The following is a 56,825-nucleotide window of genomic DNA, read 5'->3' on the forward strand; positions in this document are numbered from 1 at the left end:
GGGAACTCGGGACGGGCCCGGCGGACCGCAGACGCGCCCGGTCACCGCGCAGCCATGTGCCCCTGACGGCCGTGGCGAACGCGGCGAACTCCGCGTCGGTGTCCGCCGGGCCCTCGCCGTCCCCCGGATCCCCGGCCGGGTCCGCCGCGACGATCTCCGCGGCGATCTCCCGCTCCGGACGCCCGTCCGCCGGCCCGCGCTCGACGCCGCCGTCCGCGCCCTGCCGCAGCTGCTCGCCCCAGGGCGCCACGACCGACTGACGGAGCAGGCCGACGCTGTCGGCGGTGATCGCGGGCGGGTCCGTCCAGCAGCTCGCGTGCTCGTGCAGCACCTGTCCCGGAGCGCGCTCGAAGAGCTCCCGGACGATATCGGGGCCGTCCTCGTGCGCCGCGAGCCCGTCGAGGTCGTAGGCGACGACGACGGTGTCCGTGCGGCCGGGGGCGAACGGCTCGGCCGGCAGGCCCAGGACCTCGGCCGCGGCGAGACCGAGGATCCGTGAGTCCCGGTCGGGCAGCAGCGACACCGACCGGACGGGTACCTCGGCGGCCTCCAGCAGCGTGCGCAGCCGCAGCAGACCGCGCAGACACTGGCCGGTGGTGTCCTGCAGCCAGGCGTAGCGTCCGGTCATGCCCGCGTCGAAGCCGTACGGCGACAGGGTGCCGAGGACGGTGCCGCCGATCACGTACTGCCAGCCGCGCAGGTCGGCCGCGTCGAGCGTGCCCGCCCGGCCGGCGTCGGCCGCGCGCTCCAGCATCCGGTTCTGCCGGTCCCGCGGGCCCTGCCACCGGGCGTCCTCCGGGTCGGACAGCAGCGCGTGCTGACGCCGGGCCACCTCCAGGTCACCGGCCATGACGGCGTTGTAGACCAGCAGATAGCGGGTCGGCCAGTCCGCGAAGGAGCCCTCGAAGCGCGTGAGTTCGGCCACCGCCTCGCGGTGCCGGCCCGCGTCCTCGTAGGCGGAGACCAGTTCGTGCAGGACCGCCGGCGAACCGTCGCTGCGGCGCAGCGCCTCGCGCAGCGCGGGGACCGCCAGGTAGGACACGCCGCGCTCGATGCACGCCCACCCGTAGCGGTAGAGCGCCTTCGCGTCCTCGGGGGCGGCGACCAGCGCGGCGCAGGCCTCGGCGAGGTCGTCGAAACCGGCCGACCCGGCTGCCCGCCCCACCACCAGCGCCACCTCGGCGAGCGGCTGCTCCTCGCCGGCCGCCCGCACCTGCCGCAGCGCGCCGGGCACGTCCCCGGCATCGAGGGACTCCCAGGCCTTGAGGAGATCGGGGGTCTTCAGGAGATCGGGGGACTTCGGGCGGCGATTCCTGCGCGAGAACATGACGGAGATCATCACCCGGCCACCGGCATGCCCACAACACCATTCCCGGGCGCCTCAGGGCAGCGGCTGCTCCGCCCAGATGATCTTGCCGTTCGAGGTGTACCGGGTACCCCAGCGCTCGGCGAGCTGGGCCACCAGGAACAGGCCCCGGCCGCCCTCGTCCGTGCTCGCCGCGTACCGCAGATGCGGCGAGGTCGTGCTGCGGTCGGAGACCTCGCAGATCAGCGTGCGGTCCCGGAGCAGCCGCACGCCGATCGGGCCGCGCCCGTAGCGGATGGCGTTGGTGACCAGCTCGCTCAGGATCAGCTCCGTCGTGAACGCCAGCTCCTCCAGGCCCCAGTCCGCCAGCTGCCGGGTCACCGAGCCCCGCACCTGCGACACGGCCGCCGGCTCGGACGGCACCTGCCACTCGGCGACCCGGTCCGGACCGAGCACCCGGGTGCGGGCGACGATCAGCGCCACGTCGTCGCTGGGCCGGGCCGGCAGCACCTCCAGCACCGTACGGCAGGTCTCCTCCGGGGAGGCGCCCGGCGTCCGGCGCAGGGCGTCGCTCAGCAGGTCCAGGCCCACGTCGATGTCCCGCTCCCGGTCCTCCACCAGCCCGTCGGTGTACAGCACCAGCCGGCTGCCCTCGGCCAGCTCCAGCTCCTTCGTCTCGAACGGCAGCCCGCCCAGGCCCAGCGGCGGACCCGCCGGGATCTCCGGGAACTCCACGCCGCCGTCGGCGGCCACCACCGCGGGCGGCGGGTGCCCGGCCCGGGCCATGGTGCAGCGCCGGGACACCGGATCGTAGACCGCGTACAGGCAGGTCGCCCCGGTCACCGCGGCGCCGTCCGCCGGGGTCTCGTCCTGGTCGATCCGGCCGACCAACTCGTCCAGCAGGCCGAGGAGTTCGTCCGGCGGCAGGTCGAGGGCGGAGAAGTTGTGCACGGCAGTGCGCAGCCGGCCCATGGTCGCCGCCGCGTGCAGCCCGTGCCCGACCACGTCCCCGACCACCAGGGCCACCCGCGCCCCGGACAGCGGCAGCACGTCGAACCAGTCCCCGCCCACCCCGGACTGCGCGGGCAGATAGCGGTAGGCGATCTCCAGCGCGCCCTGTTCGGGCAGGGAGCGCGGCAGCAGACTGCGCTGCAGCGTGACCGCCATGCTGTGCTCACGCGTGTACCGGCGGGCGTTGTCGATGGACACGGCCGCCCGCGCGACCAGCTCCTCGGCGAGCGCCACTTCCTCGGAGTCGAACGGCTGCGGCTTCTGCGACCGCCAGAAGTTCGCCACCCCGAGCACCAGACTGCCCGCCCTCAGCGGCACCGTGATCAGCGAGTGGATGCCGTACTCCAGCACCTGATCGGTGCGTTCCAGATCCTGCGCCCGCCAGCCCGGCGCGTCCCGCAGCCGGGCCACCGCCACCGACTGCCCGGTGGTCAGGCTGCGGGCCTGCGGCGACGTCGCCACGAACCGGATCCGGTCGCCGACCGGGTACAGCGGGGCATCTTTGCGGACGCCCGCGCAGGCCGCACGGCGCAGCGCGGTCCCGGGCCGGGGCTCCTCACCGTGCAGCACCGCGTCGAACAGGTCCACCGTCGCGAAGTCCGCGAACCGGGGCACCGCCAGCCCGGCCAGCTCCTCCGCGGTGCGGGACACGTCCAGACTGGTGCCGATGCCCACCCCGGCGTCGTACAGCATGTTCAGCCGCTCCCGGGCCACCTCCGCGCGGCCGGACAGGGCGCGCAGCTCCGTCGAGTCGCGCAGCGTGGTGACACTGCCGGCCGGGCCGCCGCGCAGGTCGGTGGGGCGCTGGTTGATCGCCAGCAGCCGGTCCTTCACGAGGTGGACCTCGTCCGTGGCCACCCGCCCCGAGGCCAGCAGCCCCGCCGTCTCGTCGTCCAGGCCCAGCTCCAGCACGTGCCGCCGCTCGGCGTCCTCCGGCAGATCCAGCAGCCGCTGGGCCTCGTCGTTGGCCAGCAGCAGCCGGCCGTCGCCGCCGACGATCAGCACGCCCTCCCGCACCGCGTGCAGCACCGCGTCGTGGTGCTCGTACATCCGGGTCATCTCGTACGGGCCGAGCCCGCGTGTCTGGCGCAGCAGCCGTCTGCTGACCAGGGCGGTGCCCGCGGTGGCCAGCGCCATGGCCGCCGCCGCCGACGCGAGCAGCAGGGGCAGCTGCTGGTCGGCGGCCCCGCCCACGTGCGCGGTGGTGATCCCGGACGACACCAGGCCCACCACCTTGCCGGCGGCGTCCTTCACCGGCACCACGACCTGCACCAGCGGCCCTATGGTGCCGTTGACGTGTTCGGTGACCGTGCCCCCGGCGACGGCCGGGGCGATCGTGCCGACGAACTTCTTGCCGATGCGGTCCGGGTCGGGGTGCGTGTAGCGGATGCCGTCGGTGTCCATCACGACGACGAAATCCACGCCGGTCGCCTTGCGGGTGGCCTCCGCGCGCGGCTGCAGCAGGGCCGTGGGGTCGGGTGAGCGCAGCGCGGCCGCCGTGCCGGGGGCCTGGGCGAAGGTCTGGGCGACGGCGAGGGAACGGTTCTGTGCCTCCGTGTCGCTGTCGTGCCGCACCTGGAGCACCTGTGCCACCACGGCCGAGACGACCAGCAGCAGCACGATCACCACCTGGAGGAGGAAGACCTGCCCTGCGACGCTGCGGCCGGTCACCGCCGACCACAGCATGCCGGGCCGGGAGCCGTTCGCGTCGCCGCCGGACGGCCGGGGGTCCTGCGGTGCGCGCGGGGACCCGGACGAACGGGACGGCCGGGTCGCGGGCCGGCCGGGCAGTCGCACCATGTGCCCATGTCTACACTGCCCGGCGCCGTCAGGCGAGACCGTTGCGCGCGACGACCGCCGCCGATCGGACCCTGCCCCGCCGTTCACCGCCCGGGTGCCCGGCGCCGGGCGGCGAGCAGCAGCGCCACGTCGTCCGGGCGGTCGGTGGCGTGCCGCGCGACGGCGGTGAGCCGGTCGGCCACCCCGGCCAGGGACCGCCCGCCCCGGCGCCCCGCCGTCCCGCCCGCCCGGGCCAGCGCCAGCCGCAGCGCGGCGATCCCGTCGTCGATGTCGGCGCCGGGCCGCTCCACCAGCCCGTCCGTGTACAGCGCGAGGATCGCGTCCGGCTCCAGCAGCAGCTCGGTCACCGGGTAGCGGGCCTGCGGATCCACTCCGAGGACCACCCCGCCCGGGATGTCCAGCCGCCGGGCACGGCCGTCGGGGGCGCGCAGCAGCGGCGGCGGATGCCCCGCCCGCGCGACCCGCGCCCGCCCGGTGGCCGGGTCGAGACGCAAGTAGCAGCAGCTGGCGAACTGGCCCGGGTCGAGGTCGATCAGCAGATGGTTCGTCCCGCTCAGCACCTCGTCCGGCGGCCGGTCGCCCAGCGCGAACGCGCGGACCGCGCTGCGCAACTGGCCCATGGTGGCCGCCGCCTGCACCCCGTGCCCCTGCACATCGCCGATCACCAGCGCGAGCCCGTCCCCCGCCTCGACCACGTCGTACCAGTCGCCGCCCACGTCCATGCCCTGCGTGCCCGGCAGATAGCGGCCCGCGGTCTCCACCCGCGGGTGCGTCGACAGCCGGCGCGGCAGCAGCGCCTGCTGCAGGCCCCGGGCGAGGGCCGCCTCGCTGTCGTAGCGCTGTGCCCGCTCCATCGCGTGCGCGATCAGCCCGGCGAGCGCGGTGAGGACCGCACGTTCCTCCTGGCTGAAGCTGCGCGACCGGTCGAAGCCGAGGATGCAGGAGCCGACCGGCCGGCCGGAGGCGATCAGCGGCAGGAACGCGCGCGCACCCTCGTCCGCGTCCAGCGGGATGCCCGGGTAGGAGGCCGCGATCTGCTGCATCGACTCGAAGAACAGCGGCCGGCCCGTGGTCAGGGTCTCCACCCCCGGCACCCGGGCGTCCAGGCCGATCCCCTCGAACGAAGCGAGGAACCCGTGCGGGAATCCGCTCTCCCAGGCCAGGTACAGATGCCGTTCCTGGAGCAGGTAGATCGCCAGGTGCCGGCCGCCGAACGCGGGCAGCAGCTCCCGCATGACCACCGCCGACACCTGCCGCGCGGTCACCGCGTCCGTCAGCGCGATGGCCAGCGCGATCGGCCGGTACACCTGCCCCAGCGAGGCGTCGCCCGGGTGCGGCTCCTCCGGCAGATGCGTCTCGGGCAGCGGTTCGAACGGGGTGTCCATGCGGCTGGCCGGGAGAAGCGTGCAGGTCAGCAGGTCCTCGCCGGGATGCACCGACACGGCGAGCCAGTCGCCGTCGCCGGCCGGACCACCCTCCGCGCGGCCGGCCGACGGCCGCAGCACATGGAAGTGCACCGGCTCCGGGGACAGATGCGCGCCGCGCAGATGGTCGTCGTACGGCGGCCCGCCCAGCCACGGCATCGCCTCCCACAGCTCGCGCCCGAGCAGCGACTCCCGCTCGTGGCCCGTGAGCCGTGCCGCGGCCGGATTGGCGTACACGATCACACCCAGCCGGTCCACGCAGAACACGCCCTGCGGCAGCAGGTCGGCCGCGCCGTCCGCGGCGGCGGCCGGACCGGGGTCGAACACCAGCCCGCCCACGGTCCGCCGGGTCCAGTCGTCCGCCGGCCACAGGTCCAGCAGCCGCGCCGTGCCGTCCCGCGCCCGCAGGCTCAGCGGCGCGCCCGGCGGCTTCCCGGCGGCGGTGTCGCGCAGCGCCGCGCGGATCAGGTGCGCGTCGGCCGGGGCCACGGCGTCCGCGAGCGCCGCTTCCGTCCCCGCGAACTCACCCGGGCGCAGACCGAGGAGCGTGTGCAGGCGGTCGTCCGCGCGGACCGAACAGGTCACCGGATCCCAGGTGAAGCGTCCCACGGCGGGCCGAGGGGGCCGGGCCGCGGGCGGCCGTACGCACAGCGGCTCCCCGTCCCACAGGACGGCGTTCGCGTCCCCGTCGGCCAGGGCGACCAGCTCGGCGCCGAGCCCCTCCGCCAGCCGCGCGAGCAGCTCCCAGTCCAGCAGCTCGCCCACCGTGTCCGCCACCGCGGGCCGCAGCACCGTCAGCACGCCCAGCGGCTCGGACCCGCCCGGCACCGGCACGTGCACCGAGCCGAAGGGGAAGGGCAGACCCGCCGCGAACTGCGGATACCGGCGCACCGTCTCGGCGGCGTTCGCCAGCACCACGGGCACCCCGAGCCGGTAGGCGTCGGACACGGGGAAGGGGCGGCCCACGTGCAGCCGCCACCAGGGCCGGAACAGCGGACCGGGCAGACCGGCGAGCACCGCGAGGTGCAGCAGACCCGGAGTGCACGACCGCAGGTACACGCCCGCCACGCGGCCGCCGGCCGCGCCGAGCGCTCCGGTCGAGACCTCGGCGAGGAGCGCGGCCAGCCGGACCCGCGCACGGACCACCTGCTCCCCACTCCCAGCCATCGGCCCTACCTCGTCCCGTGCGCCTCCGGGAGGATCACACAGCAAGGATGCGCCCGGAGACGTGCGGAACGCACCTGGGCGGGAGGGGCGAGATGAGGCGGGTGTGCGGGTCGCGGTGTGCGGGTCGCGGTGTGCGGGTCGCCCCCGCCTGGGCCCGGCTGGTCCGGCTCGGCACGGACGCACCGCTCCCGCTTCGGTGAACCGTCCTCGTGGACGCCGCGTTCGCACTAACACCAGTGCCTCACCCGAGTGGCAGGGCCACGGGCCCGCTCCTAGTAATGGAGGGTGTAAGGCCGCCGGCCGCACGCGGGAGGCGCAGCCGCGGCCGCACCCTTCTCCTGGAGCCGAGATGACCACCACTTCGTCTTCCCGTTCCGACGACTCGCCCATACCGACGGCGCCGGTCACCTCCGGTGGCCGCATTCCGTCCCTCCATGTGCTGACCCGGCCCGCACCGCTGCTGAACCGGATCGCCGGGGCACAGGTGGGAGGGGTGCAGGTCGGTGAGGCGCGGCTCGCCGGGGCGGAGGTGAGCGAGGCACAGCTCGCCGAGGCTCCGGTCGCCATGGCACAGACCGCCGAGTCCGGGACCGGTGAGTCCGGGACCTCCGAGTCCGCGACCTCCGAGCCCGGGACCGGTGAGTCCGGCACCGGCGAATCCCGGACCGCCGAGGCGCAGGCCTCCGGAGCGCCATGGCAGGACCCCGGCCGCCAGTACGCCGACCCGCTCCACGGCCTCGTCCACGCGGCCGTCGCCGGCCGCCCGCTGGAGGACGTCGTCCGGCTCATCACGTTGCTGGAGCGCTCGCCGGAACACGCCCGGACCACCGCCGACGCACTGCGCGCCGCCGCCGTCGACCGGTCCGTGGAGGACGTCACCCGTCTGGTGACCCTGCTCACCGAGCCGCCCCGGGACACCGACTGCGCCGACGAGGCGATCCGCGCCGCCGCCGAGCGCCGTTCCGTCGAGGACGTGTCCCGGCTGATGCAGCTCCTGCACCGCACTCCCGTGGAACCCCGCGTCGCGGCGGAGGCCGTGCGGGCGGCCGCCGTCAACCGCCCCCTGGAGGAACTCGCCGAGCTGATCGACCGCATGGCCGCCGAGCGGGCCCGCTGCCTGGGCCCGCTGACCGACCCGGTGGCCGGTCCGGTGGCCCCCGCGCCCGCCGGACCGGCAGCCGATCCCGGCATCCCCTGCGCCGAGCCGGCCGGCGCGCACGACGGACTCGCGACGGAAGGACCTGCGACGGACGGACCCGCGACGGGCGGGCCCGTGACCCACGGACCCGCGCAGGACGGACCCGCAGAGAACGGACCCGCCCGGGACCGGCCCGCGAAGGCCCGGCCGTCCGAGCCCCGACCCGCCGAGACCGGTCCCGACAAGGGCCGGCCCGGCACCCGGCGTGCCAAGAACCGGGCGGCCAAGGCCCGTTCGGCGGAGAACCCCGCGAAGGACGGCCGCACCTGCGCACCGGCCCCGTTGTGGGGCGCCCGGGGTGCCGCGCTGCTGGTGGCCCTGTGCGGGGTGGCCCACGCCCCGCGCTACTGGACCAGCCCGCCGCGCGGCGTCCTCGGTGCCACGGTCGTCGCCTCGGCACTCTGCCTGCTGCTGGCCCTCGCCCTGCCCGCCCGGGCGGCCTGGGCCCGGATCGCCGTGGCGACGGTGGCCTTCGGCGCCACCGGGATACTGAGCGTGGATCAGCTGCTCGGCGGCCGGTTCGGGCTCCCGGACCCGTCCTACCTGCTGCTGGACGCGACGCTCGCCCCGCCCTCGGTCGCGGGAGTGGTGGCCGGGCTGGCCGCGGTGGCGGCGCTGGGGGTGCTGTCGGGCGCGGTGAGCGCGGTGAAGGTCTCGGTGCGTCGCCGGGTGGCGGGCCGGGCCGGCGGGGGTGCGGGCGGTGCGTCGCGGGGTTCCGTTCCGGCGGTGGGGTCCGCGGGGCGCGGTACGGGGTGAGCGTGTGGCGTCGGCCCTGCGCCGGCTCGCGGGTGTGGTGGGGCTGGGTGTCGTCGGGCGCGGTGACCGCGGTGGAGGTCTCGGTGCGTCGTCGGGCCGAGGTCAGGTCGGCGGGGCGCCGGACGGGCGAGGGCCGTTACCGGCTGGTGGGGTCCGGCCGGGTGCCCTGGTGAACTCGGCTCGCACCGCTCCATGGTGCAGCACGGGGCGGTCGTTCAGGGCTCGTTCGGCCCGGGCGGCACCGGGCGCGCGGCGCGCAGGCTGCGCAGTGCGAGGAGCAGGACTGCGATGTCGTCCAGGTAGACCGGGTCGGGCAGCAGATCGGTGGGCAGCAGCAGATAAGCGACCGCGCCCCAGAACACCCAGCGCGGGCCGGTCGGCAGACCGGCCCGCCGCAGCGTGCGCCGGGCGCGCACCAGCCGTACCAGCAGGCCGACGGCCACGGCGAGCAGCGCCGCCGCGACGACGGCACCGATCACCAGCAGGGTCGTGGTGGAATCCATCCGGCCTCCTTCTCCGGCGGCGGGGCGAGGACTACGACGTCCGGTCCGCGCCCTCGGCCCCGTCCGTGCCGCCGCCGTCGCCCTCGTCGCGGTCCGCCGGCGTGTGTGAGGCCTTGTTCCCCGGCGCGTCCGCCGCCATACCCCCCGGCGTGTCCGCCGCGTCCGTCACGGCGCCCGCGGCGAGGGGCGGCGTGCCCTCGGGGGAGGACGCCGGGTGGCGCTGCCCCCGGGCGGTCAGCTTCAGCCGTTCGAACATCCCCGTCAGCTGCTGCAGCGCGGCGGGCGTACGGGAGGCGGGCCGTTGCTGCGGCAGGACGGGCGCGGGCACGTCACGGTAGGCGGCCAGGGCGGTCAGGGCCTCCTCGGCGGCCTGCTTGTACAGGTCCCGGGACTTCGTCATCGCCTCCAGGGCCTCGGCGTACATGGCGACGAGCCGCCGTTCGCGCTCCAGCTCCTCCTGAGGGGTCATCAGGGTCCAGTTCTCGCGCAGATCCGCCAGCGCCTCCTCGGCGGCGTGCGGCAGCGGCCGGGGGAGGGCGACGAAGTGCCTCAGGGCGGCGACCAGTTCGGCCGGTGCGGAGCCGTTCAGGAAGACGCTGCGCACGCTGTGCTCCCGGCCGTCGTAGTCCTCGGGCGCCGGGTCCGGGGGCAGCAGGACGGCGCCGCCGCGCGGCACCTCCACCCCGAGGTCCTTCAGCGCCCAGTTGACGGCACGGAACTGGTGCGGGGCGGCCCGGTGCTCCACCACGCGGTGCCTCAGACCGGGCGGCAGCAGCCCGGCCAGCGGCAGTCGGCCCTGCGCGTCCGGGGTCATCGCCTCGTGCACGACGACATGCACGCACCAGGCCTCGCGGGCCGCGTCCCGCAGCCGGCGCCGCATCTCCTTGTCGTCGGCGGGCAGCGCGTTGACCTGCCGGAACCGCAGGCCGGCGACGGTGGCGTGGTGGTCCCAGGCGCCGTCGTCACCCTCGCTGGACGTGTCCTCGGGCCAGAACAGGGTCGCGGGCGAGGGCCACGCCTCGTCCCACGGCCGCTCCGCCTCCGCGACGAGCCGCCACTCGTGCTCCCGCGGCCGGCCCGGCCGCGACAGAAGTGTCAGCCGGGCCCGCACGGTCACCGTGCCGCCGGCCCGCCAGCGCGCCTCGAAGGTCCGTCGGGTTTCCTCCTGCCGCCCTTCCTGCTCGGGCTGCTCGTCCTGCGGTGCGGGCGGTTCGGCGAAGTCGTCGACGTCCCCGTTCTGCTTGTGCCGTTTCAGGGTCCGGCGGACGACCTCCTCGGGGGCGGGACCGGTGTGACGGCCGCGGGCCGCCCAGAGAGTCTGCGGGATGGTGGCGTGGTCGCTGGCGGAGTTCGACATGAGCCAATCTGCTGATGGGGGCGGGTGCGCCTCCCAGTATCACCGCTGGGCCGGGCGATGTGTCGGCCGGGGCACGCCGCCGCGCGTCGCCGGTGGGTGTGCGCCCGGCGCGCGGGGTGTGTTCCGGGCGCCCGCGGTGTGCCGGAAACGCGTCCGGCGACCGTCTCTCACCCGTGGTCCGGCCCCGGCGCGGCGCCCACAATGGTCCGGCGAACGGGGTCCGCCCGTCCATCCGCTCAGGGGCGGACCCCGTTCTGTCAGCGCCCCTGTGCACGTCTCCGCGACTGTGTGCGTCCCTGCGCCCCACCGAGACCGACCGCGACCCACCGACTGCGCCCCACCGCGCGATATATATCGGCAGCCGAGATATCATGCTCGCATGACAGCGAAGAGCATGACCCGCCCGGCGTTCTTCGTCCTCACCGCACTCGCCGACCAGCCGCGGCACGGCTACGGCATACTGCGCGAGGTCGAGGAACTCTCCGACGGCGAGGTGCAGTTGAGGGTCGGCACGCTGTACGGCGTGCTGGACCGGCTCACCGCGGACGGCCTGATCGTCCTGGACCGCGAAGAGGTCCAGCAGGGCCGGCTGCGGCGCTACTACCGGCTCACCGACGACGGTGTGGCCGCGCTCGACACGGAGGCCGAGCGGATGGCCGCCGGCGCCGGTGCCGCCAAGCGGCGCATCGCCGAGGGCCGCCGGGCCACGGCCTCCGGCGCCCCGGCCGGTCTCGAACCCCCCACCGCACCCGGACTCGCGGGAGGCTGCGCATGACCACACTGCTGGAGGTCCGCTACCGCGCCGTCCTGCGCCTGCTCCCCGCCTACTACCGGCGCGAGAGGGAGGAGGAGATGGTCGAGACGTATCTGGAGGACCTCGACCGCGACACCCAGGACGAGAGTCGGCCCACGCTCGGCGAGGTGGCGAGCATCGCGGCCCTGGCGGTGCGCAGCCGTCTCGGCGCCGCCGGGGCGCCCCGCCCGTACGTGCTGCTCGGCTCGGGCGTCCGTCTCTTCGCCCTGGCCGCCGTCCTGCTGCAGGCGGCATCGGCGGTCGTCGAGCCGGTCCTCCAGCTGACCTGGTCCTTCACCCGGGGTGGTGCGCAACGGCGGTTGTTCCTGGCGGAGTTCACCGACCACGGGCTCCTCACCGGCGTGGTCACGGCCGCCCAGCTGGTCGTGCCGCTGGGCTGGACGGCCGCCTACTTCGCCCTCCTGCACGACCGGCGCCGCCTGGCCCGGACCTGTGCCCTGGTGGCCGCGGTGCCCAGCCTCTGGCCGCTGCTGGGCCCGCTGACGGGCGCGATCCTGCCCTCGATGCCGGGGTTCGCCGTCACCTTCGCGCTCCTGGCCTGGCTGCCGGCCCTCGCGCTGTGCGCCGCCCACCACCGGGACGCACCCGCGGCCCGACTGCCCGCCGGCTCACCGGGGCAGGTGTTCCTGGCGACCTGCGTGCTGATGGGCGCGTCGCAGGTGCTGCTGCCGGCCGCCGCCGACCTGGTGTGGGCGCCCGCGAACTGCTTCGTCGTCGGCGCGCTCGGCTGGCTGCTGTGGAGCGGCCGCCGCACCGACCGGGGCGTGCCGGGCGGTGCCCTCGCCCTCGCCGGGCTCGGCCTGCTGCTCCTGGCCGTGCGCGTCGCCGCCCTGTACCCGTGGCTCCGGGTGCCCGGGGCCGGCGGGTACGTCGGCGGCGGCCTCGGTCAGACGGCGGCGCTCGCCCTGCTGACCGTGGTCCTGGCGGTCGCCGGGCGCAGGGAGGTCGCGGCGCGCTGATCCGTACGGCCGTCGCGCACCGACGCGAAGGGGCCGGCGCCTCGGCGCCGGCCCCGTACGGCCTGGGGGAAGGCGGGAACCTACGCCCCGCTCTCCCGCAGCATGTCCTCGCGCTCGACGAGCTTCACGCGCTCGCGGCCCTGCGGCTCGCCCAGCGCCCGCTCGGCCGCGTCCAGCTTGTACCAGCCCTCCCAGGTGGTGAAGCGGACGCTGCGCTCGGCGAGGAACGCGTCCACCGCTTCGGGGGCCGGCGAGGCGGGCGTGTGCAGCCGGCCGTTCGCGTAGTCGTCCAGCAGGTGGGAGACGGTCTCGTTGGCGTCGCCCTTGGTGTGGCCGATCAGGCCGATGGGGCCGCGCCGGATCCAGCCGGTGACGTACGTGGACTGCAGATGGCCGCCGCCCTCCTCGATCACCCGGCCGCCCTCGTCCGGGACGGTGCCGGACTCGAGGTCCCAGGGCAGCTTGGGCAGCTTCTCGGAGAGGTAGCCGACCGCGCGGTAGACGGCGGTGACGTCCCAGTCCTTGAACTCGCCGGTGCCCTTGACGTTGCCGGTGCCGTCCAGGGCGGTGCGCTCGGTGCGCAGGCCGACGACCTCGCCGTCCTCGCCGAGGATCTCCGTGGGGGACTCGAAGAAGTGCAGGAACAGCTTGTGCGGGCGGTCACCGACGTCACGGATCGCCCAGTTCTCCAGGGTCTTGGCGACCATGTCGGCCTGCTTGTTGCCGCGCCGGGTCTCGATCGAACCCGCGTCGTAGTCGATGTCCTCGGGGTCGACGATGACCTCGATGTTCGGCGAGTGGTCCAGCTCCCGCAGCTCCATCGGGCTGAACTTCGCCTGCGCCGGGCCACGGCGGCCGAACACGTGGATCTCCACGGCCTTGTTGGCCTTCAGGCCGTCGTGGACGTTCGGCGGGATCTCCGTCGGCAGCAGCTCGTCCGCCGTCTTGGCGAGGATGCGGGCCACGTCGAGCGCGACGTTGCCGACGCCCAGCACGGCGACCTTCTCGGCCTCCAGCGGCCAGGTGCGCGGCACGTCCGGGTGACCGTCGTACCAGGAGACGAAGTCGGCGGCGCCGTAGGAGCCGTTCAGGTCGATGCCGGGTATGGGGAGTTCACGGTCGGCCGTCGCACCCGTGGAGAAGATCACCGCGTCGTAGAAGGCACGCAGGTCGTCCAGGCTGATGTCGGTCGGGTAGTCGACGTTGCCGAACAGGCGGATCTGCGGCTTGTCGAGCACCTGGTGCAGGGCGGTGATGATGCCCTTGATGCGCGGGTGGTCCGGCGCGACGCCGTACCGGATCAGGCCGAACGGGGCGGGCATCCGCTCGAAGAGGTCGATGGAGACGCCGGGGTCGGCGGCCACCTGGGACTTGAGCAGGGCGTCGGCGGCGTAGATCCCGGCGGGGCCGGCTCCGACGATGGCTACCCGCAGCGGGCGCGGCATGATCAGGTTCCCTTCGAGTGAACGGGTGACTCGATCGGGAAGCCTAAACTAAGGCAGACCTAAGTTGGTACGCGGGTCCGCTCTATGACCTCATAAGCCCATCTTATGACTTCCCCAGGGGTGCCTTATGACGCTCGGGGTGACCGGGTCCGGCCCGCTGTGTCAGGCGGGCCGCACGATGCGGTGGATCGCCGCCTCTCCGGCGCCGTAGATCGACTCCTCGCGGATCGACGCCCCCGGGCCCGGCGCGTGCACCATCATGCCGTCGCCGACGTGGAGTCCGACGTGCCGGTCGTCGTCGAAGAAGAGGACCAGATCACCGGGTTCCAGTCCGGCGAGCGTGACCGGACCGCCGGCGAGCGCCTGCTGGTGCGCGTTGCGCGGCAGGGTGACCCCCGCGGCCTTCCAGGCGGCCTGGGTGAGGCTGGAGCAGTCGTAGGAGTCCGGTCCGGTGGCACCCCAGACGCACGGCTTCCCGACCTGCGCCCGGGCGAACGCGATGGCCCTGGCGGCCCGTTGGGCGCGCGGGGAGACGGGGGCGGGCGCGGGGAGCGGGAGAAGGGCCGCGTCGGCGGCGGGGGCCGCGGCGACGTGGGGGAGGGGGCCGGTGTCGACGGAGGCGCCCAGGTGGGGAAGCGGGCCCGTGTCGGTGACGGCCCCGGGGACGGTGGCTGGATAGGAGTAGGCCGAGCTGTAGTCCGGCGTGGGCGTGGCGGTGGTGGTCGGGTACGAGAATGTGGGCAGTGCCCCGGTGTCCGTAGCGGGCGTGGCGGTGGTGCCCGGGTACGGCGGGAGCGTGCCGGTGTCCGTCATGCGTGCGGTGGCGGCCGGTTGCGCGTAGGTCGACCCGTAGTCCGCGGGCGCGGGCGTGGGTGTGGGCGTGGCGGGGGTGGTGGTCGGGTACGTGAATGTGGGCAGTGCCCCGGTGTCCGTAGCGGGCATCGCAGTTGTGCTCGGATACGGCGGGAGCGAGCCGGTGTCCGTGATCGATGCTGCGGTGATCTCGGCGACGGCGGCGGCGGGTTGGGCGGTGTGCCGGGAGAGCAGGTCCCGGGCGGCCGTCAGCTTGCGGCGGTTGCTCGTCTTGGAGTCGGCCGGAGAGGGGCGGCCGGGTGCGGCTGCGCCGGGCAGTGCCCTGGGCCGTCGGGCCGGGATGCCCTGGGCCGGAAGGACGGCCGTCTCGGCGGGGCCGAGGGCGGCCAGGGTCGTCGCGCCCGGCGTCAAGGTTTCCGGCGCCCCCGGGGCGCCCCCTCGCGTCGCGGCACGGCCGGGCAACGCCGGTGCTGTGGAGGGCAGTTCGGGGAGGGCGGACCGCCCGCTGTCCAGTGCTGCCACCGCCCGTTGCGCCGGACCCGCCGGCAGCTCGGGCAGCGCGCGCTCCGGGGCCCGCTCCAGGGCCCGGGCCGGCAGCGCCGTACCCGGCGCCTCCCGCTCACCGGCCGGAAGGCCGCCCCTCCCGCGGTCGCGCGAGCGCCCGGCCGACGCGGGGCCGGGGAGCCGGTCGGCCGGGAGCACGGCGGGGACCGTCGGGCCGACCTTGGCGCGCGCCGCGTCGAACCACTGCCGGGTCATCTCGTCGAGCGAGGGATCGGGCCGCCGGCCGGACCGTTTGGCCAGCGGGACGCCCCGTGAACGCGACCCCGCCGCCATGGCCCGGGTCGCGTTGTAGTTCCCGGTCGCGTTCTCGGCCTGGTCGTACAGGGAGTCGATCCGCTGCCGAACCTCGTCGCGGCTCTCCGGCGCCATGGAAGACGTGCTCCTTCCTCGCCCCGCAGGGCAGTTGGGCCGTTCGTCCGGACTCCGTCGCGTGCCGGGCGGCCTCGCGTCAACCTAGCCAACGTGTGTACCTCGTGTGAAGGTTGAGGCGTGGAATGTCCGATACGTATTTGTGATGTTCGCGGTGACGTTCGAAGGGGAAGGGGTGTGGCCCGCGTTCTCCTGTGAGGTCCCGGTGAATTCGTGATTCCGTTGAACACACCGGCGTCGCCCTCCGTATGAAGCCGGGGAGCTCCATGCCCGACCGGCGCACACACCACACAGGGGACGACCTTGGCACGCAACAGGCGCAGACGCCCGACCGGCGCACGACGCGCGACCCTCGCAGCAGTCGCTCTGATGCTCGGCGGAGGTGGGCTCGTCGCGGCGAACGTCTACGCCTCGGCGTCCGAGGGCTGGGGCGACGGCGCCCCCGCGCAGAGCACCGGACACGTCCTGTCCAGCGGTATGGCGACGATCGACTGCCCCGACGTCGGCAGCCGGCTGACGGCCGTGCCGGACGGCGCCCGCGCGGATGTCGACCGTGAACTCGCCCTGCTCGACCGGCAGACGGCGCAGGCCTACCGGCAACTCCAGCAGTCGGGCCGGGCCGCGGGGCAGGACCCCGGTTCCGTGGACGGCACCATCATGGACCCGCTGAAGCAGCAGCGCGCCGCGGCCATCGGGCGGATCGCCGACGCCATCGACCGTGAAGGGGAGCGTCCGCAGGGGCTGGAGGACCTGGCCGCGTGCACCCTGCGGCCCGGCGGCGACGCCACGGCCGGCACCGGTCAGTCCGCCACCGCGGCCCCGACCGGCGCGGCCCCGCAGAACGGCGCGGGCCAGGGCGGCAACGGCCCCGTCGTCTCCGACTACGCGGACATCGCCTCCGTGCAGCCCGACGCGCCCCAGCCGCCCCAGCAGGCCGACGCCTCGCGCGGCACCTTCACCTCCGACTGCGGTGTCAACGCGAACGGCGTGTTCAACTCGGACAACGTCATCGTCGCCCCCGGCGTCTCCAACGGCGCCCACCACGTCCACGACTACGTCGGCAACCAGGGCAACACGGCCTTCGCCAGTGATGACGACCTGGCGCGGGCCGGCACGAGCTGCGCGGACCAGGGGGACAGGTCCTCGTACTACTGGCCGGTGCTGCGCCTGCAGAACGGCAAGCAGGAGCGGGACGCGGGTGCCCCGGGCGGCGGCACGGAGGGCAACGCCGGCCAGATCGTCACGGCCAAGCAGGTCACGCTCACGTTCGTGGGCAACCCGCGCGGCAAGGTCACCGCGATGCCCCGCCTGCTGCGCATCATCACCGGCGACGCCAAGGCCTTCGTCAACGGACCCGGCAACGCCAACGCCTCCTGGAGCTGCACCGGTCACGAGGACCGGCAGCTGAAGGACAAGTACCCGCTGTGCCCGCCGGGCAGCGACGTCGTGCGCACCTTCCGGTTCCAGAACTGCTGGGACGGCCGGAACATCGACAGCGCCAACCACCGCACCCACGTGGCCTTCGCCGCCGCCGACGGCACCTGCCCGGCGGGCTTCGTCGCCATCCCGCAGCTCGTGCAGCGCATCGTCTACGGCGTCGCCGCGCCGAGCATCGAGGACGGCGGCCGTACGGTCCCGCTCTTCGCGGTGGACTCCTTCCCCGAGCAGCTGCACAAGCCCGTCACCGACCACAGCGACTTCATCAACGTCTTCGACGAGGGCCTGATGCGCGAGATGGTCGACTGCATCAACTCCGGCCGCACCTGCGGCTCCGGCGCGGACGGCTCCGGCGCGGACGGTTCCGGCGGTGCGGGATCCGGTACGAGCGCGGCACCCGGCGCGAGTTCCGGACCGGGTGCGACGGCCGCCCCGGGCGACGGCACGACGGCCGGGCCCGGGGCGAGCGCCGGCTCCGCGCCGGCACCGTCGGCCTCCTCGTCCGCCGTGCTGCCGAGGACCGACGCGACCGTCACCCCGAGCCGCACCGCGCATCACCGCACCGCGCCCACCGCGTCACGACGGCCCGCCGGGTCGCGTGCTCCCGCCGAGCGGCAGGAGTCCCGCACGGCGGGGACCGGCAGCAGGGGGAGCGGCGGCGGCACAGGCGAGAACGGTGACGGCACCGGCGCGAAGGGCGGCGGCAGCGGCGAGAACGGCGGCGGCAGCGGCCACGGGACGGACCGGGCCACCCCGAACACGTCGGCCGAGCCCACGTCCGCCCCCGCCTCCGCCCCCGCCTCCGCCCCCGCTTCCGGCGCCACCGCGTCCGCACCGGCTCAGGCCGGCGCCGCCGGATCCGCCCCGCCCGCAGCCGCCCCGGCCCGACCGCAGGGGACCCAGGGCAGTCTCGCGGAGACCGGGGCCCACCTGTGGCCCGCGGCTCTCGGCACGCTGCTCGCCCTGTCGGGCCTGGTCATGCTGCTCCGGGCGAGGCGCCTGCGCCACTGACCGGCCCTCACCGGCACGGCGGCCCACCCCACCGGGTGCGGCCGCCGTCCTGTGTCCGCCTCCGCACCACCCCCGGCCCGGCCTTCGCCCCGGGCCCCCCGGCCCGGCCTTCGCCCCGGACGACGGCCCGGGCCTTCTGCCCCCGGCTCAGGCGAGCTTCAGGGTCTGCTTGGCGAGGTCGTACGCCGGCCGCATCGCCTCGTGCTCCTCGGTGTCCATGCCGCCGAGGTGGACGACGACCGGGCCGTCGGGCGTGCCGACCGCGAAGGCGCTCTCCTTCTTCGTCTCCTCCAGGAGCTTGCTGGTGTAGAGGTATTCCACCTCCACGCCGGTCAGGCCGTCGCCGGTGGTGAAGGAGCGGTACTTCGCCTTGCTGACGTTGTCCTCGGCGGCGACGAACGCGCGCAGCACGCTGCCGGCGTCGCCGTTCCCGGGCTTCGCGGTCCACACGCGCAGGAAGCCGATGTCGCCGGCCGGCTTGGCGTCGATCTCGCAGGCGGCGGTGACCGGCCCCTGGCGCAGGAAGCTGTCGGCGAGGGCACCGCTCAGGTCGCCGTCGGAGCCCTTCGACGCCTTCGACAACTCCGCCTCGGCGTCGACGGCCTCGGCCTTCCAGTGCCGGGCGACGGCGAAGCTGACGGGCAGTTCGCAGGCCGAGCCGCGCGCGCCGATGGTGCCCCCGCTCGCCGCCGCCCCGGCCGTGCCCGACGCGCTCGGACGGTCCTTGGCGTCCGTCCCGGCCGACCCGGCGCACCCGCTCAGTGCCGTGGCGAGCAGCGCCGCCCCTGCCGCCATGCCCGCTGCAGTGCTCCGCACGATCCTCGTCCCCACCTTGACCTGCACCTTCTTCTCCCCTGATCCGGCGGGACACTGTAGCCGAGGGGGCGGGCGACGGCGGAGCGAATAACGGGCGCCGGCTGCTTGCTGACAGCGAGTCAACATTGCCCAACTGTGACCTCCCTGAGGCTACCGCCGGTAACTTACTCGAAAGTAAGGTCCTGGCCAGCCGCTTCGGAGCCCCCTGCCCCACCACCCAGGAGGTCCGCCATGCCCGTACGGACGCGTGTGCCCGCCCTCGCGATCGCCGTCGCCGCCTGCCTCGGCGCGCAGACCGTGGCCGCACTCCCCGCCACCGCCTCGGACACCGCCGTGTCCCGGGGCGTCACCATCCCGGCCTTCTACGACCCGCCGGCCGGCCTGCCCGACGCCGACGGCGCCCTGATCCGCAGCGAGCCCCTGCCGCTCGCCCTGAGCCTGCCCGGCATCGACGGCCCGCTCCCCGGCCGGGCCACCCGGCTGATGTACAAGTCGACCGACTCCACCGGCCGGCCCGTCGCGGTGACCGGCGCCTACATCGAGCCGGCCGCCTCCTGGAAGCACGGCGGACCGCGTCCGCTGGTCGCGCTCGCCCCGGGCACCATGGGCCAGGGCGACCAGTGCGCCGCCTCCCTCGGCCTGGAGCACCCGCTGACCATGGGCGGCCGTACCGTCTCCGTCGGGTACGAGGACCTGGCGATCTACCGGCTGCTCTCCGAGGGGGTGGCGGTCGTCGTCACCGACTACGTCGGGCTGGGCGCCACCGACCGGCTGCACACCTACGTCAACCGGCTCGACGGCGCGCACGCCGTGCTGGACGCCGTCCGCGCCGCGCGCCGGCTGCGGGACGCGTCGGTGACGGCGGCCTCGCCCGTCGGGCTGTACGGCTACAGCCAGGGCGGCGGCGCCACCGCGGCCGCCGCCGAGGCCCAGCCCTCCTACGCCCCCGACATCACCCTGGCCGGCACCTACTCCGGTGCGCCGCCCGCCGATCTGACCGAGGTGACCCGGGGCATCGACGGCACCGACCTGGCCGGCGCCCTCGGCTGGGCCGTGAACGGCTTCCTGCAGTCCGACCCCGCACTGAGACCGATCGCCGACCGCCACCTGAACGCGGCGGGCAAGGCGGCGCTGGCCGACCTGTCCACGATGTGCGTGGGCGACGCCATCCTCGCCTACAACTCCGCGCACAGCACGGCCTGGACGACCGACGGCTCCTCCCTCGCCGACGTCATCGAGGCCGAACCCGCGCTCCGGGACTTCCTCGACCGCCAGCGCATCGGCAGGGAGAGGCCCGCGAGCCCGGTGCGTGTGGCGACCGGCGTCAACGACGACCTCGTACCGCACGCACAGGCCCGCCGGCTGGCCGCCGACTGGTGCGCCGAGGGCGCCGACGTCACCTATGTGCCGGTCGTCGTACCGAAGCTGGGCCGGGCGCTGCTCAACCACTTCGCGCCGCTGCTCACCGACCAGGGCGCCGCCGTCGGCTGGCTGACCGGCCGGCTCGCCGGCCGTCCGGCCCGCCCCACCTGCGGGACGCTGCCCCTGGAACCCTGAACCGGGATCAGCCCGCGTCGCGCCGGCAGTGCAGGAAGAGGTGCGGCTCGGGTACGGCGTCGGGGTGGGCCGGTGTGAACACGGTCCGCCGCTCGTCCAGCACCGTCAGGCCCGCCCCGGACGCCAGCGCGGTGAACGCCTCGGCGGCGAAACTCGTCACGCGCACCTGCTGTCCCATGAAGACCGCCTCGACGTCCTCCACGTCCAACGGCACGGTGGCCAGCACGACGAACCCGCCGGGCCGCACCGCCCGCGCCAGCTTCGCCACGACGCCGGCCTGCTCGGCACGGGTCATCTGCAGCAGCGAGAAGTAGGCGCACGCCCCGTCGAAGGAGCCCTCCTCCAATGGCAGTTCGCGGATGTCGGCGAGCAGGAAGCGGGCCTCGGGCACCTGCCGGGAGGCCAGCTCGACCATCACCGGGGAGACGTCGACGCCCAGCACCTGGTGACCCGCCCCGGCGAGCGTCTGCGCCGTCGGCCGTCCCGTCCCGCTGCCCACGTCCAGCACCCGGCTGCCCGGCGCCAGTCCCTCCAGCAGCCGTGCGAGTGAGGCGTGGTGCGGCTCCGACGCCGCGAACGCCTTCTCGTAGTCCAGCCCCAGCGCGTCGAACGCGGCGGCGGGCGCCCGGTGATCAGCCTCGGCCACGACAGCTCCTCTCGTCCTCCGTGCGGCGTCCTACCCCGCCCCGACGGCCGCGACGCCCCGGGACGCGCTGTTTGCGGGCAGCGGCCCGCACAGGGCAGGGTGCGGGCGTGCCTACCTTGCTGATCGTCCACCACACCCCGTCACCCAACTGCCAGAGCCTGTTCGAAGCCGTGGTCTCCGGTGCGACGGCCCCGGAGATCGAGGGCGTCCGGGTGGTGAGGCGGGCGGCCCTGTCCGCCACCGCCTCCGACGTCCTGGAAGCCGACGGCTATCTGCTCGGCACCCCGGCCAACCTCGGCTACATGTCCGGCGCGCTGAAGCATTTCTTCGACCAGATCTACTACCCCTGCCTGGACCAGACCCGGGGCCGCCCCTTCGGCTACTACGTCCACGGCGGCAACGACGTCACCGGCGCCGTCCGCGCCATCGAGGCCGTCACCACCGGCCTCGGCTGGCGCCGTGCCGCCGCGGCGGTGACCGTCACCGGCGAGCCCGGCAAGGCCGACACCGAGGCATGCTGGGAACTGGGGGCCACGGTGGCGGCGGGGCTCTCGGCGGACGGCTGAACAGCGCGCCGGGAGTCGCCGGCGCGCATCACTCCACTGGCCGAACGGCCCCATGCGGAAGGCATATGCGCCCGCTGGCCCGGGCCCGCCGGGCGCCACGGCACCCGGGCCCGCCCGCTCCCCGGATCACCGGTGGGACGAAGGTGCGGGCGCGGTGGCGCTGGCCGACGATGGGACGGGGTCGCGTCCCGCCGGGGCGCCGTACCCCGTCGTATGTCGTACGTCGTCGAGCCGAGGGAGCGCCGGATGCGCACGGACGGCACCGCACCCGGACAGCCGACGCCGGAGGGCCAGGACACGAGGGAACTGCTGCGCCGGTCCGCATGGGACGTGCTGGACGTCGCCGAGGGCATCCGCGCGGTGTCCGCGCGCACCGGCGCCCTCCTGTCCGCACCGGCCCTCGGCGTCTTCGCGCGCCACCGCCCCCGGACCGCGCTCGCCGCCCGGTGGGCACTGCTGCGGGCCCTGACGCACGGACAGGGCCTGAGTGGCCCGGCGCGCACGGTGCCCCTGGGCATGGGGCACCTGCTCGGCGCGGCCGGGGAGGCACTGGGCCGGGAGAGCCTGGCCGCGCTGACCGCCGTCACCGCCCTGCGCCTCAGGATCGCCGCCGTCCTCGTCGACCACCCCGAGCTGGCCCGCGATCCGGGCATGCGCCGGCTGACGGCGGCCGTCGCCGCCCACCGCGACCCGGACGCCGTACGCGCCCTGCGCGCCCTCTTCCGCGACCAGGGGGCCCGGCGCGCCCTGGCCGGTCTCGCCCCCCTGATGCCCGAACTCCACGAACTGCGCGCCCTGTTGGGTGAGGAGGCGGGGAACGGCCGGACCGGCGCCTCTCCGGCGGCCGGTCCCGGGCCGTCCGCCGGGCCCCCGCCCGTCACCGACGCGTCCCGTCGCGCGGGCGAGGGCGCCGCCGAGGCCGTCGACCTCACCGAGCAGGAGAGACAGGTCGTCGCGACGGAAGGGTCCCTCCTCGGCTATCTGCGCAACATCGAGGTCGTCTCCGCCGACGGACGGATCCTCGTGCAGAACGTGCGCGGCCCCGACGGCGTCGTCCGCTATGTCGTCCAGGCCCCCGGCAGGGCGCCCGGCCGTCCCCGCGACGACTCCCCGCAGGACGTCGCCGGCACCCGGCGTGGCCCGGCCCCCACCGGCTCGCCGTACACCCGCTCCCTGCTGCCGGCCCTGCGGGACTACGGCATCCCGCAGGGCGCCGACCTCGCGCTCATCGGGCACGGCGAGGGCGGGACCGCGCTGCTGGACCTCGCGCGGGACCCGGAGTTCTGCCGCGCCTACCGGGTCACGCACGTCGTCGCCGTCGGCTCCCCGCTCGGCGACGACAAGCCCGCCGACCCGCGCACCTGGCTCGCCGGCGTCAGCAACCAGCACGACATCCTGGCCGTCCCCGACGGCCACGGCACCGGCGGCCCGTTCGCCCCGCACCCGCACCGGTACGAGGTCGTCTACCCGGGCCCCACCCGCGAGTTCCCGCACGTCCACCTGCTCCGCTCGTACATCGAGCATCTGCGCACGGTCGTCCCCGAGGCCCGCGAGGTCGTCGACGAGGCGCTCACGCCGTACCGGGGTCCCATCGTGCGCACGCAGGCCTACCGGCTCAGGAACCGTGTCCACCCGCCCGAGGGGCACCCCTTCCTCACCGTGCCCACCAGCTCCGTGCCCACCGCGGCCGGCCCGGTCGACGTGCCGGTGCGCTACTACGACTCCTCCGCCGCCCACCTGTGCTACGCCGTGGACGCGGTCGCGGCCCGCGGACTGCTGCCCGACGTCCCCTGGATGACCCCGAGCCGGCTGGGCCGGCGGGCCCTCGCGGTGCTGTCGCTCTACGAGCACCGCTGCTCCACCATCGGCCCGTACACCGAGGTCGCCCTGTCCGTCGCCGTGCACGACCTGTGGCGGCCCCACCGCCACGACGTCGCCGCCGACCTGCTGCGCCGCACCGACCTGCGCCGCACCGGCCGGTACGTCGTCTCGCTCGCCGTCACCAGCGACGAGGCGCGGGTGGTGGCCCAGGAGATCTGGGGCCAGCCCGCGATGCGGATGACCGCCGACTCCGATCTGACGGGCCGGAGGATCGCCGTGCGCTCACCGGACCTCGGGCTCACCGTCGAGGCCCGTCTCGGACCGGGCGTCCGCGGCCCCGAGGCGGACTGGGTCCTCTACGGCCGCCGGGGCGAGAGCACCGTACGCACCCTGGTCCGCACCCACGGCAGACCGCGCCTGCACCCGGGCACCGGGGTCCGGCTGCGGCTGCACACCGCGGCGGCCGAACCCCTGGCCGGTGCCCTGCGCCGGCTCGGAGTCCAGGCGGCCCGCCCGCTGTTCGTGCTGACCTGCCCCTCGCTCATGGTCCACCGCAGCGCGGGCGCCCTCCTGCCGCGCTGAAGTCCCGCACGAACCCAGCCCCTTGGGAGCCGCCATGGTCACCGAGTCCCCCCGCGCCACCGTCCCCCCGGCCGGTGAACTCCTCACGCACGTCGAGTCGTTGCGGGCCGACGCCGACCTGATGGACGGATACGCCCGGCGGCTCCTCGCCACCGCGGCCACCCTGGGCGGCTGCCCCGCGGCCCCCGACGGGAGCCGCCCCGCCCTGGAGCGGCAGGCCACCGCCTGCACCAGGGCGGCACGGCACCTGCGTTCCGCCGCCGAGACACTGCTCGCCCACGCCCGCGCCGGAGACTGACACCGCCCCGTCCGCCGCAGCCCGCCTCGGCGCACCCCGCGCCGCCCATCCGCCGCCCGGGTCAGGGCTTGCGGGCCACCCCCACGTACACCGGCTGCTCGTGCGCGACCCGCATCCCCGGCTCGGCCCGCCAGTCCGTGGCCGGGACGACGCCCGGCGCGCACAGCTCCAGGCCGTCGAAGAACCGGACCACCTCGGCGTGCGAGCGCGCCCGGACCGCGGTGCCCCCGGAGCGGTAGACGGCGGCGATCCGCTCCCACACCTCCGGGTCGAACTCGGCGCTGACGTGGGAGAGCACCAGATGGCTGCCGGAGGGCAGCGGGTCCAGCAGGGTCCGGACGATGCCGTACGGGTCCTGCTCGTCGGTGACGAACGGCAGCAGCGCGATCAGCGACAGGCCGACGGGCCGGGTGAGGTCCAGGTGCTCGCGGGCGTACTCCACGATCCGCTCCGGTTCCCGGACGTCGGCGTGCACATAGGCGGTGCGGCCCTCGGGCCTGCCCTGCAGCAGCGCCTCGGCGTGGCGCAGCACGATCGGGTCGTTGTCCGCGTACACCACCCGGGCGCTCGGGGTGACGGCCTGCACGACCTGGTGCAGGTTCGGCTCGGTGGGGATCCCGGTGCCCACGTCCAGGAACTGGGCGACGCCCTGGCCGGCGACGAAGCGGGCGGCGCGGTGCATGAACTCGCGGTTGGCCCACGCCGTGTCCTTGGCGCCGGGGAAGAGGGTCAGCACCCGGCTCGCGGCGTCGGCGTCGACCGGGTAGTGGTCCTTGCCGTCCAGATACCAGTCGTACATACGGGCGGAGTGCGGCTTGCCGGTGTCGATGCGTTCCGGGCTGAATCCGGTGTCTGTCACGTCGGCTCTCCGTGGATGGTCGTCGGGGGGTGGCGCTGCGGGACTGTCAGTCGGTCCGTCGTTCCTCGCGGTCCGGTTCCGGCGTCGGCGCCGGTTCCGGTGTGTCTGCTCCGCGGCAGCGGGAGGCCGTCGCGGTGTCGTGCCGGTGCCAGACGGCGTCGATCACGCGGCCGTCGGGCAGGGTGTGCCGGCGCGGTCCCCGGTCCGGGGCGAAACCGGCGCGGGCCAGGGCCGTCCGGCTCGCGGTGTTCTCCGGCTCGGCGCCGGCCCGGACCGTCATCAGCCCGGCGTGCGTGTGCCCGAGCACCGCACCCGCGCCGAACAGCTCCGTGCCCAGCCCCCGGCCGCGGCAGTCCGGCGCCAGCCAGCCGCCCGTCTCGCCCGACCGGGGATCCAGCTCGAGGGCTCCGGCGTAGCGCAGATCCCGCCGGCGCACACAGACCAGGAGCATCGGCCCGTCGGGCTCGGGCACATACGGCTCGGCCAGCTCCGGCGGTGGCGTCCGGCGGCCGTCACCACCGGCCGGCGGCCACTCCAGCAGGGCGCGCCGGACGCCCGGGTCGGGCAGGACCTGGTCCGCGCGGGTACCGAGCCACCGCTGCGCCTCCGCGTCGGCGCACGCGGCGAGCGCCGCGGCCACGTCGAGGCGGGTCCGCGGCGTGAACAGCAGCAGCCGCTCGGTGGCCAGGACATGCCGGCCCGGCTCGCACCGCCCGGGCACCGGGAGCCCGGGCGTGGGGCGTTCGGACCCGGTGCGGCCGCGGCGGATGAGCGACCAGACCATGAAACCCCCCGGCGGAACGGCCCGCGCGGCGGACACCGGGCCCGTAAGGGACGGGTGGCCTGCCGCCGACGGATGCGGACGCCCCGCATCGGCGGTGAATCTACCGGGGAGCGGGGCCGGTTGTCGTACCGGCTTACCGGGCCGCCGCGGATCGGGGCCGGGCCGCCGGCGGCCCCCGGCCGACAGCGTGTCAGCCCGCCTGTTCCTGCGGCCCGGGCTTGGGACGGGTGCGGGTCCAGGACGGGTCGGCGGCCGGGGCGGGCGCCGGGGCGGTGAGGTGGGCGCGAAGCCTGTGGTGCATGGGGGTCCTTCGGACGAGTGGGGGACGGTCCGGGGTGGTGGTCGGTGGGGGGCGACCGGTCAGGGGCGGCCGGAGGGCAGTTCCGCCCGGACGACATGGGCGGGCCGGCCCGGTACGGGTGTCACGCCCCAGTCGAGGCTCAGCGCGTCGACCAGGAACAGCCCGCGCCCGTGCGGGTCCTCGGGCCCGGGGCGGCGGACCGCCGGGAGCCCGCGGCCCCCGTCCTGGTCCTCGACCTCGATGCGTATGCGGTCCGTCAGGTCGTGCAGCCGGCACACGACGCGCTCACCGGCCGCGTGCACGAGGGCGTTCGTGACCAACTCGGAGGCGACCAGGACCACATCGTCCCGGCAGTACTCCGGCACGCCCCAGGCGGTCAGCAGGTCGGCCACGATCCGGCGGGCCGTGCCCACGGCCGCCGGCAGGGCCGGCAGGTCGAAGGCGGCGGCGGAGCCGGGGAGCGGGACCCCGGAGGCGATCCGGTCGGCGCCGCCGGGCCCCGGGAGCCGGCCGAGTCGCTCGCCCGAGGGTGGTCCGAAGGCGCCCGCCCGATCGGCCGGCCGGTGCGGCTGCCCGGCCTGCGCGACGGCGTCCGGGACGGCGCGCGGGGCGAGTTGCGGGACGGGGTGCGGGGCGGGGCGCGGGCGGTCGGTGCCGGTCGCGGCCGTGGAGGTACGGCCACCGCCGTCCGCGGCCGGACGTTCGAACCGGCTGTCCTGCGCGGCCCGGCGGGAGGGTTCGCCCTCGTCCGGGACCCGGTGCGGGCGCGCCACCGCGGGCAGGCGCACCCCGCCGTGTTCCGGCGGCGGGCGATCCGGTCTGCGGTCCTCGGGCGGGCGGGGGAGCGGTCGGGGGAGGGAGGGCGGAGCCATCGCCGTACGCCTTTCGTCCGGCCTCGGGTGGGGGGTGTCGCCGTCGGGTCGGCCGGCCGCTCGCGCAGCAGACGACACGCCTCCCCCGGGGGCCGTGATGCGGCCCGATCTCCCCAACCCGGCCGCGCCGCCTGCTCCTTGGGTCGGCCGGAGCAGTGAGTCCACTGTGGCATCAGCCGACAACCACCCGCAACCAGCAAGTTGAAATTTGCAAGTGACCGCGTGCATGCGGCTTCCGGTCGAACGTGATCGAATGGGCCGGGCGAAGCGATCGTGTGCGACGGTGTCCCTGAGACCTGGCGAGGGGGTGGGGCATGACCGCGGAGACCGACTGGGGCGGCGCCCCCTCCGTGCTGCGGATGATCCTCGGCCGGCAGCTGGAGGAACTGCGCGGCAGGGCCGGTCTCAGCTACGCCGAGGCGGGCGCGGCCATCGGGGTCAGCCACTCCACGATCCGCCGCATGGAGGCCGCCAAGGTCGCCCGGCTGCGGCTCGCGGACGCCGAGAAACTGCTCCAGGTCTACGGCGTCACCGACCGGGAGGAGATCGACACCTTCGTGCAGTCGGTGCGCGAGGCCAACAAGCGCGGCTGGTGGCACACCTACCGCGATGTGATGCCCGACTGGTTCGCCGCCTATCTCAGCCTGGAACAGGCGGCGTCGCAGATCCGCGCGTACGAGAGCCAGTTCGTGCACGGCCTGCTGCAGACCGAGGACTACGCGCGCGCCCTGCTGGACGCCACCGATCCGCACGCCCGCGCCGGCGCCACCGAACGCCGGGTCGCCCTGCGCGTGCGCCGGCAGGAACTGCTGGGCCGGGAGAGGCCGCCGCGGCTGTGGGTGGTGATGGACGAGACGGTGCTGCGCCGGCCGGTGGGCGGCCCCGGGGTGATGCGCGCGCAGATCGACCGCCTCGTGGAACTCGGCCGGCTGCCCCACATCACCGTGCAGATCATGCCGTTCGCCAACGGCCCGCACCCGGCGATGCGGGCGGGGGCGTTCCACCTCTTCCGGTTCCGGGCCCCCGAACTGCCCGACATCGTGTACCTCAGCGGCCTGGTCGGCGCCGTGTACCTGGACAAGGGCGACGACGTCGTGGTGTACCGCGAGGCCCTGGACCGGCTGGGCGCACAGGCCGCGGCCGCCCGGAAGACCGAGACCCTGCTCGGCGCGATCCGCAAGGAACTGTGAGGTGCGCCCGCCGCGCCCCGCTCGCGCCGGGCCCCGACCGCACCCGACCCTGAACCCGACCCGAAATCCGACCCGAAGTCGGACCCGAATGCGACCTGAAGGGGAGACACGGCGTTGCCCGACAACGGATGGCCGGCCGACCGGATCGACACGGAGAACGCCCACTCGGCCCGTATCTACGACTACATACTCGGCGGCAAGGACTACTACCCCGCGGACAAGGAGGCGGGCGACGCCATGTCCCGGGAGTGGCCCGCGCTCCCGGTGCACATGCGCGCCAACCGCGACTGGATGAACCGGGCGGTGCGCTGGCTCGCCGAGGAGGCGGGCATGCGCCAGTTCCTCGACATCGGCACCGGCATCCCGACCTCGCCCAACCTGCACGAGATCGCCCAGGCCGTGGCCCCCGGGTCCCGGGTGGTGTACGTCGACAACGACCCGATCGTGCTCACCCTCTCCCAGGGCCTGCTCGCCAGCGCGCCCGAGGGCCGCACCTCCTACATCGAGGCCGACTTCCGCGACCCGGCGGCCATCCTGCACGCCCCAGAGCTGCGCGAGACGCTGGATCTGGGCAGACCGGTCGCGCTCACGGTGATCGCCATCGTCCACTTCATGCTCGACGAGGACGACGCGGTCGGCGTCGTACGCCGGCTGCTGGAGCCGCTGCCCTCGGGCAGCCACCTGGCCATGTCCATCGGCACCGCCGAGTTCGCGCCCGAGGAAGTGGGCCGTGTGGCCCGCGAGTACGCGGCCCGCGACATGCCGATGCGGCTGCGCACCCTGGGCGAGGCCCACGAGTTCTTCGAGGGCCTCGAACTGGTCGGGCCGGGCATCGTCCAGGTGCACAAGTGGCACCCCGACGGCACCGGCGAGAAGGGCATTCGCGACGAGGACATCGCGATGTACGGTGCGGTCGCCCGCAAGCCCTGACCGCCCCGCGGACCGGGGTCCGGCGCGTGTCCGGGACCCCGGCCCCGGAGCGACGGAACCGGTGAATTGGCCGGATGAGCGCGCTGCGGGTCCGGAATCCGACGCAACCATTGCGGAGGTGCCGCGTGCCGCAGATTCACCGCCGGGGAGCGGAACCGGGCTCGCGGAAACGCGGTCTTAAGGTCCGCCGAAGGCCGGGATGAGCCCGGTCGCGAACAATCCGGGGGAATCAGAACTATGTCCGTCCGCACCCGCAAGACCCTGATCACCGCGCTGGCCCTCACCGGCGGCCTCACCCTGGCCGCCGTGACGCCCGCCCTCGCCGGCACCGCCGCGAGCCACACCCCGCGCACCGCCGCCGTCGCCCAGGGCGACCCGCGCAACGTCACCCAGCACGTGGCCGACTTCTACGGCGCCTACGTCGACGCCGTCTGGGCCACCGACGACAAGTCCGCGGGTGACGCGGCCAAGGCGCTTCGTGCCTTCTACCTCTCCGCCGCGGCCCAGAAGAAGGTCGCCGCCTTCGAGAAGAAGGAGCACGCCGACGGCATCCTCTTCGCGCAGAACGTGCCGGTGAAGTGGAGCGTGGCCTACACCGGCTCCGGCGCGGGCCACGCCACCAGCAGGGTCACCCTCACCTGGAGCGGCGGCAAGCACCCTGAGGTCAGCCGGATCGACGTCCAGTCCGACCTGAAGACCCTGAAGATCACCGACCTCAAGCCGGTGCGCTGACGGGGCGTGCGGCCCCGCCCCGCCCCACTCGGGGCGGGGCCCGCGTCCGCCGCGCCGGTCAGCCCAGACCGCGCGGCACGTACGGCCGGGGCAGCGGCAGCCCCCGGTCGGCCATGAGCCGCCGCACGTGATTCGGATAGTCCGTGATGACGCCGTCGACGCCCAGGTCCATGAGTGCCTCCACGGTCGCCGGGTCGTCACACGTCCAGGGCACCACCCTCAGTCCGCGCGCGTGCGCCTCGGCGACCATCGCCGCGTCGGAGTAGAAGCGGAATCCGGGGTCGCCGACCTTCCCGGTCTGCGGGAAGCCGTAGTTGGGGGAGAGGGTCGTGACGCCGGGCAGGGTCGCGGCGGCCCTGACGAAGTCCCCGCCGTAGTCGTCCGCGTCGATCCCGCCCAGCCACGGTGACGCGCCGGGCCGGCCGACCTCCAGGAAGTCGTAGTTCGTCAGCGCCACCAGCGGCCACGCGGGCGCGAGACGGTGCATCACCTTCAGCGCGCCCCAGTCGAAGGACTCGATGGTGACCTGCCGTTCGATGCCGGAGCGGTGGATCTCCTCGTACACCCGGCGCACGAACACCTCGCGGGGCGCGGTCTGTTCGGGCGAGCCCGCCTCCACCTTGGTCTCGATGTTCAGGTTCACACCCCAGGCGTGGTAGCTCTTCACCAGGTTCAGGACGTCCTTCAGCTGCGCCATGCGGAAGCCCTTGACGACCTCCTGCTCGGGGAAGCCGGGCAGTTGCCGGTACCCGCAGTCCAACGTCTTGATCTGGGCCAGCGTCAGGTCCTTGATGTACTTGCCGACGTACGGGTACATCGGGTCGCCCGGGGTGGCCGGTGCGGTGTCTTGGCACTTGACGCCGCTGATCTGCCGGTCGTGGTTGACGACGACCTTCAGGTCCTTGGTGATCTGTGTGTCCAGCTCCAGTGTGGACACCCCGAGCCGCATGGCCTTGCCGAAGCCCGCCGGCGACTCCTCGGTGGTCATGCCGAGACCGCCGCGGTGCGCCTGGAGGTCGAAGCGGGCCCGGTGGTGCTGCGCGGGGCCCGGCGGGTGGTCCGTGGCCGCCCGCGCCGCGGCCGGGAACGCGAGCGCCGGCACCAGGACCAGGCCGGCGAGCAGGTGTCGTAAGGATCGCAAGGACATCGGGAACCTTCCGGTCGGGGCCGCGCAGATTCTCGCAACGGTCCCGCCGGGCCGGCCACCTGCCGGGCCGAACTCAGGCGCAAGGGAAGGTGAACTCGGGTGCGGCGCGCGGTCAGGACCGGCCGGAACCCTGCCGCAGGGCGTCGCGGCCGTGGTGGTGACGGTGGCGGTCGACGGCCGTGCGGTGCACCGCGATCAGCGCGGCGTCGTCGTCGAGCCGGCCGCCGACGTGGGCGAGCAGATCGCGCCGCACATGGTGCATCAGCGCCTCGGGGCTCTCGTCGGTCCAGCGCGCCACCCGCTCGGCGAGCGGATAGAACCGGCCGCGGGCGTCCCGGGCCTCCACCACCCCGTCGGTGTACAGCAGCAGCGTGTCACCGGGCTCGAACGAGACGACGTCCAGCGTGTGCTCGGAGTCCGCGTGCACCCCGAGCGGGGGTGACGGATGCAGGCTCGGGACCGACACGGCGTGGCCGGGGCTGAGCAGCAGCGGCGGTGGATGCCCGCAGCTGGTCATCCGGGTCACCGACTCGCGGTCCGGGATCTCCATCAGCAGGGCCGTGGCGAACCGCTCGCCCGCCTCCTCCGGAGGTTCCAGTTCGGCCGCGTACCGGGTGACGCTCTGCTCCAGCGTGACGGCCAGGTCCGGCAGCGGGATGCGCCGGTGCGCGCTCTCCCGGAAGCCCCCGAGCAGCAGGGCCGCCTCGCCGATGGCGGACAGGCCCTTGCCGCGCACGTCGCCGATGAGCACGCGGACGCCGTTCTCGCACCGGGTCGCCGCGTACAGGTCGCCGCCGATCTGTGCCTCGTCCTCGGCGGCCAGGTAGAGCGAGGCGATGCGCAGCGGACCGATGAACTCGGGCAGCGGCCACATCAGCACGTGCTGCGCCGCCTCGGCGACCGAGCGGACCTGGGCCAGCTGCGCCTGCCGGCGCTCGCGCAGCGCGCTGTAGAGGACGACGAGCACCGACAGCACCGCGAGGGTGATGATCTGCACGATGTGGTTCAGGGTGCCCAGCCCGCCGTGGGTGACGCCGATGAGGACCTGCGCGGCGATGGCGAGCGCCCCGACGAACGCCGTGGTCCGGGGTCCCGCGAAGGACGGCGTGAGCGCGGGCGCGATCACCAGGGCCGGCCCGAGATGGACGTTGTACGGCGCCTGCATGTCCACCACCGTGATCACCACGATGAGCATGACCGGGAGCAGCAGCAGCGCGTGCGCGGACTGCCAGGGCTGTCGCGCGCCCGTGGCCCTGAGCAGGGGACTCATGCCTACCAGCGTGCTCCCGGGGCGGGCGCGACGCACGTCACACGGGAAGAAAGGGAATCGGGCATTCCGGACGTGCCTTCGGTTCTCGAATATCGGATGCTGATCATTTTGCCTTCATTCAAATGATCGGATAGCTTCGTCGCGCCTTCATTGCTAGGTATGACGTCCTCAGGGCCTAAGAAACGAAGGCAGCTCTATAGGTGCTGTGTGCAACGTTCAACCGATATCGCAGCATTTAACGTCCTGTGTCATGACACAGACGGCGATGCGGCCGCGGGCCGACGACACGGCATCCGGTGACGGAGTACGGGGCAAGGGCCTCGGCGGCAATTCCATCGGGCTCCTCGGCAGCGCGGTCATCGGCGTCTCCACGGTGGCCCCCGTCTACTGCCTGACCTCCACGCTCGGCTCCACCGCGGGTGAGGTCGGCCTCCACATGCCGGCGGTGTTCCTCGCCGGGTTCCTGCCGATGCTGCTGGTCGCCTTCGCCTACCGGGAGCTGAACAAGGCCGTCCCCGACTGCGGGACGTCCTTCACCTGGACCGTCAAGGCGTTCGGCCCGCACGTCGGCTGGATGTGCGGCTGGGGCCTGGTCATCGCCACCGTGATCGTGCTGTCCAACCTCGCCGGCGTCGCCACGTCCTACTTCTGGCTGCTGGCCGGCGAGATCACCGGCAGCGGCGCGATCCGGGACCTCGACGGCGACAAGGCGGTCCACATCCTGACCTGTCTGGCGCTGATCGCGGCCGCCACCGCGATCAGCTACCGCGGCATGACGACGACGAAGGGCGTGCAGTACGCGCTGGTGGGACTCCAGCTCGTGGTGCTCGCCCTCTTCGTCGCCCTGGCCCTGCACAAGGCCCGCACCGGCGCCTTCCCCGGCCACGCCGACTTCTCCTGGTCCTGGCTGAACCCCTTCGCGGTGAGGTCCTTCGCCTCCTTCAGCGCCGGACTCTCCCTGTCGATCTTCATGTACTGGGGCTGGGACACCTGTCTGACGGCCAACGAGGAGACCGTCGGCAGCGAGAAGACACCCGGCCGGGCCGCGCTCATCGCCATGGTCGTGCTCGTCGGCTCCTACCTCACCACCGCCGTGGCCGCCCAGATGGCCGTCGGCTCCGGCACCCACGGCCTGGGCCTCGCCGACCCGGACACCTCCGACAACGTCTTCGCCGCCCTCGCCGGCCCCGTGATGGGCCACGCCCTCGGCATCCTGCTCTTCGTCGCCGTCCTCGCCTCGGCCGCCGCCAGCCTGCAGACCACGTTCATCCCGGTCGCCCGTACGGTCCTCGCCATGTCCACGTACGAGGCCCTGCCCGCCTCCTACGCCCGCGTCCACGAGCGCTTCCGTACCCCGGGCCGGGCCACCGTCACCGCGGGCGTCGCCACCGGCGTCTTCTACGCCGTCATGTCCCTGCTCAGCGAGCACGTCCTCGTCGACACCATCTACGCCCTCGGCCTGATGATCTGCTTCTACTACGCGCTCACCGCGTTCTCCTGCGCCTGGTACTTCCGCCGCGACCTCACCCGCTCCCCGCGCGACGCCGTATTCAAGGGCCTCTTCCCGGTCCTCGGCGGCCTGCTGCTCACCGCCGTGTTCGGCAAGACCCTCTACGACATGTGGAACCCGGCCTACGGCAGCGGCTCCGCCGTCCTCGGCGTCGGCTCCGTCTTCGTCATCGGGGTCGGACTGCTGCTCGTCGGCGTGCTGATCATGCTGCTGATGCGGCGCCGCAGCCCCGCGTTCTTCCGCGGCGAGACCCTCACCGCGGGCACCCCGGCGCTGGTCGTGGAGGACTGAGTCCAGGCCGCAGCACGCCCATCCGCCGGGCGGCGCGTCGTGTCGGTGCGGGCGCGCCGGGTACCCGTACCTCCCCCGGGGCCGCTCCGGTCGTCCGGGGGTGCACGGTGCCGTGAATGGAGAGGTCATGACGCACAAAGGGGAGGACACCGCGCCCGCCCGGCGGCCCGACGTCACCGAGCTCCGCGTCGCGACGAACGGACAGGGCCGGCCGGGAGCGCCCGTACCGGAGCCGGATCTGCCGCACGATCGCAGCCAGGCGATCCTGGAGGCGGCCAAGCAGATCGGCGCACTCCTCAAACGCGCCGGCCACTCCTTCGCGCTCGCCGGAAGCGTGGCCGTCTACGCCCACGGCGGCAGCCGCTACCTGCAGCACGACGCCGACTTCTGCGTCCTGCCCGACGACGCGGAGGCGGTGGCCGCCACGCTGACCGAGGCCGGTCTGCCCGTGCGGACCCCGCCCGAGGACTGGCTGCTGAAGACCACCTGCCACGGGCAGAACGTCGACATCATCTTCGCGCTCGCGCACCAGCCCGTCGGCAAGGACCTGCTCGACCGGGCCCACGTGCTGCCGGTCGACTCGGTGCTCATGCCCGTGCTCGCCCCGACCGACCTGATCCGCAGCCTGCTCAGCGCCTTCTCGGAGCACTACTGCGACTTCGGAGCGGTCCTGCCGGTGGCCCGCGCGGTACGCGAGAAGGTCGACTGGGACGAGGTGCGGGCCGGCTGCGGCGACCAGCCCATGCCGGCCGCCTTCCTCTTCCTCCTCGAACGGCTGAACGTGATCGACCCCCAGGAAGGGCAGCCATGACCGACGCAAGCCTGCCGCCGCCCGCGACGGAGAACCTGGACTACCGCGTCGCCCACCTGGCCGACCGGCTGGCCGCCGGCCCCCTCGGGGAACTCGGCGTACGGCTGGAGCTGCGCGGCGACTCCGTCCTGCTCACCGGCACGGTGCCGTCCACCCAGTGCCGGGACGAGATCCTCGACCTGGCCCGCGAGGCCCTGGAGGGACATCCGGTCCACTGCGACCTGATGGTCCCCGGGACCTCCTCGCCCGACCACGGGGAGGACCTGACATGATCCGCGTCGCGGCCGTCGGGGACATCCACATGGGCCCCGAGAGCCAGGGCACCCTGCGCCCCTCCTTCGAGACGCTGCCCGACTGCGCCGACGTCCTGCTGCTCGCCGGCGACCTCACCCGGCACGGCACACCGGAGGAGGCCACGATCGTCGCCCGGGAGATCAAGGACCTCGGTGTCCCGGTCGTCGCCGTCCTGGGCAACCACGACCACCACGACGAGCGGCCCGAGGAGGTCACCGCGATCCTCCGGGACGCGGGCGCGCACGTCCTGGAGGGGCAGGCCGCCGTCGTCACCTCGGACGGCTCCACCATCGGCGTGGCCGGGGCCAAGGGCTTCGGCGGCGGCTTCGTCGGACGCTGCGCCGGGGAGTTCGGCGAACCGCTGATGAAGGAGTTCGTCCGCTACACCCGCCGGTGCGCCGACGGTCTCCATGACGCGCTGAAGGAACTGGACGAGTGGAACTGTGACGTGCGGATCGCGCTGACCCACTTCTCGCCGGTGCCGGACACGCTGGCCGGGGAGCCGCCGGAGATCTACCCGTTCCTCGGCAGCTACCTGCTCGCCGAGGCGATCGACACCGGCGGCGCCGACCTCGCCGTGCACGGCCACGCCCACGCGGGCACCGAGCACGGCATGACCAGCGGAGGGGTCCGCGTCCGCAACGTCGCCCAGCCGGTCATCGGCCAGGCGTTCCACGTGTACAACCTGCCGGACCACACGCCGTAGGCGCCGGCCCGAGCTTGCCGGGCAGGTCTGCGCCGCGTCCGTTCGAACCGCCGGTGTCCCGGAAGGCGCGCCGCGGTCCAGGTCCGTCAGGCCGCCGTGCCCAGGGCCTCCCGGCCGGTGAGGTCGCCGTCCTTCGGGGTCACGGACACCCGCGTCGGCAGACCGCGTCGGCGCACCAGCAGGCCCGCGCCGATCGACCCGGCGATCAGCAGACCGCCGGCGACCAGGGCACCGCGTGCCCCGGCCCACTGCATGAGCAGGCCCAGCAGCGGCGGCCCGCCGAGGCTCCACACCGTGCCGACGCTGCTCCACACACCGAGCACCCGGCCGCGCAGATGCGGGGGCGGGTCGGTCTGCAGCACGGCCGTACCGGCGGTGTCGGAGACGGACTCCACCATGGCCATCGGCAGCACCAGCACCAGCAGCACCGCGATCGACGGGGACAGCCCCGCCACCGCCTGGAGCAGCGCGCCGCCCGCCGCGAGCAGTCCCACGGTCCGCACGGACGGCTTGCGCAGCCGGGCCCCGAGGACCGCGCCCAGGATGCCGCCGACGGCGAGGACGGTGGAGACGGTGCCGAACGCCCCCGCCCCGCCCGCGAGCGGCCCGGTGACGAGGACGGCCAGGGTGAGGCCGTAGTTGCGGCCGAAGACGGAGCTGATGCCGGTGATGCCCGCGAGCGCCACCAGGCGCGGGCGGCGGACGAAGAAGCGCAGTCCCTCCCGCACGGTCATCTCCGTGGGCGCCGGGGCGGCCGGCTCGCTCGCCGCCGGCCGCGCGGCGGCCCCCTGGACCGGCCGCAGGAACGGCACGACCGACGCCACGAACAGGAACGACAGGCCGTTGGCGGCGTAGGCGGACGCGGTGCCGAGGAAACCCACGGCCACGCCGGCCAGGGCGGTGCCGGCCAGCCGGCCGGCGCTGTGCACCAGCGCGCCCACGCCGATCGCGGACGGCACGTCCTCCACGGGCACGAGATCGTTGCCGAGCAGTGCGCACGCCGGCCCGTCGACGGTGGCGATGATGCCGGTCACGGCGGCCAGCACCAGCAGGCTCGTCATGTCGATGCGGTCCAGCGCCACCAGCAGGGCCGTGGTGAAGGCGACCGCGCCGAGCAGGGCCTGGCTCACCGCGACCGTCAGCTTCCTGGGCCAGCGGTCCACGGCAGCGCCGCCCAGCAGGCTCACGAACAGCGCGGGCGCCGCCTGCACGGACATGGACAGGCCGGTCGCCGCCGCCGAGCCCGTGATCTGCAGCACGAGCAGGTTCTGCACCGTGAGCTGCATCCAGGTGCCGGCGTTGGAGACCAGGTTCGCGGCCGACCACCAGCGCATACCGCGGTGGCGCAGGGACCGCCACGGCGAACGCGAGGCAGGGGTGGCGGGCGCGGACGTGGGCAGGGCAGAAGCAGAGGACACGCGGAGAACACCAGGGGGCTCGGGAGAGACCGGCGGATCCCGTCGGTCCGGCTGCGCTGCTCGGCCGGGCCGCCTGGTCTGGGCTTGCGACCAGAGTGGCAGACGGGCCCGGCGAAGCGTCGTCCCCGGGCGCGGCTGCCGGGTCGCATCCCCTCCAACTCAACCGCTGCGCCGACCCGTTGGACCCTGAGTGTGCTTGCTCACAGCCCCCGAAATCCCGTTCGCCGAGAGCCGTTCGCCCAGCACCGTCACCGGCTGCGCGGAGGGCGGCATCCGGTGACGGCGACGGAGCAGAAGCCGTGCCATACGTCACGCCGAGCACACACGGCCGACGACACCCGTGCCCCGGTCCCGCCCCGGGGCGATCGGCCGCCGCTTCCCCCGCACCGGCGGCCGCTGGCGAGGTGCGCCGGTCGGGCGGCTCTGGCGAGGCTCGTCGACCGGTCTCTGCTCCCGCCAGGCGCCCCAGCCGGACGGCCCCCGGCGAGGCACGTCGGTCGGACGGCCCCCGCCAGGCACCCCGGCCGGACAGGCGCCGGCCAGGCGCGTCGTCGGTCTCTCCCCCCGGGGTGTGGCTAGTACACCCGTGTCAGGAGCTCCAGCACCTCGTCCTCCCGCGGTAGCCGGGGTGCGTTCTTCGTCACCGCGTCGGCGACCGCGCCCGCCGCGACGGCGGGGAGCAGGGTGCGCGTCGCGCCCAGGTCCCGCAGGGGCCGCTTGATGTCGAGCGCCCCGGCGAGTTCTCGTACCGCCGCCACGGCGGCCCCCGCCCAGTCCCCGCCGGCCGGCGCGGCCACGCACATCGCCCGCGCCGCCCGCTCGTACGCCCCCTGTGCCGCGGGAGCGCTGAACTCCATGACGTCCTCCAGGACCGCGGCGAGGGCCACGCCGTGCGGGGTGCCGGTGTGCGCGGTGAGCGCGTGGCCGATGCCGTGGACGAGGCCGAGCCCGGAGAGGGTCAGGGCCTGGCCGGCCAGGTGCGCTCCCAGCATCAGCTCGGCCCGCGCGTCGAGGTCCGTCCCGTCCCGGTGCGCGACCGGCAGGGCGCGGCTGATCATGCCGACGGCCTGGGTGGCGTACGCCACGGAGAAGGCGTTCGCGCCGCGCGAGGCCAGGGACTCGATGCCGTGCACCAGGGCGTCGATGCCGGTCGCCGCGGTCGCCGCCGGGGGCAGGCCGAGGGTCAGCTCGGGGTCGAGCAGGGCGGCGCGGGGCTTCACGGACGGGTGGCCGAGGTACAGCTTGCGGCAGGCCGCCGTGTCCTCGATGACGCCGAAGCCGTTGGTCTCCGCTCCGGTCCCGGAGGTCGTCGGCACGGCGATGAGCGGGAGTCCGTCGGCCGCCTCCCAGAGCCGGTCGGCGTCGGCGGCGACCGCGTCCGGGTTGCCGGCCAGCAGGGAGATTCCCTTGGCGGCGTCCAGCACCGAGCCGCCGCCGAGCGCGACGACGGCGGCCGGGCCGAAGGCGCGGCCCCGGGCGGCGCCCGCGTCGACGTTCCCGGTGGACGGGTTGGGCGCCACCTCGTCGTACACGGTGTGCTCCACGCCCGCCGCGCCGAGGATCTTCAGGACGCGCTCGGCGACTCCGGCCGCGCGCAGCCCCCGGTCGGTGACGACGAACGCGCGGGAGTGACCCGTGTCCGCGATCAGGCCGGGGAGCAGATCGATGCGGCCGGGGCCGAACTCGACCCGCAGGACGGTGTCGAGGCTCACGGGTGCGAGGCTGTCGGTCATGGTGTGCGGCTCCTGACGCAGGTGCGTGGTTCAGACCGTGACGGCCGTGGTGTCGAGCGCGACCACCGGCCGTGGCAGCCGGAACTCCTGGCCGGCCAGGGATTCGTAGAGGCGTACCGGACTCATCTCTCCCGCGAGGGCGCCGTGTTGCGCCTTGGACCGGCGGTAGATCTGCTCGACCAGCGCCGACAGCTCGGTGGAGACGCCCAGGTCACGGCCGAGGTCGACGGCGAGCCCCAGGTCCTTGCAGGCCAGGGCCATGGCGAAGGAGTCGTCGTAGTCACCGTCGGCGAGCACGCACATCAGGTCCCGCTCCAGGAAGTTCGACGCCGCGGGGGACGCGAGCAGGGAGGCACGCAGCACGGCGAGGTCGACGCCCGCCTTCACGCCCATGGCCAGCACCTCGCTGGTGGCGACCAGGTGGCTGAACCACAGCAGGTTGATCATGAGCTTGACGGTGTAACCGGCGCCCAGCGGGCCGACGTGCAGGATGCGCTCGGGCGCGCCCAGCGTCTCGAGGACAGGCAGCGCCCGGCGGAAGTCGGCGTCCGAACCACCCGCGAAGATCTGCAGGGTGCCCGCCTCGGCGCCCCGCGCCATCCCGCTGACCGGCGCGTCCAGCCGGTGTACGCCCCTTGCGTCCAGCACCTCCGTGGCGACCCGCTCGGCCACGGCCGGCGTCGACGTCGACATGTCGATCCACAGGGCGCCCGCGGGCAGCGCCTCGGCGGCCCCGCCGCGCAGCAGCACCGCCTCCACGCTGCGCGGATCGGGCAGCATGGTGATCAGGAACTCGGCCTCGCGGGCGCATTCGGCGGGGGAGTCCGCCCAGCGGGCGCCGAGCGCGAGATGCTCGGCGGCCGCGTCGGGCCGGGTGTCGTGCACGGTGACCAGGTGTCCGGCCCGGAGCAGATGGCGGGCCATGTGCCGCCCCATGTTGCCCAGGCCGATGAAACCGATCCTCATCAAGGGTCCTCGCTGCTCGTCGTAGGGGAAGGAAGGCTCGCCCGCTCAGGCGAGGTCGACCCATGTGGTCTTCAGTGCGGTGTACGCGTCCAGCGCGTGCAGCGACTTGTCGCGGCCCGCGCCGGTCGCCTTGAAGCCGCCGAAGGGCGTGATGACGTCGCTGGCGTCGAAGGTGTTGATCCACACGGTGCCGGCCCGCAGCCGGCGGGCGGTGCGGTGGGCCACGGCCACGTCCCGGGTCCACACGGAGGCGACGAGCCCGAAGTCGCTCTGGTTCGCGAGCCGTACGGCCTCGTCCACGTCGCCGTCGTACGTCACGACGGCGAGCACGGGCCCGAAGATCTCCTCCTGGCCGACGACGGAGGTGTTGTCCACCCCGTCGAGCACGGTCGGTTCGAGATAGCTGCCGCCGCTCCCGATGAGGATCCGGTCGCCGCCGAACAGGACGGTGGCGCCGTCCCGCGTGCCGCGCTCGATGTAGCCGAGGATCTTGGTGAGTTGGGCCTCGTCCACGATCGGGCCCATCACCGTGGCCGGGTCGAGCGGGTCACCGACGCGGAAGGTGTCGGCGGTGATCCGGCGCACGGCGTCCAGGAGCCGGTCCTTCACCGACGCGTGCACGACGACCCGCGAGCCCGCATTGCAGGTCTGTCCCGCGTTGTAGAAGATTCCCCAGGCCACGGCGGAGGCGGCGGACTCGATGTCGGCATCGGCCAGGACGAGTTGGGGCGACTTGCCGCCCGCCTCCACGGCGACCTGCTTGCCGTTGGACTCGCCCGCGTAGACCTGGAAGAGCCGGGCGACCTCGGCCGAGCCGGTGAACGCGATCTTGTCGACGTCCGGGTGCCGGCCGAGTGCCTGGCCGGCGACCTCGCCCCGGCCCGGGACCACGTTCAGCACCCCGTCCGGCAGCCCGGCCTCGGTGGCGAGCGCGGCCAGCCGCAGCGTCGCGAGCGAGGTCTGCTCGGCGGGCTTGAGTACCACGCTGTTGCCGGTGGCGAGCGCCGGTCCGAGCTTCCAACTGGCGATAAGCAGAGCGTAGTTCCACGGCACCACCGCACCGACGACCCCGAGCGGCTCCCGCGTGATCAGGGCGAGCGCGTCACCGGGCGTCGGCGCCACCTCGGCGTACGTCTTGTCGATCGTCTCGGCGTACCAGGCGATCGTCTCCGCCGCCTTGGCCACGTCCACGCGCAGCGACTCCGTGATGGGTTTGCCCATCTCCAGCGTGTCCAGCAGCGCCAGCTCCTCGGCGTCCGCCTCGATCAGCTCCGCCCAGCGCAGCAGGATGCGCTTGCGCACCTTGGGTGCGAGGTCACGCCAGCGGCCGTCCTCGAAGGCGGCCCGGGCGGACCGTACGGCACGGTCGACGTCCTGCGCCGACGCGGCCTGCACCTCGGCCAGCACCGTGCCGTCACGCGGCGAGACGCTCGGGAAGGAGTCGCCGGAGGTGGCCCGCCTGAACGCGCCGTCGATGTAGAGACGGGCGTCGACGGAGAGCTTTTCGGCCGCCGCCCGCCACTCGTCGTACGAGCGGTCCAGCAACTCCTGGAAAACGTGCGTCACTTCACCCTCCAGCGGTCGATCGCGTCCTCATCCAGCTCGACGCCCAGTCCCGGCCTGTCCGGCACCTCCAGGCAGCCGTCGGCGGCCACGCGCACCGGCTCGGCGAGCATGAAGTCGCGGCGTTCAGGGGTCCAGCCGGGCGGGTCGTAGGGGTACTCGAAGTACGGTCCGCCGCCGACGCCCGCCGCCACGTGCAGGTTGGCGAGGACGCCGACGCCGTTGGTCCAGCTGTGCGGGGTGAACTGACGGTGCTTCAGCTGTGCCAGCTCGGCGAGCGTGCGGGCGCGGTGCATGCCGATCGCGAGGACGACGTCCATCTGGTAGACGTCGAGCGCGTCCTGCTCCAGGTAGCGCAGCAGCTCGGGGACCGAGTGGTGCATCTCGCCGGCCGCGATGCGCACCCTCGGGTTCTCGGCGCGCAACCGCTTGAAGCCGTCCAGGTCGGCGTACGGCAGCGGCTCCTCGACCCAGAACACGTCCGATTCGGCGAGGAGCGCGACAATTTTGCGGGTCTTGGTGAGATCGGAGGTGTTCGCGGTGTCGCCCGCCATCCGCCAGGACTGGTTGAGGTCGACCATGATGTCGAAGTCGTCGCCCAGCTCCTCGCGTACGGCCCGAACCGCCGCGATGCCTTCGTCGACGCGATCGCGGTCGATGCGGATCTTCATCGCCCGGAAACCGGCCTCGCGCACCTTCAACGCGATCGCGACCCGCTCCCCGGGGGACTTCAGCTCACCGCTCGAGGCGTACGCGGGCAGCCTCTTCGTCGCGTTGCCGAAGAGTTCGGACACCGGCCGGCCGTGCACCTTGCCGATGACGTCCCACAGCGCGGCCTCCAGCGGCCAGTAGGGGGCGCCGTGAAAGCTGGCCGTCTCGATGGCCCGCACATGCCGGGTGATGTCGAGGGGGTCCTCGCCGACGAACAGGTGCTTGTAGGTGTCGAAGCCGTCCATGAGGTCGCCGGAGCCGATGCCGGTGACCCCCTCGTCGGTGTGCACGCGCACGATCGTGGCGTCGAAGTGACGGCGCGGGACCGGGTCCCAGGCCGCCCGGAACGGCGGGTCGAGTTCGAGGCGCAGCCGGTCGAGCGTGATGTCGGTGATCTTCACCGGGCGAGCACCTCCGGGGACGGCGTGTAGAACGGGTTCGCCGGGCCGCCCTTCGCCGCGTCTAGGACGTCCGCCACCGAGGGTGCGCCCGTCACCGCGGCCCGGACCGCGCCGTGCGCCGCCGCGCGCTGGTTGCGGAAGGAGACGTCGAGGTCGTCGACGCCGGGGTTGACCCAGACGGCCGCGACGATCAGCAGCTCGTCGGCCTCCCCGGCCGGGATCAGGCCGTCCGTGACCGCGTCGAGGACGCCCTGGGCCAGACCTGCCTGGGCGCTGCCCCAGGTGGCCCGCTCGTGCAGCTCGCCCGCGGCGGCTGCCTTGGTGACGAACAGGGTGGCCGGCTTGACCGGCACCGACGGCCGCACGATCGTCAGGAACGGCACATGGCCGGCGCTCGGCGTGGCCAGCGCGGTCGCCCAGGCCGTCTCGACCGGGCCGCCCTTGCGGCCGATCACGACGTTGGTGTGCGCGGCGTTCACGCCGTCGCCGGCGAACGACTCGCCGATCAGCGCGCTCGCGGCGAAAGAATCCGGGGAAGGCATCGGAACTCCAGGACCTTCGAAGGTGGCGGGGTTCGGCGGGCGAACCAGGATGCGATACGGGCCGGAGCGGAACGAACCTCGCCTGCGGCGCGTTCGAGGCGGTTCTCGCGGCCCGATGCGGCGAATCTAGGTCGGGCATCCGGCGCGGGCAAGGCGGTCCCGGGAATCGAAATGGCGGTTGCTCTCCGGACAACTCAGCCACTGACCTGGGGGTTCTCTCCGTCGTGGCGTGCCTAGGATGGCGCCGTGACGGACACCCCCACCACACGCGGGCACGGCATGCGCCGGGACATCGATCTGCTGGAAGCGCTCGCCTCCGACGAGGCACAGCGCACCGGAGGCCTCGGCGTGGTCCGGCTGGCCCACCTCGTCGGCCGCGAGAAGACCCAGATCTCCCGGGCCCTGAAGGCCCTGTCCGTCGAGGGAATCGTCGAACGGGACCCGGACACCCTGGAGTACCGGCTGGGCTGGCGGTTGTTCTCGCTGGTCGCCCGCACCTCCGAGAGCCGGCTGGTCCGCGTCGCCGAGCCGGTCATGCACGCCCTGTCGGCCGACCTGGAGGAGACCAGCCACCTGTGCGTCCTGCACGACCGCGAGGTGCTCACCCTGCTGTCGGTCTCCGGGCACTCCTTCCGCGTGCACGGCTGGGAGGGCCGCGGGGTGCCCGCCTGGCAGCTGTCCGCCGGCCGGGTCCTGCTCGCCGACGCCACCCCGGACGAGTTGTACGTCCGCTTCGGCACGGGAGGCGAGATGCCGGTGCCCGAGCTGTGGTCGCTGGTCCAGGAGGCCAGGCGGCGCGGTTACGCGCGCGTCAGCGAGGAGTTCGAGGCGGACCTGGTCGGCGTGTCCGCGCCGGTACGGGACTTCCGCGGCCGGGTCGTCGCCGCGCTGAACATCTCCGCGCCCAAGGCCCGCCTCGGCGACCGGCTCGACGAGGCCGGGCGGACCACGGCGCGGGCGGCGGCCCGGGTCTCCGCGTCGCTCGGCTGGGAGCCGCGCCCGGCGCCGTCGCCGGGGAGGGCGCCGCGGTGAGACAGAGGGTTGCTCTGACAGCAACCCCCGTTGCGATCAGGCTGAGTGGCCTTGTCGGCCGTGTGACGCGCTCGTAAATTCACCGCGCATCGGACGGAACCCCGTCCGGGACGGAGGAAAAGAGCAGCTCATGAACCTCGCCGGCATCGACACCCTCGCCAAGGCACCGCTCGCCGACGGTGATGTGTTCCTCGGCGGCCGCTGGCTCCCGGCCGCCGACGGTCGGACGTACCCGGTCTACGATCCGGCCACCGGCGAGGCGGTGCGCTGGGTGTCCGACGCCGGCGCCGAGGACGCCCGCGCGGCGCTCGCCGCCGCCTGGGCGGCGGCGGACGGCTGGCGGGCCACCCCGGCCCGGCGCCGTTCGGAGATCCTGCACGACACCTTCCGGCTGATGACCGAGCACCGCGAAACGCTCTCCGACTTGATCGTCCGGGAGAACGGCAAGGCCCGCCGGGACGCGCTCGCCGAGGTCGGCTACGCGGCCGAGTTCTTCCGCTGGTTCGCCGAGGAGGCCGTACGCATCGGCTCCTCCTTCGGCGACGCGCCCGGTGGTGGCTTCCGGCACGTCGTGCGCCGGCACCCGGTGGGCGTCACCGCGTTCGTCACGCCGTGGAACTTCCCGGCCGCCATGGCCACCCGCAAGATCGCACCGGCCCTCGCGGCAGGCTGCCCCGTCCTGCTCAAGCCGGCACCCGAGACCCCGCTCACCGCGCTCGCGGTCGCCGCCCTGCTCACCGCGGCCGGACTGCCCGACGGCGTGGTGAACGTCCTGCCCACCGACCGCGCCCCGCAGGTCGTCTCCCCGTGGCTCGGCGACGAACGGGTCCGCAAGTTCTCCTTCACCGGCTCCACCGCCACCGGCAGGCTGCTGCTGCAGCAGGCCGCCCGGAACGTCGTCAACGTGACCATGGAACTGGGCGGCAACGCACCCTTCGTCGTCTGCGCGGACGCCGACGTCGACGCCGCCGTGCGCGGCGCCATGGACGCCAAGATGCGCGGCGGCGGCGAGGTCTGCATCGCCGCCAACCGGTTCTACGTCCACGAAGCCGTCGCCGCCGAGTTCACCGAGAAGTTCGGCGCCGCCATGGCCGCCGTGCGCACCGGCCCCGGCCACGAGGACGGCGTCACCCTCGGCCCCCTGATCAACCGCGCCGCGGTCGGCCGGATCCGCGGGCTCGTGGACGACGCCCTGGACCGCGGCGCCCGGATCGCCGCGTGCGGCACGGTCCCCCCGGGCCCCGGCTTCTACCACCCCGCGACGGTCCTCACCGACGTGCCCGACGACGCCCACGTGTTCCACGAGGAGGTCTTCGGCCCCGTCGCCCCGCTCACCACCTTCACCGACGAGGACGAGATGGTGGCCCGGGGCAACGCCACCGTCCACGGTCTCGCCGCTTACGTCTACACCCGCGATGTCGGCCGCGGCCTGCGCCTGGCCGAGCGCCTGGAGGCCGGCATGGTCGGCCTCAACCGGGGCCTGCTGTCCGACCCGGCCGCCCCCTTCGGCGGCGTCAAACAGTCCGGCCTCGGCCGGGAAGGCGGCCGCGAGGGCATCGAAGCGTTCCTGGAGACGCAGTACATCGCCCTGGACTGGCCCACCTCCTAATGACGTTGTCAAGCCGCCGTTGTGACCGGGAGTCCGTCTTGATAGCACCGACCGTCACGAATCAGGGCCCACAGGACGTTCAGGCGTCGACGGGCCAGGGCGAGGACAGCCTGGATGTATCGCTTGCCTTCGGCGCGCTTGCGCTCGTAGAAGCGCCGCGAGGCATCGCAGTGGCGGATGCTGATCAGCGCAGAGGTGTAGAAGACGCGTTGGAGGCCGCGGTGGTAGCGACGTGGCCGGTGCAGGTTGCCGTTGATGCTGCCCGAGTCCCGGGGAGTCGGAGCGACGCCGGCCATGCTGGCCAGCCGGTCGGCGGAGCCGTAGCGGCTCATGTCGCCGGCGGTCGCGGCGAGGAACTCGGCGCCCATCAACGGGCCGATGCTGGGCATGCTCTCGATCACTTCGGCGAGTTCGTGCTCGCGAAACCGGGCCGCAATGAGCTTGTCGATCTCGGCGAGCTGCTCGTTGAGGCCCATCACCTCCTTCGCCAGGGTGTGGATGACCTGCGCGGTGATCTTCTCCCCGGGAAGCGCGGTCTGCTGCCGGTCTGCTGCCGAGGCAGCGGCTTCGGCCAGGGCCTCAGCCCCGCGGACCTGGCGGTTCCTGAGCCAGGTCTCCAGCCGTTTGCGGCCGGTCCGGCGGAGAGCTGCGGGTGTCTGGTAGCCGGTCAGCAGGAGCAGCGGGCCGACGTTGCCCAGATCGAGTACTCGTTCCAGGGCGGGGAAGATGCTGGTCAGTTGGCCGCGCAGCCGGTTGATCCGCCGGGTACGATCGGCGTTGATGTCGGCTCGGCGGCCGGTGAGGACGCGCAGTTCAACGGCGTGTTCACCGTCGGGCCGCAGCGTGGTCAGGTCCCGGCGCATGCGAGCATGGTCGGCGATGACGGTGGCGTCCTTGGCATCGGTCTTGCCAGTGCCTCGGTAGCCGGCGGCGGCTCGGTTGACCGCGAGGCCGGGTATGCAGACGAGCTGCTGGCCATGGTTGAGAAGGATGTTGATCCACAAGGCTGCCATGCCGTCAGCGACGTCGACCGCCCAGAGCACGTCCTCGTCGATGGCCGTCACGTCGGCGAAGAGGGCCAGGAGCTCCGGTTCATCGTTGAGCACCCGCCGCGACAGCAGCCGTTTGCCGTCGGCGTCGAGCACCACACAGTGGTGGTGGGTCTTGCCGATGTCCGTCCCCGCCCAGATCAGGGCCACCTGTTCCTCCGGTCGTTCGAGATGCGCTGTTCGTCCGGACGACCTCGCCAGCGTGGTCCTACTCAGCGATGCACCCGCAGGGGCTCGCAGCTCCTAATCAGCGGCCGAGTCGTCGTGAGACGCCGGGTGGCCAGGTGGACTGAACCATCTTGTGCAACCGACTGAAAGCCATACCCAGCGTCTCTGGATCTCAGGACCTTACGACGGCCCGTCCAACCCACGAACAACGTAGGACCGACTGATCCCTCCCGCGCCCCCTCCTCACGCCAAGGACCGATCATGGCAATGACGCCTGCTACCGAACACCAGTTCGATACACCCGAGGTCTCCTCGTCCCCCGAACTGCTGCGCGAACGCCGCCGCCTGCACACCAAGCTCAAGCTCGCCACCCAGATCGGCGAGGGCATCGACGGCTACATCATCGGCGGCATCGGCATGGCGATGACCGCCCTCACCGCCGATCTGCACCTGTCCACCGTGATGGAGGGCCTGGTCGGCGCCTCCCCGCTGATCGGCATCTTCGTCGGCGGCCCGGTCTTCGGCTGGCTCGCCGACCGCTACGGCAGGCGCCCGGTCTTCCTCGTGGACATGCTGATCTTCCTGATCGGCTCGGTCCTGCAGTTCTTCGTCACCGACGGGCTCCAGCTCTTCCTCATCCGCCTGGTGATGGGCATCGCCATCGGCGGCGAGTACGCCATCGGCGCCCCGCTGCTGTCCGAGTACGCCCCGCGCAAGGGCCGCGGCCGGCTGCTGGCCAGCCTGGAGATCAGCTGGTACGTCGGCTACGCCCTCGCCACCGTCGTCGGCGCCGCCTTCCAGGACGTGCACGGCGGCTGGCGCTGGACCCTGGCCAGCAGCGCCGTCATCGCGGTCGTGTGCGTCGCCCTGCGCGGCGGCATCCCCGAGTCGGCGCGCTGGCTGCTGAGCAAGGGCCGCCGCGAGGAGGCCGACGCCCTCATTCACCGGTACGGCATCGAGATCGACGTCACCGCCGAACTCGGTGAGAGGGCTCAGCTCGAACGCCAGGGGTTCCTGGCCCTGTTCAGCCGCGAGCACCTGCGCAGCACGGTCTTCGCGAGCGTGTTCTGGGCCGCGCTGGTGCTGCCGTACTTCTCCATCGGCACCTTCTGGACCCAGGTCTTCGACGCCCTGGACATGGGCGACAACGCGGTCGCCGCGCTGCTCGTCTACTCCTTCACCGCCGTCGCCGGCGTCACCGTCGGCTGTCTGGTGGTGGACCGCATCGGCCGGCGCAGGCTGCTCATCCCACCGTTCTGGATCACGGCCGCCTGCCTGGCCCTGGTCGCGGTGTGGCCGACGTCGACACCGGTCATCGTCGGCGGCTTCCTGTTCTTCATCTTCCTCAACGCCGCCTCCAGCGCTCTCACCGCCGTCTACCCGCTGGAGGTGTTCCCGACCTCGCTGCGCGCCACCGGCGTCGGCTTCGCCACCGCGATGAGCCGGGTAGGGGCCGCCGTCGGCACCTTCCTGCTCCCGATGGGCCTGGACCGCTACGGTGTTCGCTTCGTCCTCCTCGTCGGCGCCGCCGTCCTGGCCGTCGGCGCCCTCGTCTCCCAGTTCCTGGCCCCCGAGACCACGGACCTGGACCTGGCGAAGGCGGCCCGCACGGCCCGTGAACCGGGAGAGTGAGGCCTCACGCCGGGACGCTTCCTCCCGCGGTCCGACCGGCTCCTCCGCCGTGCGGCGGAGCCGGTTCGGCGCGCCGGGCGATCCGCCGGACCGGCGGCCCCTGCGATCTTCGGTACCGGACGGGCCCGCCGGGCCCCAGGACCGAGGACCCCACATGGACGCGCTGCCGCCCGGAACCGCCACCCGCCCCGGCCGCCTCGGGGCCGCCTGGCGGGTGGCGCACGAACCCGTCGAGGGCGTCTCCCGGCGCGCACGGCTGATCGCCTGCGCCGTGCCCCTGTGCGTGCTGCCGTCGAGCCTGTGGCGGCTGCCGATCGTCTTCCTGCCGGGCACCGGGGCCGGTGAACGGGTTTACGTGCTCTGCCTGTCGGTCCTCTCCGAGGTCCTCGCGTTCACCGCGTTCGGCCTGATCGCCCGCTGGGGCGAGGTGGTCCCGGGCTGGGTGCCGTACCTGCGCGGCCGGCGCGTCCCGGTGAGCGCGGCGGCGGTCCCGGCGGCCCTCGGAGCCACCGCCCTGACCCTGCTGTGGACGGTGGTGACCTTCCTCACCGAGGTCATGGGCCGGACGATCACGGGCGAACGCCTGCCCGCCGACTTCCCCACCCGCGTGGGCGGCTGGCAGGCCCTGTCCCTGTACGTCTGCTACTCGCCCCTCCTCCTGTGGGGCCCCCTGCTCGGAGCGCTGACCGTCGCCTACACGCGCCGCCGCACCGCCCGCGCCGGGCTCAGCGGTTGACGGTGCGCATCCCCGCCTCGTCGTACCGCTCGCCCGCCGCCGAAGGCAGCTCCGCGTCGATGCGGGCCAGGTCCTCCTCGGTCAGCTCGATGCCCACCGCCCCGGCGTTCTGCTCCAGGTAGGTGCGGCGCTTGGTGCCCGGGATCGGCACCAGGTCCTCGCCCTGGGCCAGCACCCAGGCGATCGCCAGCTGGGCCGGGGTCACGTCCTTCTCGGCGGCGATCTCCTTCACCTTGGCCGCCAGCCGCAGGTTGGCCTCCAGGTTGGCGTCGGTGAACCGCGGGTTGTTGCGCCGGAAGTCGTTCTCGTCCAGCTCGTCCGGCGAGGTGAAGCGGCCGGCGAGGAAGCCACGCCCGAGAGGGGAGTACGGCACGAAGCCGATGCCCAGCTCCCGGCAGGCGGGCAGCACCTCGGCCTCGACGTCTCGCGTCCACAGCGAGTACTCGCTCTGGACGGCGGTGACCGGGTGCACGGCGTGTGCCCGCCGGATCGTCTCCGCGCTCGCCTCGCTCAGCCCGATGTGCCGCACCTTGCCCTCGGCGACCAGCTCGCCGAGCGCGCCGACCGTCTCCTCGATGGGCACGTCCGGGTCGACCCGGTGCTGGTAGTACAGGTCGATGCGGTCGGTGCCGAGCCGCTCGAGCGAGCCGTGGACGGAGCTGCGGACGTGCTCGGCGGAACCGTCCTGCCGGCCGACCGTGCTCATGTCGCCGGGAACGGCGTCGTCCATCCGGTAGTTGAACTTCGTCGCGATCACGTACTCGTCGCGATGTCCCCGTATCGCCTCGCCGACCAGCGACTCGTTGGTGAGCGGGCCGTACACCTGCGCGGTGTCCAGGAAGGTGACACCGAGGTCGAGGGCCCGCCGGATCGTCGCGATGCCCTCGTCCCGGTCGGCGGAGCCGTAGAAGGCGGACATGCCCATGCATCCGAGGCCGATGGCCGACACCTGGAGATCCCGCAGACTGCGCTTCTGCATGAGGGGTCCTTTCCCGCAGACTCGATCGTCGTTCCGTACGGCACGAGGGCCTTCCCCTCCATCTAGCGACGGATTCCGGCCCCCGGCATCCTGTGCCGTCAGGCCCGGCGCGGGCCCCTACGCCCCGTACGTCCGCGACGCTATGGGCTGGAGCGCGCTCGAAGTCAAGCCGCGCACGGTACGCAGCGGCGACAGGACGTTGGGCAGAAAGCTCAGCGTCATACCGGCCGCACCGATCCACAGGGTGCCCCTCGCTCCGAACGCGCAGCCCGCGGCTCCGCCCAGCAGGCCGCCGACGGGGATGCCGCCCCAGGACACGAAGCGAGCGGTCGCGCTCACCCGGCCCAGCAGCCGGTCCGGTGTCAGGGCCTGCTGGAAGCTCGACTGGGCCACCACGCGGACGACCCCGCCCAGGGAGAGAGCCGACAGCCCGATCGCGGCCACGTACACGCTCCACCCCGGCCGCGCCAACGGCATGAGAACGGTCGCCGGGCAGGTGACCAGCGTCGCGAGCCAGATCACCGGACCCTGCCCGACCCGCTTCGAGATCCTGGTCGCCGTCAGTGCGCCGAGCAGGGCGCCGCACCCCATCCCCGACAGGACGAGACCGATGCCGAAGGGCCGCAGACCCGCCTCCCGCTCCAGGAAGACCAGCAGCATGGTCTGGTACACGACCAGGAAGAGGTTGAAGATCGCGTCCCCCAGCATGATGGCGCGCAGGGCGGGTTGGTCGAGGACGAACCTCAGTCCCTCCCTGATCTCCCGCACCAGCCGGGGACGTTCACTCGGTTCCGGCGTCTGCTCACGTCCGCGGATCGTGAGGGCGAGCAGCCCCGACAGAGCCATCCCCGCCGAACTCACCAGGAGCGTGGCCGGGGCGCCGACCAGGCCGACCAGCGGCCCCGCCACCGTCGGTCCGCCGATGCCGGTCACGGAACGGATCGCCGAGAGCTTCGCGTTCCCCTCCACGAGGCTGCCGCGGCCCACCAGGTGCGGGAGGAGGCTGACGTAGGCGACGTCGAAGAACACCGTCAGCACTCCGTGCACCAGGGCGACCGTGTAGAGCCACCCGATGGTGAGCAGGCCGGCCCACCACGCGACCGGGACCGTCAGGAGGACCAGCGCGCGCAGGAGATCGGTGCCGATCATCACCCGTCGCTTCCGCACGCGGTCCACCCACGCACCCGCCGGCAGCCCGACCAGGAGCGAGCCGGCCGTGGTCGTCGCGGCCAGCAGCCCGACCTGGAACTCGTCGGCACGCAACGCCGCGATGGCGACCAGGGGCAGGGCCAGGAAGAGGACGCGGTCGCCCAGCTGCCCGAGCGCGGTGGCGGCGAACAGGCGCCCGAAGTCCCGGTCTCCCAGGAGACCGAGCCGGGAGGATTTCGACATGGGTGTCTCCTGCTTTCGGGAGGGGGAAGCCGCTCTGCTCGTCTCCGCCGCTACGGACGGTCGACTCCGAACTCGTAGACCACTTCACGGCGCACGTCCGGAACGACCATGTCGGCGGTCTCCACCGGGCGTCCGCCGGTGTCGTAGATGGTCCGCTCGATCTGGAGCACGAGATCCCCGACGCCGATCCCCAGCAGGTTCGCCTGTGCCTGCGTGGCACGGGCCGGGCGCGGCACCTCGACCACGGTCGAGACGACCACGCCGATCGAGCGCATGCGCTCGACCACCCCCTTTCCCGCCAGGGGCCCCATCTCGGGCAGCATGACCGGGGTGCCCTCCGTGAGGGCCATCGGCTCCCAGGACTCCGAGAGCTGCACGGGCTGCCTTTCGGCCAGGAACTCGTAATGCGTGGTGACGCAGAGGTCTCCGGGGCCGATCCCGAGCCGCTCGGCGATTCCTTCGGGGGCGGGGACGCGTACCCGGCTGTGTGCGTCCCAGGCGTCGGCCCGGCCCCGCTCTCCCGTCCGGGAGCAGGGGGAGGGGCCGCACGTGCGGTCGCGGTGCCGCGAGCGGACCAGCCGCAGGCGCTCGCGCGGGACGCGGACGTAGGTGCCGGAGCCGGCCCGCCCGTCGACGAGACCATCGCTGATCAGGCGGTCCATGGCCCGCTGCACGACGTTGCGCCCGACCCCGTACTCCTCGGCGAGCCGCGCCCGGGACGGCAGGCGCGCACCGGTCTCCCACTCTCCCGCGAGAATCCGCGCGCGCAGCACGTCGGCGACGGCGAGGTACGGCGCCTCTCGGGCCATGGGTGATCCTCCGGTGGTTTCTCTGCGTCAGCCGGCCCTTCTCAAGGGGGCGTTGGCAAGCTACTGCACCGGGTGAAAGCTGCTGGAGCAGAAATACGCTCGGCGTTCGCGCTCCGACGACAAGGGGCGGACGGGGCGGGCGGTTCCACGGGTTCGTGATCAAAAAGAACGGAACGGCGCCCGTTCCATGAACTGGACAGTCATATCCGCGCGTTGGCCGTGAACCGGACCGCTCGGTCACTCACCACTCGGCCGCTCCGGGCCGTGCACTGCGCCGCGCTGGTCGACACGCCTGTACCGGAGGACGGATCCGGGGGCGCGGAGGTTGCCTTCCTCGCCCGTGTTCGCGGTGCCGCGGCCCTGTGGGTCTTCCCACAGCCCGGCGCGTCCGCGGCGGATCTTGACGACCGCTTCCCGGCTCGCTGAACTGTCACCGAACGGGCCTCACCGTCACGGAAGGCCCACAACGGGACAACGCCTCATGCGGCCGGACCGCCGCGGCGGGGCGAAGGGGGCGATGGTGATGACGGGGGAGCCGAAGGCGACGGGCTGCCGTGCCTCATGACCGCTGAGCGGCGCACCGAGGAGCTCCGCCCGCTGCTCGCAGCGTCCGCCCGGTGCGCCGGGCGGACGCTGCGCGGCGAGTGGTACGCCATCGTCGTCGACCCGGTGCGGTGCCTCGCCCGGCGCGGGCTGTCCGGGCTGTCACTGGCCTTCGTCGCCGCCTTCGGTGTCGTCTTCTGCCACGACATCGCCCAGCATCCGCTCGGCGCGGCGTGGGTACGCGCGCTCGGCGGGGTCAAGGCCGACCAGCCGCTGTGGCTCTCCCTGCTGCGCACCCCGGTGTCGCTGTACGTCCCGGCGCTCGACCTGCCGGTGTGGGCGGGCATCACCCAGCTGTTCCTCGCCTTCGCCTGGGCCGAGCTCGTCCTGGGCCGCGCCCGGACCCTGGCGATCGCCTACGCCACGACCCTGGCCGGCACCCTGCTCGCCCGGGTGATGATCGCGCTGGGCCCCGGCCGGTGGGGGCTGGGTCTGCCGCCCGAGTGCGGGCAACTGCTCGACACCGGACCGTCCGCGGCCGTGGTCGGACTGTTCACCTATCTCGCGGTGATCAAGCGCGCGCCGGTGGTGTTCACGCTGACGGGCGGCTCGATGGTGTGGGAGTCCGTCGCCGTCCCCAACCTGGCCGGCCGCGAGCACCTGATCGCGGTGGGAACGGCGATCGTCCTCGGCCTGCTGCACGGCCGCCGCGAGCGGGTGCGGGCCGTCGTACTCTCCCTGACGCCCGCCCGGGTCACCGGGCCCGCCCCGGCCGGGACACCGCCGCTTCCCGCGCCCGCGCACCCCGCCCGTCCTGCGCCCCAGCCCCGTGCGCCCGCGCGCACATACCCCGTCCCCGCGCTCCCCGCCCCAGCGCTCCGTGTGCCCGCACACCCCGAGGCCGCGCACTCCGCCTCCCCGCACCCCGCGTCCGCCCGGCCCGGCACCACGCGCCCCCGCACCGGTCCCGCCCCCGCGACCCCCGAGCGTCCCGAGAGCGCCGCGACGACCTGCCTGGACCGCCGGCCGCCGGCCTCCCCCGACCCCTGAGAATGCCCTCGGCCGAGCCGCGTACTCCTGTGGCGCGGCCCACTCCGGCGATGTGATGGTTTTCGCACGTCGACACGTTCGGGCACCCCCTAGGGTTGCCGCGAGGTACGGCAGGGGCGTGGCTGACACCATGGTGTTCGACGCCGGCAGGCAGCTGAAGGGAATCCAGGATGTTCCGCAAGGTGCTGGTCGCCAACCGTGGAGAGATCGCGATCCGCGCGTTCCGGGCGGGCTACGAACTCGGTGCGCGCACCGTCGCCGTGTTCCCGCACGAGGACCGCAATTCGCTGCACCGGCTCAAGGCCGACGAGGCGTACGAGATCGGGGAGCCGGGGCACCCGGTGCGGGCCTATCTCTCCGTCGAGGAGATCGTGGCCGCCGCCCGCCGGGCCGGCGCCGACGCCGTCTATCCGGGTTACGGCTTCCTGTCCGAGAACCCGGAGCTGGCCCGCGCCTGCGAGGAGGCGGGCATCACCTTCGTCGGCCCGAGCACGGCCACCCTGGAGCTGACCGGCAACAAGGCCCGCGCGGTCGCCGCCGCCCGCGCGGCCGGCGTGCCCGTGCTCGGCTCCTCCCAGCCCTCCACCGACGTGGACGAACTGGTCCGCGCCGCGGACGAGATCGGCTTCCCCGTCTTCGTCAAGGCGGTCGCGGGCGGCGGCGGCCGCGGCATGCGCCGCGTCGAGGAACCCGGCCAGCTGCGCGAGTCCATCGAGGCCGCGTCCCGCGAGGCCGACGCCGCGTTCGGCGACCCGACCGTCTTCCTGGAGAAGGCCGTCGTCGACCCGCGCCACATCGAGGTGCAGATCCTCGCCGACGGCGAGGGCAACGTCATCCACCTGTACGAGCGCGACTGCTCGCTCCAGCGCCGCCACCAGAAGGTCATCGAACTGGCCCCCGCGCCCAACCTCGACCCCGAGGTGCGCGCGCGGATCTGCGACGACGCCGTGCGCTTCGCCCGTGAGATCGGCTACCGCAACGCCGGCACCGTCGAGTTCCTCCTCGACCCCGAAGGCAACCACGTCTTCATCGAGATGAACCCGCGCATCCAGGTCGAGCACACCGTGACCGAGGAGGTCACCGACGTCGACCTGGTCCAGGCCCAGCTCAGGATCGCCGCCGGCGAGACCCTCGCCGACCTCGGCCTCGCCCAGGACACCATCACGCTGCGCGGCGCCGCCCTGCAGTGCCGTATCACCACCGAGGACCCGGCCAACGGCTTCCGCCCGGACACCGGCCGGATCAGCGCCTACCGCTCGCCGGGCGGTTCCGGCATCCGGCTGGACGGCGGCACCACCCACGCCGGTACGGAGATCAGCGCGCACTTCGACTCGATGCTGGTCAAACTGACCTGCCGGGGCCGGGACTTCAAGGCGGCCGTGGGCCGTGCCCGGCGTGCCGTGGCCGAGTTCCGCATCCGCGGCGTGGCCACCAACATCCCGTTCCTCCAGGCCGTCCTGGACGACCCCGACTTCCAGGCGGGCCGGGTCACCACCTCCTTCATCGAGCAGCGCCCGCACCTGCTCACCGCCCGCCACTCCGCCGACCGCGGCACCAAGCTGCTGACCTTCCTCGCCGACGTGACGGTCAACAAGCCGCACGGCGAACGCCCCGACCTGTTCGACCCGGTCACCAAGCTGCCGGCGCTGCCCGCCGGTGAGCCGCCCGCCGGCTCGCGCCAGCGGCTGGTCGAGCTCGGCCCCGACGGCTTCGCCCGGCACCTGCGCGAGTCGCCGACCCTCGGCGTCACCGACACCACCTTCCGCGACGCCCACCAGTCCCTGCTCGCCACCCGGGTGCGCACGAAGGACCTGCTGGCCGTCGCGCCGGTCGTCGCCCGCACGCTGCCCGAACTGCTGTCCCTGGAGTGCTGGGGCGGCGCCACCTACGACGTGGCGCTGCGCTTCCTCGCCGAGGACCCCTGGGAGCGGCTGGCCGCCCTGCGCGAGGCCGTGCCCAACATCTGTCTGCAGATGCTGCTGCGCGGCCGCAACACCGTCGGCTACACCCCGTACCCGACCGAGGTGACCGACGCCTTCGTCCAGGAGGCCGCCGCCACCGGCATCGACATCTTCCGCATCTTCGACGCCCTCAACGACGTCGGCCAGATGCGCCCCGCCATCGACGCCGTACGCGAGACCGGCACGGCGATCGCCGAGGTCGCCCTCTGCTACACCGCCGACCTGGGCGACCCCGCCGAGCGGCTCTACACCCTCGACTACTACCTGCGCCTGGCCGAGCAGATCGTCGACGCGGGCGCGCACGTCCTCGCGATCAAGGACATGGCCGGCCTGCTGCGCGCCCCGGCCGCGGCCAAGCTGGTCTCGGCGCTGCGCCGCGAGTTCGACCTGCCCGTGCACCTGCACACGCACGACACGGCGGGCGGTCAGCTGGCCACCTACCTGGCCGCGATCCAGGCGGGTGCCGACGCCGTGGACGGCGCGGTGGCCTCCATGGCCGGTACGACCTCGCAGCCGTCGCTGTCGGCGCTGGTCGCCGCCACCGACCACTCCGAGCGCCCCACCGGCCTCGACCTGCAGGCCGTCGGCGACCTGGAGCCGTACTGGGAGGGCGT

The 56,825-nt window shown here is 73.8% G+C and carries 46 protein-coding genes (2 of these 46 running past the window's edge); 22 read left to right on the top strand and 24 right to left on the bottom strand.

From position 1 onward, the window contains the following. From AB0N17_RS28715 to AB0N17_RS28725, 3 genes are all read right to left on the bottom strand, one after another. Window positions 1-1,327, bottom strand: the 5' portion of a protein-coding gene (locus tag AB0N17_RS28715) for a hypothetical protein (protein ID WP_366014425.1). It extends 11 nt beyond the left edge of the window; only the first 1,327 of its 1,338 coding nucleotides appear in the window; the start codon lies at window positions 1,325-1,327; its stop codon lies off the left edge, out of view. A gap of 54 nt (window positions 1,328-1,381) precedes the next feature. Then, the gene (locus tag AB0N17_RS28720) at window positions 1,382-4,003 is read right to left on the bottom strand and encodes a SpoIIE family protein phosphatase (RefSeq protein WP_366014472.1); all 2,622 of its coding nucleotides are present in this window, start codon (window positions 4,001-4,003) and stop codon (window positions 1,382-1,384) included. Window positions 4,004-4,200: 197 nt separating this feature from the next. Next, window positions 4,201-6,708: a SpoIIE family protein phosphatase gene (locus AB0N17_RS28725; protein WP_366014426.1), complete on the bottom strand. Its 2,508-nt coding sequence runs from the start codon at window positions 6,706-6,708 to the stop codon at window positions 4,201-4,203. Between the two features lie 349 nt (window positions 6,709-7,057). Here AB0N17_RS28725 and AB0N17_RS28730 point away from each other — a divergent pair, with 349 nt between their 5' ends. Then, window positions 7,058-8,662, top strand: coding sequence for a hypothetical protein (locus AB0N17_RS28730; protein WP_366014427.1), 1,605 nt, complete (start codon window positions 7,058-7,060; stop codon window positions 8,660-8,662). A 2-nt stretch (window positions 8,663-8,664) separates the two neighbouring features. Next, window positions 8,665-8,835 (top strand): hypothetical protein, encoded by a 171-nt coding sequence (locus AB0N17_RS28735; RefSeq protein ID WP_366014428.1) that lies wholly within the window; start codon window positions 8,665-8,667, stop codon window positions 8,833-8,835. Window positions 8,836-8,877: 42 nt separating this feature from the next. Here AB0N17_RS28735 and AB0N17_RS28740 read toward each other — a convergent pair whose 3' ends face one another. Together AB0N17_RS28740 and AB0N17_RS28745 are read right to left on the bottom strand one after the other, a co-directional pair. Continuing rightward, window positions 8,878-9,165, bottom strand: coding sequence for a DUF1232 domain-containing protein (locus AB0N17_RS28740; protein ID WP_366014429.1), 288 nt, complete (start codon window positions 9,163-9,165; stop codon window positions 8,878-8,880). Between the two features lie 31 nt (window positions 9,166-9,196). Beyond that, entirely contained in the window at window positions 9,197-10,522 is a 1,326-nt protein-coding gene (locus tag AB0N17_RS28745; RefSeq protein ID WP_366014430.1) for a hypothetical protein, read from the bottom strand. Between the two features lie 394 nt (window positions 10,523-10,916). On the opposite strand from AB0N17_RS28745, the gene AB0N17_RS28750 reads away from it, so the two are divergent. Both AB0N17_RS28750 and AB0N17_RS28755 read left to right on the top strand, forming a co-directional pair. Continuing rightward, on the top strand, window positions 10,917-11,297 hold the full coding sequence (locus tag AB0N17_RS28750; RefSeq protein WP_366014473.1) for a PadR family transcriptional regulator: 381 nt from the start codon (window positions 10,917-10,919) through the stop codon (window positions 11,295-11,297). Further along, window positions 11,294-12,295: a hypothetical protein gene (locus AB0N17_RS28755; protein WP_366014431.1), complete on the top strand. Its 1,002-nt coding sequence runs from the start codon at window positions 11,294-11,296 to the stop codon at window positions 12,293-12,295. The genes AB0N17_RS28750 and AB0N17_RS28755 overlap by 4 nt, the downstream gene beginning before the upstream one ends. 80 nt (window positions 12,296-12,375) lie before the next feature. Here AB0N17_RS28755 and AB0N17_RS28760 read toward each other — a convergent pair whose 3' ends face one another. Both AB0N17_RS28760 and AB0N17_RS28765 read right to left on the bottom strand, forming a co-directional pair. Continuing rightward, the gene (locus AB0N17_RS28760) at window positions 12,376-13,740 is read right to left on the bottom strand and encodes an FAD-dependent oxidoreductase (RefSeq protein ID WP_366014432.1); all 1,365 of its coding nucleotides are present in this window, start codon (window positions 13,738-13,740) and stop codon (window positions 12,376-12,378) included. A gap of 162 nt (window positions 13,741-13,902) precedes the next feature. Beyond that, a complete protein-coding gene (locus AB0N17_RS28765; RefSeq protein WP_366014433.1) occupies window positions 13,903-15,486 on the bottom strand; it encodes an NlpC/P60 family protein in 1,584 nt (527 codons plus the stop codon). Window positions 15,487-15,855: 369 nt separating this feature from the next. On the opposite strand from AB0N17_RS28765, the gene AB0N17_RS28770 reads away from it, so the two are divergent. Further along, window positions 15,856-17,934: a DUF1996 domain-containing protein gene (locus AB0N17_RS28770; RefSeq protein WP_366014434.1), complete on the top strand. Its 2,079-nt coding sequence runs from the start codon at window positions 15,856-15,858 to the stop codon at window positions 17,932-17,934. A 147-nt stretch (window positions 17,935-18,081) separates the two neighbouring features. Here the strand turns inward: AB0N17_RS28770 and AB0N17_RS28775 are convergent, their stop codons facing one another. Continuing rightward, window positions 18,082-18,729 (bottom strand): lipoprotein, encoded by a 648-nt coding sequence (locus AB0N17_RS28775; RefSeq protein ID WP_366014474.1) that lies wholly within the window; start codon window positions 18,727-18,729, stop codon window positions 18,082-18,084. Window positions 18,730-18,981: 252 nt separating this feature from the next. Between AB0N17_RS28775 and AB0N17_RS28780 the strand changes: the two genes are divergently transcribed. Continuing rightward, window positions 18,982-20,307, top strand: a complete 1,326-nt coding sequence (locus AB0N17_RS28780; RefSeq protein ID WP_366014435.1) for a lipase family protein — start codon at window positions 18,982-18,984, stop codon at window positions 20,305-20,307. A 7-nt stretch (window positions 20,308-20,314) separates the two neighbouring features. Here the strand turns inward: AB0N17_RS28780 and AB0N17_RS28785 are convergent, their stop codons facing one another. Continuing rightward, entirely contained in the window at window positions 20,315-20,953 is a 639-nt protein-coding gene (locus AB0N17_RS28785) for a class I SAM-dependent methyltransferase (protein ID WP_366014436.1), read from the bottom strand. Between the two features lie 107 nt (window positions 20,954-21,060). Between AB0N17_RS28785 and AB0N17_RS28790 the strand changes: the two genes are divergently transcribed. The 3 genes from AB0N17_RS28790 to AB0N17_RS28800 all read left to right on the top strand — a co-directional run bounded on the left by AB0N17_RS28790 (window position 21,061) and on the right by AB0N17_RS28800 (window position 24,220). Next, complete coding sequence (locus AB0N17_RS28790) at window positions 21,061-21,519, top strand: NAD(P)H-dependent oxidoreductase (RefSeq protein ID WP_366014437.1); 459 nt, start codon at window positions 21,061-21,063, stop codon at window positions 21,517-21,519. A gap of 246 nt (window positions 21,520-21,765) precedes the next feature. Beyond that, window positions 21,766-23,922: an acetoacetate decarboxylase family protein gene (locus tag AB0N17_RS28795; RefSeq protein ID WP_366014438.1), complete on the top strand. Its 2,157-nt coding sequence runs from the start codon at window positions 21,766-21,768 to the stop codon at window positions 23,920-23,922. Between the two features lie 34 nt (window positions 23,923-23,956). Further along, on the top strand, window positions 23,957-24,220 hold the full coding sequence (locus AB0N17_RS28800; protein WP_366014439.1) for a hypothetical protein: 264 nt from the start codon (window positions 23,957-23,959) through the stop codon (window positions 24,218-24,220). 61 nt (window positions 24,221-24,281) lie between these two features. Here AB0N17_RS28800 and AB0N17_RS28805 read toward each other — a convergent pair whose 3' ends face one another. The 3 genes from AB0N17_RS28805 to AB0N17_RS28815 form a co-directional block, all read right to left on the bottom strand. Continuing rightward, window positions 24,282-25,079 carry an SAM-dependent methyltransferase gene (locus tag AB0N17_RS28805; RefSeq protein ID WP_366014440.1) on the bottom strand — a complete coding sequence of 266 codons (798 nt, stop codon included), beginning with the start codon at window positions 25,077-25,079 and terminating at the stop codon, window positions 24,282-24,284. A 46-nt stretch (window positions 25,080-25,125) separates the two neighbouring features. After that, window positions 25,126-25,863, bottom strand: a complete 738-nt coding sequence (locus AB0N17_RS28810; RefSeq protein WP_366014442.1) for a GNAT family protein — start codon at window positions 25,861-25,863, stop codon at window positions 25,126-25,128. Between the two features lie 360 nt (window positions 25,864-26,223). Then, window positions 26,224-27,036 carry an ATP-binding protein gene (locus AB0N17_RS28815; RefSeq protein ID WP_366014443.1) on the bottom strand — a complete coding sequence of 271 codons (813 nt, stop codon included), beginning with the start codon at window positions 27,034-27,036 and terminating at the stop codon, window positions 26,224-26,226. A gap of 314 nt (window positions 27,037-27,350) precedes the next feature. Between AB0N17_RS28815 and AB0N17_RS28820 the strand changes: the two genes are divergently transcribed. The 3 genes from AB0N17_RS28820 to AB0N17_RS28830 all read left to right on the top strand — a co-directional run bounded on the left by AB0N17_RS28820 (window position 27,351) and on the right by AB0N17_RS28830 (window position 29,888). Continuing rightward, the gene (locus AB0N17_RS28820; protein WP_366014444.1) at window positions 27,351-28,226 is read left to right on the top strand and encodes a helix-turn-helix transcriptional regulator; all 876 of its coding nucleotides are present in this window, start codon (window positions 27,351-27,353) and stop codon (window positions 28,224-28,226) included. Between the two features lie 114 nt (window positions 28,227-28,340). After that, on the top strand, window positions 28,341-29,156 hold the full coding sequence (locus AB0N17_RS28825; protein WP_366014445.1) for an SAM-dependent methyltransferase: 816 nt from the start codon (window positions 28,341-28,343) through the stop codon (window positions 29,154-29,156). A 237-nt stretch (window positions 29,157-29,393) separates the two neighbouring features. Continuing rightward, window positions 29,394-29,888, top strand: coding sequence for a hypothetical protein (locus AB0N17_RS28830; protein WP_366014446.1), 495 nt, complete (start codon window positions 29,394-29,396; stop codon window positions 29,886-29,888). A gap of 58 nt (window positions 29,889-29,946) precedes the next feature. Here the strand turns inward: AB0N17_RS28830 and AB0N17_RS28835 are convergent, their stop codons facing one another. Further along, window positions 29,947-31,035, bottom strand: coding sequence for a glycerophosphodiester phosphodiesterase family protein (locus AB0N17_RS28835; RefSeq protein WP_366014447.1), 1,089 nt, complete (start codon window positions 31,033-31,035; stop codon window positions 29,947-29,949). A gap of 112 nt (window positions 31,036-31,147) precedes the next feature. Continuing rightward, complete coding sequence (locus tag AB0N17_RS28840) at window positions 31,148-32,305, bottom strand: PP2C family protein-serine/threonine phosphatase (protein WP_366014448.1); 1,158 nt, start codon at window positions 32,303-32,305, stop codon at window positions 31,148-31,150. Window positions 32,306-32,555: 250 nt separating this feature from the next. Between AB0N17_RS28840 and AB0N17_RS28845 the strand changes: the two genes are divergently transcribed. The 4 genes from AB0N17_RS28845 (at window position 32,556) to AB0N17_RS28860 (ending at window position 35,917) form a co-directional block, all read left to right on the top strand. Then, entirely contained in the window at window positions 32,556-34,106 is a 1,551-nt protein-coding gene (locus AB0N17_RS28845) for an APC family permease (RefSeq protein ID WP_366014449.1), read from the top strand. 127 nt (window positions 34,107-34,233) lie between these two features. Then, the gene (locus AB0N17_RS28850; RefSeq protein WP_366014450.1) at window positions 34,234-34,917 is read left to right on the top strand and encodes a hypothetical protein; all 684 of its coding nucleotides are present in this window, start codon (window positions 34,234-34,236) and stop codon (window positions 34,915-34,917) included. Then, window positions 34,914-35,189 carry a BON domain-containing protein gene (locus tag AB0N17_RS28855; protein ID WP_366014451.1) on the top strand — a complete coding sequence of 92 codons (276 nt, stop codon included), beginning with the start codon at window positions 34,914-34,916 and terminating at the stop codon, window positions 35,187-35,189. The genes AB0N17_RS28850 and AB0N17_RS28855 overlap by 4 nt, the downstream gene beginning before the upstream one ends. After that, window positions 35,186-35,917 (top strand): metallophosphoesterase, encoded by a 732-nt coding sequence (locus tag AB0N17_RS28860; protein ID WP_366014452.1) that lies wholly within the window; start codon window positions 35,186-35,188, stop codon window positions 35,915-35,917. Before AB0N17_RS28855 ends, AB0N17_RS28860 begins: the two co-directional genes overlap by 4 nt. 86 nt (window positions 35,918-36,003) lie before the next feature. Here AB0N17_RS28860 and AB0N17_RS28865 read toward each other — a convergent pair whose 3' ends face one another. The 6 genes from AB0N17_RS28865 to fae all read right to left on the bottom strand — a co-directional run bounded on the left by AB0N17_RS28865 (window position 36,004) and on the right by fae (window position 43,251). Further along, window positions 36,004-37,335, bottom strand: coding sequence for an MFS transporter (locus AB0N17_RS28865; RefSeq protein WP_366014453.1), 1,332 nt, complete (start codon window positions 37,333-37,335; stop codon window positions 36,004-36,006). A 575-nt stretch (window positions 37,336-37,910) separates the two neighbouring features. Continuing rightward, window positions 37,911-39,068, bottom strand: coding sequence for an iron-containing alcohol dehydrogenase (locus AB0N17_RS28870; RefSeq protein ID WP_366014454.1), 1,158 nt, complete (start codon window positions 39,066-39,068; stop codon window positions 37,911-37,913). 30 nt (window positions 39,069-39,098) lie between these two features. Beyond that, the gene (locus AB0N17_RS28875; protein ID WP_366014455.1) at window positions 39,099-40,034 is read right to left on the bottom strand and encodes an NAD(P)-dependent oxidoreductase; all 936 of its coding nucleotides are present in this window, start codon (window positions 40,032-40,034) and stop codon (window positions 39,099-39,101) included. Between the two features lie 45 nt (window positions 40,035-40,079). Then, entirely contained in the window at window positions 40,080-41,600 is a 1,521-nt protein-coding gene (locus AB0N17_RS28880) for an aldehyde dehydrogenase (RefSeq protein ID WP_366014456.1), read from the bottom strand. After that, a complete protein-coding gene (locus AB0N17_RS28885) occupies window positions 41,597-42,709 on the bottom strand; it encodes a mandelate racemase/muconate lactonizing enzyme family protein (protein ID WP_366014457.1) in 1,113 nt (370 codons plus the stop codon). Before AB0N17_RS28885 ends, AB0N17_RS28880 begins: the two co-directional genes overlap by 4 nt. Then, window positions 42,706-43,251 (bottom strand): formaldehyde-activating enzyme, encoded by a 546-nt coding sequence (fae, locus tag AB0N17_RS28890; protein ID WP_366014458.1) that lies wholly within the window; start codon window positions 43,249-43,251, stop codon window positions 42,706-42,708. The genes AB0N17_RS28885 and fae overlap by 4 nt, the downstream gene beginning before the upstream one ends. A gap of 246 nt (window positions 43,252-43,497) precedes the next feature. On the opposite strand from fae, the gene AB0N17_RS28895 reads away from it, so the two are divergent. After that, window positions 43,498-44,283: an IclR family transcriptional regulator gene (locus AB0N17_RS28895; protein WP_366014459.1), complete on the top strand. Its 786-nt coding sequence runs from the start codon at window positions 43,498-43,500 to the stop codon at window positions 44,281-44,283. 130 nt (window positions 44,284-44,413) lie between these two features. After that, window positions 44,414-45,892, top strand: coding sequence for an NAD-dependent succinate-semialdehyde dehydrogenase (locus AB0N17_RS28900; RefSeq protein ID WP_366014460.1), 1,479 nt, complete (start codon window positions 44,414-44,416; stop codon window positions 45,890-45,892). Window positions 45,893-45,900: 8 nt separating this feature from the next. Here the strand turns inward: AB0N17_RS28900 and AB0N17_RS28905 are convergent, their stop codons facing one another. Continuing rightward, window positions 45,901-47,091, bottom strand: a complete 1,191-nt coding sequence (locus AB0N17_RS28905) for an IS110 family transposase (RefSeq protein WP_366014461.1) — start codon at window positions 47,089-47,091, stop codon at window positions 45,901-45,903. Between the two features lie 279 nt (window positions 47,092-47,370). Here AB0N17_RS28905 and AB0N17_RS28910 point away from each other — a divergent pair, with 279 nt between their 5' ends. Together AB0N17_RS28910 and AB0N17_RS28915 are read left to right on the top strand one after the other, a co-directional pair. Further along, the gene (locus AB0N17_RS28910; RefSeq protein WP_366014462.1) at window positions 47,371-48,741 is read left to right on the top strand and encodes an MFS transporter; all 1,371 of its coding nucleotides are present in this window, start codon (window positions 47,371-47,373) and stop codon (window positions 48,739-48,741) included. Between the two features lie 154 nt (window positions 48,742-48,895). Next, window positions 48,896-49,477, top strand: coding sequence for a hypothetical protein (locus AB0N17_RS28915; protein WP_366014463.1), 582 nt, complete (start codon window positions 48,896-48,898; stop codon window positions 49,475-49,477). Here AB0N17_RS28915 and AB0N17_RS28920 read toward each other — a convergent pair. The 3 genes from AB0N17_RS28920 to AB0N17_RS28930 form a co-directional block, all read right to left on the bottom strand. Next, window positions 49,467-50,456, bottom strand: coding sequence for an aldo/keto reductase (locus AB0N17_RS28920; RefSeq protein WP_366014464.1), 990 nt, complete (start codon window positions 50,454-50,456; stop codon window positions 49,467-49,469). The two genes, AB0N17_RS28915 and AB0N17_RS28920, sit on opposite strands and share 11 nt — an antisense overlap. A gap of 117 nt (window positions 50,457-50,573) precedes the next feature. Beyond that, window positions 50,574-51,848, bottom strand: coding sequence for an MFS transporter (locus AB0N17_RS28925; RefSeq protein WP_366014465.1), 1,275 nt, complete (start codon window positions 51,846-51,848; stop codon window positions 50,574-50,576). 50 nt (window positions 51,849-51,898) lie between these two features. Continuing rightward, window positions 51,899-52,657 (bottom strand): GntR family transcriptional regulator, encoded by a 759-nt coding sequence (locus AB0N17_RS28930; RefSeq protein ID WP_366014466.1) that lies wholly within the window; start codon window positions 52,655-52,657, stop codon window positions 51,899-51,901. A 561-nt stretch (window positions 52,658-53,218) separates the two neighbouring features. Between AB0N17_RS28930 and AB0N17_RS28935 the strand changes: the two genes are divergently transcribed. Further along, window positions 53,219-54,250, top strand: a complete 1,032-nt coding sequence (locus AB0N17_RS28935; protein ID WP_366014467.1) for a hypothetical protein — start codon at window positions 53,219-53,221, stop codon at window positions 54,248-54,250. 170 nt (window positions 54,251-54,420) lie between these two features. Then, window positions 54,421-56,825 carry the 5' portion of a pyruvate carboxylase gene (locus AB0N17_RS28940; protein WP_366014468.1) on the top strand. 970 nt of this gene lie beyond the right edge of the window, so only the first 2,405 of its 3,375 coding nucleotides appear in the window; the start codon lies at window positions 54,421-54,423; its stop codon lies off the right edge, out of view.

The sequence above is a fragment of the Streptomyces sp. NPDC051133 genome (genome assembly GCF_040682635.1).
Classification (GTDB): domain Bacteria; phylum Actinomycetota; class Actinomycetes; order Streptomycetales; family Streptomycetaceae; genus Streptomyces.

Excerpts from the sequence above, each read along its gene's own strand:
- AB0N17_RS28720 (WP_366014472.1), bottom strand. The coding sequence starts at position 4,003 with ATGCTGTGGTCGGCGGTGACCGGCCGCAGCGTCGCAGGGCAGGTCTTC.
- AB0N17_RS28725 (WP_366014426.1), bottom strand. The coding sequence starts at position 6,708 with ATGGCTGGGAGTGGGGAGCAGGTGGTCCGTGCGCGGGTCCGGCTGGCC.
- AB0N17_RS28730 (WP_366014427.1), top strand. The coding sequence starts at position 7,058 with ATGACCACCACTTCGTCTTCCCGTTCCGACGACTCGCCCATACCGACG.
- AB0N17_RS28740 (WP_366014429.1), bottom strand. The coding sequence starts at position 9,165 with ATGGATTCCACCACGACCCTGCTGGTGATCGGTGCCGTCGTCGCGGCG.
- AB0N17_RS28745 (WP_366014430.1), bottom strand. The coding sequence starts at position 10,522 with ATGTCGAACTCCGCCAGCGACCACGCCACCATCCCGCAGACTCTCTGG.
- AB0N17_RS28750 (WP_366014473.1), top strand. The coding sequence starts at position 10,917 with ATGACCCGCCCGGCGTTCTTCGTCCTCACCGCACTCGCCGACCAGCCG.
- AB0N17_RS28755 (WP_366014431.1), top strand. The coding sequence starts at position 11,294 with ATGACCACACTGCTGGAGGTCCGCTACCGCGCCGTCCTGCGCCTGCTC.
- AB0N17_RS28760 (WP_366014432.1), bottom strand. The coding sequence starts at position 13,740 with ATGCCGCGCCCGCTGCGGGTAGCCATCGTCGGAGCCGGCCCCGCCGGG.
- AB0N17_RS28765 (WP_366014433.1), bottom strand. The coding sequence starts at position 15,486 with ATGGCGCCGGAGAGCCGCGACGAGGTTCGGCAGCGGATCGACTCCCTG.
- AB0N17_RS28770 (WP_366014434.1), top strand. The coding sequence starts at position 15,856 with ATGCTCGGCGGAGGTGGGCTCGTCGCGGCGAACGTCTACGCCTCGGCG.
- AB0N17_RS28775 (WP_366014474.1), bottom strand. The coding sequence starts at position 18,729 with ATGGCGGCAGGGGCGGCGCTGCTCGCCACGGCACTGAGCGGGTGCGCC.
- AB0N17_RS28780 (WP_366014435.1), top strand. The coding sequence starts at position 18,982 with ATGCCCGTACGGACGCGTGTGCCCGCCCTCGCGATCGCCGTCGCCGCC.
- AB0N17_RS28795 (WP_366014438.1), top strand. The coding sequence starts at position 21,766 with ATGCGCACGGACGGCACCGCACCCGGACAGCCGACGCCGGAGGGCCAG.
- AB0N17_RS28800 (WP_366014439.1), top strand. The coding sequence starts at position 23,957 with ATGGTCACCGAGTCCCCCCGCGCCACCGTCCCCCCGGCCGGTGAACTC.
- AB0N17_RS28810 (WP_366014442.1), bottom strand. The coding sequence starts at position 25,863 with ATGGTCTGGTCGCTCATCCGCCGCGGCCGCACCGGGTCCGAACGCCCC.
- AB0N17_RS28815 (WP_366014443.1), bottom strand. The coding sequence starts at position 27,036 with ATGGCTCCGCCCTCCCTCCCCCGACCGCTCCCCCGCCCGCCCGAGGAC.
- AB0N17_RS28820 (WP_366014444.1), top strand. The coding sequence starts at position 27,351 with ATGACCGCGGAGACCGACTGGGGCGGCGCCCCCTCCGTGCTGCGGATG.
- AB0N17_RS28830 (WP_366014446.1), top strand. The coding sequence starts at position 29,394 with ATGTCCGTCCGCACCCGCAAGACCCTGATCACCGCGCTGGCCCTCACC.
- AB0N17_RS28835 (WP_366014447.1), bottom strand. The coding sequence starts at position 31,035 with ATGTCCTTGCGATCCTTACGACACCTGCTCGCCGGCCTGGTCCTGGTG.
- AB0N17_RS28840 (WP_366014448.1), bottom strand. The coding sequence starts at position 32,305 with ATGAGTCCCCTGCTCAGGGCCACGGGCGCGCGACAGCCCTGGCAGTCC.
- AB0N17_RS28845 (WP_366014449.1), top strand. The coding sequence starts at position 32,556 with ATGACACAGACGGCGATGCGGCCGCGGGCCGACGACACGGCATCCGGT.
- AB0N17_RS28850 (WP_366014450.1), top strand. The coding sequence starts at position 34,234 with ATGACGCACAAAGGGGAGGACACCGCGCCCGCCCGGCGGCCCGACGTC.
- AB0N17_RS28855 (WP_366014451.1), top strand. The coding sequence starts at position 34,914 with ATGACCGACGCAAGCCTGCCGCCGCCCGCGACGGAGAACCTGGACTAC.
- AB0N17_RS28860 (WP_366014452.1), top strand. The coding sequence starts at position 35,186 with ATGATCCGCGTCGCGGCCGTCGGGGACATCCACATGGGCCCCGAGAGC.
- AB0N17_RS28870 (WP_366014454.1), bottom strand. The coding sequence starts at position 39,068 with ATGACCGACAGCCTCGCACCCGTGAGCCTCGACACCGTCCTGCGGGTC.
- AB0N17_RS28875 (WP_366014455.1), bottom strand. The coding sequence starts at position 40,034 with ATGAGGATCGGTTTCATCGGCCTGGGCAACATGGGGCGGCACATGGCC.
- fae (WP_366014458.1), bottom strand. The coding sequence starts at position 43,251 with ATGCCTTCCCCGGATTCTTTCGCCGCGAGCGCGCTGATCGGCGAGTCG.
- AB0N17_RS28900 (WP_366014460.1), top strand. The coding sequence starts at position 44,414 with ATGAACCTCGCCGGCATCGACACCCTCGCCAAGGCACCGCTCGCCGAC.
- AB0N17_RS28910 (WP_366014462.1), top strand. The coding sequence starts at position 47,371 with ATGGCAATGACGCCTGCTACCGAACACCAGTTCGATACACCCGAGGTC.
- AB0N17_RS28915 (WP_366014463.1), top strand. The coding sequence starts at position 48,896 with ATGGACGCGCTGCCGCCCGGAACCGCCACCCGCCCCGGCCGCCTCGGG.
- AB0N17_RS28920 (WP_366014464.1), bottom strand. The coding sequence starts at position 50,456 with ATGCAGAAGCGCAGTCTGCGGGATCTCCAGGTGTCGGCCATCGGCCTC.
- AB0N17_RS28925 (WP_366014465.1), bottom strand. The coding sequence starts at position 51,848 with ATGTCGAAATCCTCCCGGCTCGGTCTCCTGGGAGACCGGGACTTCGGG.
- AB0N17_RS28930 (WP_366014466.1), bottom strand. The coding sequence starts at position 52,657 with ATGGCCCGAGAGGCGCCGTACCTCGCCGTCGCCGACGTGCTGCGCGCG.
- AB0N17_RS28935 (WP_366014467.1), top strand. The coding sequence starts at position 53,219 with ATGACCGCTGAGCGGCGCACCGAGGAGCTCCGCCCGCTGCTCGCAGCG.